This window comes from Streptomyces sp. NPDC026301 (assembly GCF_055567935.1).
Map to the genome: position 1 here is coordinate 1 of NZ_JBVHPN010000024.1, position 55,139 is coordinate 55,139.

The following is a 55,139-nucleotide window of genomic DNA, read 5'->3' on the forward strand; positions in this document are numbered from 1 at the left end:
CTTTTTAGGAAGGACACACACTCCGCAACCTCCCCGCGTAAAGACCGTCTGGGAGACATCAGGAAAAAAGCATGGTCCCACCACGGGGGGGGCCGGGGGCGCCACGTCGGGCCGTACGAGCGCGGGTCAGGCCTTGGGGGCGACCTTGCTCAGGCCGTTGATGATGCGGTCCATGGCGTCGCCGCCGGTGGGGTCGGTGAGGTTGGCCAGCATCTTCAGGGTGAACTTCATCAGCAGCGGGTGGGTGAGGCCGCGCTGCGTGGCCAGCTTCATGATCTTCGGGTTGCCGATGAGCTTCACGAAGGCGCGGCCCATCGAGTAGTAGCCGCCGTAGGTGTCCTTGAGGATCTTCGGGTACCGCTGCAGGGCCAGCTCGCGCTGCGCGTACGTGGCGCGCGCGTGCGCCTGCACGATGACGTCCGCGGCGATCTGGCCGGACTCCATGGCGTACGCGATGCCCTCGCCGTTGAAGGGGTTCACCAGGCCGCCCGCGTCACCGACCAGGAGGAGGCCCTTGGTGTAGTGCGGCTGGCGGTTGAAGGCCATGGGGAGCGCCGCGCCGCGGATCGGCATCGTCATGTTCTCGGGGGTGTAGCCCCAGTCGGCCGGCATGGAAGCGCACCAGGCCTTGAGGATCTCGCGCCAGTCCAGCTCCTTGAAGCTGCTGGAGGTGTTCAGGACGCCGAGGCCGACGTTCGAGGTGCCGTCGCCCATGCCGAAGATCCAGCCGTAGCCGGGCAGCAGCCGGTCCTGCGGGCCGCTGCGGTCCCACAGCTCCAGCCAGGACTCCAGGTAGTCGTCGTCGTGCCGGGGCGAGGTGAAGTACGTGCGGACCGCGACGCCCATCGGGCGGTCCTCGCGGCGGTGCAGGCCCATCGCCAGGGAAAGGCGCGTGGAGTTGCCGTCGGCGGCGACGACGAGCGGGGCGTGGAAGGTGACCGGGGTCTTCTCCTCGCCGAGCTTGGCGGTCACGCCCTCGATGCGGCCGGTCAGGTCGTTGACGATCGGGCCGCTGACGTTGCAGCGCTCGTACAGCCGGGCGCCGGCCTTCTGCGCCTGCCGGGCCAGCTGCTCGTCGAAGTCGTCACGCTTACGGACCAGGCCGTAGTCCGGGTAGGAGGCGAGGTCCGGCCAGTCGAGCTGGAGCCGGACGCCGCCGCCGATGATCCGCAGCCCCTTGTTGCGCAGCCACCCGGCCTCTTCCGAGATGTCGATGCCCATCGACACCAGCTGCTTGGTGGCGCGCGGGGTGAGGCCGTCGCCGCAGACCTTCTCGCGCGGGAACGCCGTCTTCTCCAGCAGGAGGACGTCCAGGCCGGCCTTGGCGAGGTAGTAGGCGGTGGTCGAGCCAGCCGGACCGGCGCCCACGACGATCACATCGGCGGTGTGCTCGGAGCGGGCCTGGGTGGCGGCGGCATCGGTCACGTCGGTCACGGCGTTGTCTCCCGGAACTCGATATCTGGGTGCCGACCGGCACTGGACCCGTGCAGTCTATGCAGGCGTACCTGATCGGATTCCGAAGGGTTGGTCCATGCAGAAGCCGCTTCCCCCCGTCGAGCTGCGCGTCCCCACCGAGGAGGACGCGTGGAACTGGCACCGGGTCTTCGACGACCCGGAGGTGATGGAATTCCACGGCGGCGCGTCGGCCGAGCTGTCGGCCTACGAGGAGCTGACCGCGCGTCAGCGCCGCCACCACGCCGAACGCGGCTATTGCTTCTACACGATCGTGGACCCCACGGACGACGCGGTGATCGGCTTCGCGGGCGCCCAGCCGTGGCCGCGCACGGAGTGGGGCCCGGTCGGCGAGATCGAGATCGGCTGGCGGCTGGGCCGGAAGTACTGGGGCAGGGGCTACGCCACGACCGTGGCCCGGCGCGCCCTGGAGGACGTGCGGGCCGCGGGCGTACGGCATGTCGTGGCCATGGTGCAGGCCGAGAACGCGCGGTCGATCGCGGTCACCCGGCGGCTCGGGATGCGGCAGGCCGAGACGTTCGTCTCACCCGTGTCGAAGGTGACGGGCCTGTGCCACCGGCTGGACCTGTGAGCCGGCCGGCTCACCACCGCCCCGGCGGCTGACCCGGCGTCAGGCAGCCGGCTTCGTCCCCCGGTGCAGGGCGACGATGCCGCCCGTGAGGTTGCGCCAGGCGACCTTCGACCAGCCCGCCCGCTGGAGCAGGGCGGCCAGCGCGGGCTGGTCGGGCCAGGCCCGGATGGAGTCGGCGAGGTAGACGTAGGCGTCGGGGTTGGAGCTGACGGCGGTCGCGACCGGCGGCAGCGCGCGCATCAGGTACTCGGTGTAGACGGTCCGGAAGGGCGCCCACGTCGGCTGGCTGAACTCGCAGATGACGACCCGGCCGCCGGGCTTGGTGACCCGGTACAGCTCGGCCAGCGCGGCACCGGTGTCCTGTACGTTCCGCAGCCCGAAGGAGATCGTGACGGCGTCGAACACGTCGTCCGCGAAGGGCAGCTTCGTCGCGTCACCGGCGGTGAAGGGCAGCCACGGCTGCCGCTTCTTGCCCTCGCGCAGCATGCCGGTGGAGAAGTCGCAGGGCACGACGTACGCGCCGGTGCGCGCGAACGGCACGGAGGAGGTGCCCGTACCGGCCGCGAGGTCGAGCACCCGCTCGGCGGGCCGGGCGGCCACCGCCTTGTCCACCGCCTTGCGCCACAGCCGCGCCTGCCCGAGGGACAGCACGTCGTTGGTGAGGTCGTACCGTTCCGCCACGTCGTCGAACATGGAAGCGACTTCGTGCGGCTGCTTGTCCAGGGATGCTCGGGTCACGTGCCCATTGTTCACCACGGGCGGCTCATCCCCGGCGGCGGTACACCAGCCGGCCGGCCAGGGCCGTCGTCAGACAGCTGCCGTCCGCGGCGAAGACCGCGAAGTCGGCGGGGGCGCCCGGGGACAGGGTGCGCGGCGCGGGCCCGGGCAGCTCCCGGAGGCCCGACCGGGTCACTGCCGTACGGACCGACGGGCGGGTGAAGGGGCCGGTCACGGACGTCGTGCCGCGCGCCAGCAGCCGTTGGAGGCCGCGGCGGGCGCTGCCGCCCCAGCGGGTCTCGGACATGTCGAGGGCGGCCAGCGCCGCCCCCGTCAGGGGCTCCGTGCCCAGCTCGGCGGCCTCGCGCGGGTCGGGGTGGTACGCGGCTTCCAAGTACGCGGCGCCCTCGGGCTCGTGCCGGCCGGGCGTGAGGACGCCGTCCCACTCCCGTACGCGGGCCCGGTCGCCGTACTCGGCCGCCAGCTCCTCGTACGGGCCGACGGCCTCGATGCGGGAGCCGGAGACCAGCACCGCGTCCGCGCCGGGGGCAGGGCCACTGGCAGCGGCGGCCTCGACCGCGCGGACGTGGTGCAGGGTCAGCATGGCGGGCGGCTCAGTTGGCCTCGACGAGCTTCAGCTCGGGGTGGGCCGTGCCGCCCTCGATGGCGGTGGAGGAGATGTGCGAGGCGACGCGGTCGTCGACCGGGTCGTTCGCCGGGTCGTCGTGCACGACCAGGTGCTCGTACGTCGTCGCGCGCTGCGCCGGCACCCGGCCCGCCTTGCGGATCAGGTCGATGATCTCCTGGCGGTTGGAGCGGTGCTTGGCGCCGGCCGAGGAGACGACGTTCTCCTCCAGCATGATCGAGCCGAGGTCGTCCGCGCCGTAGTGCAGCGACAGCTGGCCGACCTCCTTGCCGGTGGTCAGCCAGGAGCCCTGGATGTGGGCGACGTTGTCGAGGAAGAGGCGGGCGATCGCGATCATCCGCAGGTACTCGAAGAGCGTGGCCTGCGTCCGGCCCTTCAGGTGGTTGTTCTCGGGCTGGTAGGTGTACGGGATGAAGGCGCGGAAGCCGCCCGTACGGTCCTGCACGTCCCGGATCATCCGCAGGTGCTCGATGCGCTCGGCGTTGGTCTCACCCGTGCCCATCAGCATCGTGGAGGTGGACTCCACGCCGAGGTTGTGGGCGATCTCCATGATCTCCAGCCAGCGCTCGCCGGACTCCTTGAGCGGGGCGATCGCCTTGCGCGGCCGCTCGGGCAGCAGCTCGGCACCGGCGCCGGCGAAGGAGTCCAGACCCGCGGCATGGATGCGCCGGATGGCCTCCTCGGCGCTCACGCCCGAGATGCGGGCCATGTGCTCGATCTCGGACGCGCCGAGGGAGTGGATGACCAGCTGCGGGAACGCCTTCTTGATGGCGGCGAAGTGCTCTTCGTAGTACTCCACGCCGTAGTCCGGGTGGTGGCCGCCCTGGAACATGATCTGCGTGCCGCCCAGCTCGACGGTCTCCGCGCAGCGGCGCAGGATGTCGTCCAGGTCGCGGGACCAGCCCTTGGCGGTGTCCTTGGGCGCGGCGTAGAACGCGCAGAACTTGCACGCCGTCACGCACACGTTGGTGTAGTTGATGTTCCGCTCGATGATGTACGTCGCGATGTGCTCCGTACCGGCGTAGCGGCGGCGGCGCACGGCGTCGGCGGCCTTGCCGAGGGCGTGCAGCGGCGCCGAGCGGTACAGCTCAACGGCTTCCTCGGGGGTGATCCGCCCGCCCTCCGCGGCGCGGTCGAGTACGGACTGGAGGTCGGCGTTCTCGGTCACCGGGCGTCCCTTTCGAGGTTCTTGGGCGGGCATGTGTCACGACCGATCCAGCGTACGCCAGGGGTTCGGCGGGGCTGGGGGCGGTCAGCCGGTTCGCGCCGGGGCGCCGTCAGCCGGCTCTGGTGAGGTGGGCCGTGGGGCGGCCGCCGCGCTCGTCGTCGGAGGCGTAGGCGAGGCCGTCGCCGTCCTTGGTGAGGGTGACGGTCGCGGTGTCGCCCGTACACAGCGCGCCCGCGTCCTTGTCCGCCGTCTCCCGCAGGGTGAGCTTGCCGGCGGTGACCGCGCGCAGCTCCCCGGTGGCATGGCACTGCACGACCACCGCGTCGTACGTCAGCTTCGCCACCTTCCCGCCCACCGCGCCCTTGCCGAGGGTCACCGTGACCGAGCCGTTGGCCGCGCCGCCGCGCTGCCGGACCGTACCGGTCCAGGTGCCGAGGAACGCCGTGGGCACGGCGCCCTGCGGGCGGTCGCCCGGGGTCGCGGCAGGCGGTTTCGCGGCCTGATCCTGGTCCCCGCCGGACGTGCCCCCGCCGCCCGGCAGCAGCTGGAGGACGAAGGCGGCGGTGGTCGCGGCGGCCAGCGCACCGGCGACGGACAGTACGAGCGTGCAGCTCATACGGCGGGGCCGGGCCCTGCCGCCGAACATGCCGGTGAGCGAGAGCCGGCGTTCCCTGGCTCCGGGAGGAGTCGCGGGACCGCCGGCGCCACCGGTCCCGGTCGCGGGCGCCGGCCACTCCGGGCGCGGCGGCGGCACCGCGGCCGGGGCGTCGAACGGTACGAGCCCGGAGGCCGTCGGGTGCGCGTGGCCGGGCCCGTAGGAGGGGCCGGCCCTATAAGAGGGGCCCGCCGCGTACGAGGGGTCGGGCGGGCCGAAGCCGCCGACGGCGGGCGCGTCCGGGGCCGCCGCCTCCCGGCCCTCCAGGTTCAGCACCTCGACGGCGCGCCGGCTGACCTGTTCGACCACCCGCGGCGGCAGCCAGCCCGCGCGCATCATGGGGGCCGCGCCCCGCTCCCCCGCCAGCCGCCGGGCGACGGCCGCGGGCGGCGGCCGGTCGCCGGCCCGCTTGAGCAGGCAGTCCGCGACCAGCGCCCGCAGGTCCCCGGTCAGTTCGGGCCCCAGCCGCGGATCCTCGTGCACCACCTTGTAGAGCAGCGCGGCCGAGCTGTCCCCGGGGAACGGTCCGGCCCCGGTCGCCGCGTACGCCAGTACGGCGCCCAGCGAGAAGACGTCCGACGCGCTCGTGGCGCCGTCTCCGAGGATCTGCTCGGGCGCCATGTAGCCGGGCGAGCCGACGGAGACGCCGGTGGCGGTGAGTGAGGCGGTGGCGTCCGTCGCGCGGGCGATCCCGAAGTCGATGAGCAGCGGCCCGTCCAGGGTGAGCAGCACGTTGGACGGCTTCACGTCGCGGTGGACCAGGCCCAGGCCGTGCACGGCGGCCAGCGCCTCGGCGAGCCCGGCGCCCAGGGCGCGTACGGAGTGCTCGGGCAGCGGGCCGTGCGCGGTGACGGCGGCGTCGAGGGCCGGGCCCGCGACGTATCCGGTGGCGACCCAGGGGACGGCCGCCTCGGCGTCGGCGTCCAGGACGGGCGCGGTCCAGGCGCCGCCGACCCGGCGCGCGGCCGCCACCTCGCGCCGGAAGCGGGCCCGGAACTCGTCGTCGGCGGCGAAGTGCGGGTGGACGGCCTTCACGGCGACCGTGCGGCCGCCGGGGCTGCGGCCGAGGTAGACCCGGCCCATGCCGCCCGCGCCGAGCCGGGCGAGCAGCCGGTACACACCGATCTCCGCCGGGTCCTCCGCTGCCAGCGGCTGCATGGCCTCTCGCCTCCCCCTCGCGCCCCACCCGATGGGGTCAGCTTAGAGCGGCGGCGATCCCGCCAGCGGGGGAATGCGATCCGGCGGGGGTCGCCCGTCGGCCGGAAAGGGGGTGCTTTCCGGCCGATCGGGCGAGCGGGCGGCCGCCGGGAAATCGGACCGGGAATTCCGGAGGCGCCGTTTCCGGGAAAAGCCGGCCGAGTCGTTCGCCCGGAGTTCACGGAGAATTCCCGGACGGAAGGACGCCGGAACGCCGTCCCGATATATAGATGTATAGGCCAAGAAAAAAGCGAGGGGCCGGCGCTTCGTACAAGCGGCCGGCCCCCGGGTCAGGCGCCCAGCAGATCCACCCGTACGTCCGCCGGGAAGCCCGTCGTCGGGCCCGTGCGGCGGGCGAATTCCGTGACGCCGCGCAGCTGGTCGGGGCCGAAGCGGAAGTCCAGCGTGGTGAAGTACTTCGCGAGCACGTCCTCGTCGAAGTGCTCCCAGCGCGCCGCCTGCTCGGCGACCTTGCCGACCTCTTCCAGCGACAGGTCGCGGGAGGCCAGGAACGCCTCGTGCACCTTCTGCACGACGACCGGCTCGCGCTCCAGGTAGTCGCGCCGGGCCGCCCACACCGCGAAGACGAACGGCAGGCCGGTCCAGTCCTTCCACATCTGGCCGAGGTCGTGGACCTCCAGGCCGAGCCGGGGCGCCTCGTGCAGGTTGGCGCGCAGCGCGGCGTCCCCGATGAGGACGGCGGCGTCCGCCTCCTGCATCATCACGCCCAGGTCGGGCGGGCAGGTGTAGTACTCGGGCGTGACGCCGACCTTCTCGGCGAGCAGCAGCTGCGCCAGCCGCACGGAGGTGCGCGAGGTCGAGCCGAGCGCCACCCGGGCGCCGTCCAGCTGGTCCAGCGGCTTCTGCGAAACGATCACACAGGACATCACCGGGCCGTCGCAGCCGACCGCGATGTCGGGGAAGGCGACCAGCTGGTCGGCGTGCTTGAGGAACTCGACGAGGGTGATCGGTCCCATGTCCAGCTCGCCGCCGACCAGCTTCTCGTTGAGCTGGTCGGGGGTGTCCTTGGTGAGCTCCAGGTCGAGCAGGGTGCCCGTACGGGCCAGGCCCCAGTAGAGGGGCAGGCAGTTCAGAAACTGGATGTGGCCCACCCGCGGCCGGGCCCGGCGGTGGCCGGAGGTCGGTGCGGGTGCGTCTCCTACGGTTGAATTGTCCACATGTGGAGGCTAGACCCGCGCGGCGCGCCGTGCGGCGGCGGGGGCCTCCGGATGGTGGCGAGAACCGGGTGGGAACCCCGGCACGAAGTTAAACGTGATCTTTGGCTCTTCCGCCTTCTGAGCGCACCGTGCTAGGCTCAGCGCAAGTTGCAGTTTGGTTTCCCTTGCAGTACAGAGCCTGCGGATCATGTGACCCGCAGGCATTTGTAGTTTTCAGACTTCTTTGCAGGTTCTGGAGCAGGGCAACCCTTTGGCCCAAGGAGGGCTTATGGCTACCGGAACCGTTAAGTGGTTCAACGCCGAGAAGGGCTTCGGCTTCATCGCCCAGGACGGCGGCGGCCCCGATGTCTTCGTCCACTACTCCGCGATCAACGCCTCTGGCTTCCGCTCCCTTGAGGAGAACCAGCAGGTGAACTTCGACGTCACGCAGGGCCCGAAGGGCCCGCAGGCGGAGAACGTCACGCCGGTCTAAGTTGCCCGGTCCGACCGGATCGCGGTCGACGTAGCAGTACCCAAGGAGCCCCGCTCCGCCACTTCGGTGGCGAAGCGGGGCTCCTGCCTTTTCCCGGACCGGCGGCGCGAACCGGCGGCGTGCGCCGACTTCCTGAGCCGGCGTCCGACAAAACGGGCAGAAAAGGTGAAGCCCCGCGCCGCCTCCCCCACAGAGGCGACACGGGACTCCAGTCTGACGCGCCCGGTACAACGCACGACGGGCGGGGGTAGGTTCCGCGCTCAACTACTTTCGTACAACGCGTCGATGTCTTTCGCATAGTCCCGTGCAATGGCCACTCGCTTCAGTTTCAACGAAGGCGTGAGGTGACCGGCCTCCTCGGTGAAGTCGGCGGGCAGCACGGTGAAGCGGCGGATGGACTCGGCGCGCGAGACGAGCCGGTTGGCGTCGTCGACGGCGCGCTGCAGATCGGCGAGGAGCCGCTCGTCGCGCACCAGCTCCGCGAGCGGCACGTCCTGCTTCTTCTGCATCTGCCGCCAGTGCGCGAGCCCGTCCGGCTCCAGCGTGATCAGGGCCGTGATGTACGGGCGGTTGTCGCCGAGCACCAGGCACTGGCCGACCAGCGGATGCGCGCGCAGCCGGTCCTCCAGCGGCGCGGGCGCGACGTTCTTGCCGCCGGAGGTCACGATGATCTCCTTCTTGCGGCCGGTGATGGTCAGGTACCCGTCCGCGTCCAGCGCGCCGAGGTCGCCGGTGGCGAGCCACGCCTCCCCGTCCACCGCCGGCACGGCCGTCCCGCTCGCCGCGTCCCAGTACCCGCTGAAGACCTGGCCACCGCGGAGCAGTACCTCCCCGTCCTCGGCGATGCGGACCGCGCTGCCCGGCAGCGGCCAGCCCACGGTGCCCAGGCGCGGCTTGAGGGGCGGGGTGACGGTGGCGGCCGCGGTGGTCTCCGTCAGGCCGTAGCCCTCGAAGACCTGGATGCCGGCGCCCTCGTAGAACGCGGCCAGCCGCCGGCCGAGCGGGGAGCCGCCGCAGATCGCGTAGCGGACCCGGCCGCCGAGCGCCGCCCGGATGCGCCGGTAGACGAGCGGGTCGTACAGGCCGCGCGCGGCGCGCAGGCCGAGTCCGGGCCCCGGCCCCGTGCCGTGCTCCGCGGCCTCGACCGCCTCGCCGTAGCGGCGGGCGATCCGCGCCGCGCGGTCGAAGGAGGCGGCCCGGCCCATCTTCTCGGCGGTGGCCCGGCCGGTGTTGTGGACCTTCTCCAGTACGTACGGGATGGCCAGCAGGAACGTCGGGCGGAAGCCGGCCAGGTCGGCGAGCAGTTCCTCGGTCTGGATGCTGGGCGCGTGGCCCAGCTTCACCCGGGCCCGCAGGCAGCCGACCGCGACCATCCGCCCGAAGACGTGCGAGAGGGGCAGGAAGAGCAGGGTCGAGGCGGGGTCCTTGCTGACCGACTTGAAGACCGGGTGCAGCAGTTCTATGGAGTTGTCGACCTCGGCGAAGAAGTTGCCGTGGGTGAGGACGCAGCCCTTGGGCTGTCCGGTGGTGCCGGAGGTGTAGATCAGGGTGGCGGTGTCGGCGGGGCCGCGTGCGGCGCGCCGCTTGGTCACCTCGTACGAGGACAGGTCGCGGCCCGCCGAGGTGATCTGGGCGACGGCGCCGGTGTCCAGCTGCCAGAGGTGGGCGAGGCCGGGGAGGCTCCCGCGCACACCGCTGATCATGCGGGTCTGTTCGACGTTCTCCACGACGCAGGCCCGGGCGCCGGAGTCCTGCAGGATCGACTGGGCCTGGTGGGCCGAGGAGGTCGGGTAGAGGGGGACGGTGACCAGCCCCGCCGCCCAGGACGCGAAGTCGATCAGGGTCCACTCGTAACTGGTCCTGGCCATGATGGCGAGCCGGTCGCCGGGGCGCAGGCCGTGCGCGATCAGCCCCTTGGCGAGGGCGAGTACCTCGTCGGCGAAGTCGGCGGCGGTCACGTCGCGCCAACTGCCGTCGTGCTGCCTGCGGCCGAGCACGACATCGGTGGGGGCCGCGGCGGCGTTGTCGAAGGGGATGTCGCCCAGGGAGCCGGTGGGGACGGCGGGGGCGAGCGGCGGGACGGAGACCTCGCGGACGACGCCGTCCTCGACGGTCCTGCGCGGCGGTACCAGTACGGGCGTTCTGGGTGGTGCGGCTTCCTGGCTGGACACGAGCGGCTCCTTCGGTGCTGCTGCGGTACGGCTTCGGCTGCTGCTGGGTACGACTTCGTACGGGCTGCCCGGCTGCCCTGACAAGGGTTCTTACGCGCGCTCCGGAATCTTTCTCACGCGCGCTCCAGAATCGCCGTCACGCCCAGTCCGCCCGCCGCGCAGATGGAGATCAGCCCGCGTACGGGCCTGCCGTCGGCGGCCGGTTCGCGTGCGGCCAGGAGCTCGGCGAGGGTGGCGACGATGCGGGCGCCGGTCGCGGCGAAGGGGTGGCCGGTGGCGAGCGAGGACCCGGCGACGTTGAGCCGGTCGCGGTCCACGGGGGCCAGCCCCCGCTTCTCCCAGGCGGCGAGGGTGGCGAGCACCTGGGAGGCGAACGCCTCGTGGATCTCGACCAGGTCGAAGTCCTCGATGCCGAGCCCGGCCCGCTCCAGCATCCGCGGCACGGCGTACGCGGGCGCCATCAGCAGCCCGTCGTCACCGTCCACGTAGTCCACCGCCGCCGTTTCATAAGCGGTGAGGTGGGCCAGCGGCGTAAGGCCCCGCGCGCTCGCCCACTCCTCGCTCGCCAGCAGGACGGTCGCCGCGCCGTCCGTCAGCGGCGTGGAGTTCCCCGCCGTCATGGTCGCGTCGCCGTCCCGGACGCCGAAGACCGGCTTGAGGCGGGCGAGCTTCTCCACCGTGGAGTCCGGCCGGAGGTTCTGGTCGCGGTCCAGGCCGCGGAAGGGGACGACCAGGTCCTTGAGGAGACCGCGGTCATAGGCGGCGGCGAGCCGCTGGTGGCTGGTCGCGGCCAGGGCGTCCTGGGCCGCGCGCGGGATGCCCCACTCCTTGGCCGTACGGGCCGCGTGCTCGCCCATGGAGAGCCCGGTGCGCGGCTCGGCGTTGCGCGGGATCTCGGGGACGAGGTGGCGCGGGCGGATCCGGGAGAGCTGCTTGAGGCGGGCGCCGGCCGTCTTCGCGCGGCGGGTCGCCAGCAGAATCTTCCGCAACTCCTCGTTGACGCCGAGCGGAGCGTCGCTGGCGGTGTCGGAGCCGCCGGCGATCGCGCTGTCCGTCTGGCCGAGGGCGACCTTGTTGGCGGCGGCGATGACGGCCTGCAGGCCGGTGCCGCACGCCTGCTGGATGTCGTACGCGGGGGTGCGCGGGTCCAGGCCGGAACCGAGCACCGTCTCGCGGGCCAGGTTGAAGTCGCGGCTGTGCTTGAGCACCGCGCCCGCGACGAACTCGCCGATCCGCTCGCCCTCCAGGTCGAACCGTTCCACCAGGCCGTCCAGCGCGGCGGTCAGCAGCTCCTGGTTGGCGGCGGTGGCGTACGGGCCGTCCGAGCGGGCGAAGGGGATGCGGCTGCCGCCGATCACCGCGACCCGCCGAATGCCTGCCGCGCTCTCCTGCGTACTCATCCTCGACCAGCTCCTGACCCTTGAGTAACCTTACTCAGAAGTAAATTTACGCGAGATCCAGGAGCCGGCCAATGCCCGATCGCTACCTTCGTTTCACGCAATCCGGTCCGGGCCGCTTCGTGACCCGGCGGCTGGGGCTGCCGCAGCCGGCGCCGCTGCACCGGTGGAGCGCGCGGCGGCCGGTGCTGGACGGGCCGCTGCTGCAGCTGACGGCGGGGAAGAGCACGGTCGAGCCCGTGGCGGTGCTGGCCCGCGCCGGGCTGCCGGTGCACACCACCCGTCAGGACGGTGCGCGGTACGCGGCGGTCGTCGTGGACGCCACCGGCGCGGACGAGGTGGCCGCTCTGCGCGAGGTGTACGCCGGGCTGCATCCAGTACTGCGGTCGCTGACGGACGACGCCCGGGTGGTCGTACTGGGCTCGGCGCCCGACCCCGCCGACCATCACCAGGCCGCGGCGCAGCAGGCCCTCGAAGGGTTCGTACGGTCGCTCGGCAAGGAGGTGGGCCGCGGCCGCACGGCCCACCTGCTGCGGCTGGCCCCGGGCTCCGCCGGGGCCGCGGAGTCCACCCTGCGCTTCCTGCTCTCGCCCCGGTCCGCGTACGTCAGCGGGCAGGTCATCGGCGTCGAATCGGCCGACGACGTGACCGTCCCCGAGGACTGGGACCGGCCGCTGGACGGGCGTACCGCGCTGGTGACCGGGGCCGCGCGCGGCATCGGCGCGGCGGTCGCGGAGACGCTGGCCCGGTGCGGCGCGCGGCTGGTCTGCCTGGACGTGCCGCAGGCCGAGGCGGACGTGCGGGCGGTCGCCGAGCGGCTGGGCGGGCAGGCCCTCACGCTGGACATCACCGCGCCCGACGCGGGCGAGCGGATCGCCGCCGCGCTCCCCGACGGGCTGGACGTCCTCGTCCACAACGCGGGGATCACGCGGGACCGGCGGCTGGCCAACATGGCGGCCGACCGCTGGGACTCCGTACTGGACGTCAACCTCGCCTCCGTCCTGCGGACCACCGACCACCTGCTGGCCGCCGGCACGCTGCGGCGCGGTACGGGCCGGGTCGTCGCCACCGCGTCCATCGCCGGGATCGCGGGCAACACCGGGCAGACCAACTACGCGGCGAGCAAGGCCGGGATCATCGGGCTGGTGCGCTCGCTGGCACCGCGAGCCGCCGCCGAGCACGGGGTCACCGTCAACGCGGTCGCGCCCGGCTTCATCGAGACGAAGATGACCGCGGCCGTGCCGCTCTTCATCCGCGAGGCGGGCCGCCGGATGAACTCCCTCGGCCAGGGCGGCCTGCCCGTCGACGTCGCCGAGACCATCGCCTGGCTCGCGAGCCCGGCCTCCGGCGGCGTCAACGGCCAGGTCGTCCGGGTCTGCGGCCAGAGCCTGCTGGGGGCGTGATGACGGACGTCTCCCTGAAGCGCGCGCCGCGCCTGATGCCCGCGCTGGCCAAGGGAGTGGTGACCGGCGTCGGCAAACGGCCGCGGGCGGACGCGCCGCTGCCCGCCGTACGGCTCACGCTGCCCGGCGTACGGGCCGACGCGGCACGGACCGCCGCGTACGCCGAGGTGTGCGGCTTCGGCGCGCCCGGCCCGGTACTGCCGGTCACCTATCCGCACATCCTCGGCTTCCCGCTGGCCGCGCGGCTGATGAGCGCCCGGAGCTTCCCGCTCCCGATGCTCGGCCTCGTCCACACCACGATCGAGATCGCCCAGCACGCACCGCTGTACGCGGACCGCCCGCTGGACCTGACGGTGTACGCACAGGAGCTGCGCCCGCACCGGCGCGGCACGGAAGCCGTGCTGGTCACGGAGGCCCGGCGGGACGGCGAACTGGTGTGGGAGGACCACAGCACGTACTTGGCCCGGCACCGCACGGAGGCCACGACGAGCGCTCCCCCGCCGGACGACACCGCCGACCCCGAACTGCCGCAGCGCACCGAGTGGCGGCTGCCCGCCGGCCTCGGCCGCCGGCACGCCGCCGTCTCCGGCGACTACAACCCGATCCACCTCCACCCGCTGACCGCCCGCGCGCTCGGCTTCCCGCGCGCCCTCGCGCACGGCATGTGGACCGTCGCGCGGTGCGCCGCCGAGGCCGTACCGGCCGACGCCCCGGCGCTGCGCCTCAGCGCCCGCTTCCGCGCCCCGGTCCTGCTCCCGGCGACCGTCACATACGCCTCCGACGGCCACGCCTTCCGGCTGACCGGCGCATCCGACCGGAAAGAGCGCATCCATCTGGAGGGGAACATCCGAATACCTGGTTGACCCGCGCGCGGGTCGTCGCGGCGACACGGCCCGGACCCCGCTGTGCCGCCGCGGCCGCCCTCCCGCGCCGGGTCACCCGCCGGGCGCCCACCGCTCGCCGCCCATCAGGCGGCCCAGGCCGGTCCAGGCGAAGTTCATCAGCGTCGCCGCGGTCTCCTTGGCAGAGGGGCGGGCGTCCTCCGGGCGGGCGTTGGCCCACTCGGCGAGCGACTCGGCGGACCCGACGAGCGCGTGGGCCAGCCCGGACACCTCGCGCTCGGCCAGGCTCTCGTCACAGCCCGCCTCCCGCGCCGCGGCCCCGATCAGGCCGGTCACGAACTCGATGATCTCCGCCCGCATCCCGGCGACCTGCAGGGCGAACGGCTCACCGTGCGTACGCGCCTGCTGGTGCAGCACCGCCCATCCCTCCGGATGCTCGGCGGTGTGCGCGAAGAAGCCCTTCAGCCCGCTCCACAGCTGCCGGTCCGCCGCCGCGCCCTGCTCCACGGCGCCGCGCACGGCCGCGACCAGCGCCGCCGCCTCCCGCTGGACGACCGCGGTGAACAGCTCCTCCTTGGAGTTCAGATAGAGGTAGACCAGCGGCTTGGACACCCCGGCGACCTCGGCGATCTCGTCCATCGAGGCGGCCCGGTACCCCCGCCGCGCGAACGTCAGCACGGCCGCGTCCATCATCTGCTGCTCGCGCACCGCCCGCGGCACCCGCTTGCTCTTCACGCCACCCACACCGAATGTCCTTCCACCCCGCCCGCTTACCGCAAAGTAAGTTTACGTACCGCCAACGCCCCGCGCCCCGGAGCCGGGTGGCTTCGGGGCGCGGGGCGTCGACGGATCGGGGCTGCGGTCAGCCCGCCGCGGGGGCCGGGACCGTGACCTTCTGGTCGGCCTCGGCCGCGGCGGTCGCCAGGTCGGGGTCGCCGTCCAGGCTGATGCTGGTGGCGTTGGCGTACGCCTCGCGGTCCAGGATCTTCTCCTTGGCGGAGACCAGGATCGGGATGACGGCCTGGCCGGCCACGTTGGTGGCGGTGCGCATCATGTCCAGGATCGGGTCGATGGCCATGAGGAGACCGACACCGGCCAGCGGGAGGCCCAGCGTGGACAGGGTCAGGGTCAGCATGACCGTGGCGCCGGTGAGGCCGGCGGTGGCGGCCGAGCCGATGACCGAGACGAAGGCGATCAGGACGTAGTCGCCGACGTGCAGCGGGACGTCGAAGATCTGCGCGATGAAGATCGCGGCGAGCGCCGGGTAGATCGAGGCGCAGCCGTCCATCTTGGTCGTCGAGCCGAAGGGCACCGCGAAGGACGCGTACTCCTTCGGGACGCCGAGGCGCTCGGTGACCTTCTGGGTGACCGGCATGGTGCCGACCGAGGAGCGGGAGACGAAGGCCAGCTGGATGGCGGGCCAGGCGCCCTTGAAGAACTGCAGCGGGCTGACCTTGGCGACGGTCGCCAGCAGCAGCGGGTACACGCCGAACAGCACCAGCGCGCAGCCGACGTAGATGTCGACGGTGAAGGTCGCGTACTTGCCGATGAGGTTCCAGCCGTACGTGGCGATCGCGTTGCCGATGAGGCCGACGGTGCCCAGCGGGGCCAGCCGGATGACCCACCACAGGGCCTTCTGCAGCAGTTCGAGCACCGAGCGGCTGAGCTTGAGCACCGGCTCGGCCTTCTCGCCCAGCTGGAGCGCCGCGATGCCGACGACGGCGCCCATGAAGACGATCTGCAGGACCTGCAGCTGGGTGAAGGGCGTGATGATGTCGGTCGGGATGATCCCGGTCAGGAAGTCGATCCAGGTACCGGCGTGGTCGGGCTTGGAGCCGTCGGCGGGCGTGAGGCCCGTGCCGGAGCCGGGGTTGGTGACCAGGCCGATCGCCAGGCCGATCGCGACGGCGATCAGCGAGGTGACCATGAACCACAGCAGGGTGCGGGTGGCGAGCCGGGCGGCGTTGTTGACCTGCCGCAGGTTGGTGATCGACACCACGATGGCGAAGAAGACCAACGGGGCCACGGCCAGCTTCAGCAGCTGGACGAAGAGCTCACCGATCTTGCCGAGGGTGGTGACCAGCCAGCCGATGTCGCCGCTCTTGGCGATCCAGCCGAGGAGCACACCGAGGACGAGACCCAGCAGGATCTGGGCCCAGAAGGGAACCTTCGGTATGCGGGAGGTCTTGGGAGAGGTGGTCTCGGAAGACGACGTGGACAACGGGCACACTCCGGGTGCAATGCGGGCTTCGAGGAAGGGGCGTGGAGCGCCAGGAGGTCCGTACGGGATCTCCGGCCGCTGCGGTCGATGCTCAGCGGCGGCAACAGGCCGCGGACAGACAGCGGCAAAGATCGACGTGCAGGCGCACCACGAGCGGAACGCTCATGGCGAATCGGTGCGCGGCTGCTGTCATCATGTCCAATACGTTAACACTTGAACTTTGGGGTACTCAAAGAAAATCTTTGGCATCCCGGACGCCCGGACAGGACGGAAAACGCCAACGCCCGCCTGGGGAGCGGAAACTCCCCGGGCGGGCGGCGTCGGTGTGAGGCGCCTTACACGCCGTCCTCCTGGCTCTGGCTGGCGGCGAGCCGCTCCTTCTGGCGGTCCACCCTGGCCACGATCTGCTGGGACATCGCGTCCCGCTGCTTGCGCAGCAGCACGAAGCTGAGCGGCGCGGAGATCACGATGGCGAGCAGCAGCAGCCAGATGGTGTTCGAGGCGCCGACGGCCAGCGGAATGACGTGGACGTACGCGAGGCCCCAGACGACCGCGAAGCAGACGACAAAGAGGCCCACGCGGGAAGCGGTGTACAGGAGTGCGGCGTGCTTCTGGCTGCTCACGGTCGGACCTTCTTCTCAACGACAACCGAAAGGGTCTGCATCCAGTCAAGCACAGCAGTCTGTGTGATCTTCCCCGCCCCCGGAACCGGCGCCTCAGTGCAGCTCGCGCCACATGGTGACGTCGTCGCGGTAGTCGTCGGCGGCGACCTTGATGGCGTCGGGGACCCGGCCGACCTCCTTGTACCCGCAGGAGGCGTAGAAGCGGTCCGCTCCCGTGCCGCCGCGGCAGGTGAGCCGGAGGGCGCGTATCCCTTCGGTGGCGCTCGCGGCGTCCTCGACCGCGGCCATCAGCTCGCGGCCCACTCCCTGCCCCTGCAAGGAGGGGTGCACCATCACGCTGTAGACCCACACCCAGTGCTGCATCAGGCGGTGCCGGTTGCGGTAGAGCCACGCAGTCGCCACCGGGGTGCCGCCCGAGTCCCGGCCCACTATGAGGCGGGCGTCACCCTCGGCCATGATGGCGAGGTGCTTCACCAGGTCGGGACGGATGTCCTCGATGGTCACCGGCGGTACGAAGCCGACCGCGCCACCGGCGTTGGACACATCGGCCCACAGCGCGCAGATCCCGTCGCGCAGTTCACGGGTGACAGAAGGGTCCAGGTCGAAGCGCACGCTCATGACCTGGACCCTAATCCGTCACTCAAGTGATCGGAAAACCCTTTCCGTCACACCCGCATCGCCTGCGGCTCCTCGCGGCGGTTCGCGTCCGGGCCCGGGTACTCGCGGATGATCTCGTACCGGGTGTTCCGCTCGACCGGCCGGAAGCCCGCGTCCGTGATGAGGTCCAGCAGGTCCTCGCGGGTGAGCTTGTTCGGCGTGCCGTAGTTGTCGGCGTCGTGCGTGATCTTGTACTCGACGACCGAGCCGTCCATGTCGTCGGCGCCGTGCTGCAGCGCCAGCTGCGTTGTCTGCAGGCCGTGCATGACCCAGAAGCACTTCACGTGCGGCACGTTGTCGAAGAGGAGGCGGGAGACCGCGAAGGTCTTCAGGGCCTCGGCGCCGGTGGCCATGGTCGTGCGCGCCTGGAGCTTGTTGCGGACCTTGCCGTCCTTCATGTCCACGAAGTCGTGCTGGTAGCGCAGCGGGATGAAGACCTGGAAGCCGCCGGTCTCGTCCTGCAGCTCACGCAGCCGCAGCACGTGGTCGACGCGGTGGCGCGGCTCCTCGATGTGCCCGTACAGCATCGTGGAGGGCGTCTTGAGGCCCTTCTCGTGCGCCAGGCGGTGGATCCGCGACCAGTCCTCCCAGTGGGTGGCGTGGTCGACGATGTGCTGCCGGACCTCCCAGTCGAAGATCTCCGCGCCGCCGCCGGTCAGCGACTCCAGGCCGGCGTCGATCAGCTCGTCGAGGATCTCGGAGGCGGTCAGCCCGGAGATCGTCTCGAAGTGGTGGATCTCGGTCGCCGTGAACGCCTTCAGGCCGACGTTCGGCAGCGCCTCCTTGAGGGCCTTCAGGGAGCGCGGGTAGTAGCGCCAGGGCAGCGTGGGGTGCAGGCCGTTGACGATGTGCAGCTCGGTGAGGTTCTCGTTCTCCATGGCCTTGGCCAGGCGGACGGCCTCCTCGATGCGCATCGTGTACGCGTCCTTCTCGCCCGGCTTGCGCTGGAAGGAGCAGTAGGCGCACGAGGCGGTGCACACGTTCGTCATGTTGAGGTGACGGTTGACGTTGAAGTGCACGACGTCGCCGTTCTTGCGGGTGCGCACCTCGTGCGCGAGGCCGCCGAGCCACGCCAGGTCGTCGGACTCGTAGAGGGCGATGCCGTCCTCGCGGGTCAGCCGCTCACCGGCGTGGACCTTCTCCTCCAGCTCGCGCTTGAGCCCAGCGTCCATACCGGTCCGCCTCCATCGTTCGTCTCTGCGATCACTGCCAAAACGGGCTTCAACGAGCGTACGCCTACGACTCCTCGGGCAGCTCGCCGACCCGGTTCTCCCACTTCGTGGAGAGCACGATCGTGGTGCGCGTACGGGAGACGCCCTTGGTGCCGGACAGCCGGCGGATGGTCCGCTCCAGGCCGTCCACGTTGTCCACGCGCACCTTGAGCATGTACGAGTCGTCGCCCGCGATGAACCAGCAGTCCTCGATCTCGGCGAGGTCGCGCAGCCGGTGCGCGACGTCCTCGTGGTCGGTGGCGTCCGACAGCGAGATGCCGACCAGGGCCGTGACGCCCAGGCCCAGCGAGGCGGCGTCGACGGTCGCGCGATAGCCGGTGATCACGCCGGCCGACTCCAGCCGGTTGATGCGGTCCGTGACGCTGGGACCGGAGAGGCCGACCAGTCGGCCGAGCTCCGCGTACGAGGCCCTGCCGTTCTCGCGCAGTGCCTGGATGAGCTGCCTGTCCACCGCGTCCATTGCGTCCCCGACCTTTCAATCTTTCCGCACTGCCACTACTGATTACAGAATCTAAGGCATGCAGGGCGACTTGAGCCCGCAATCCCAGGTAAAATCACAAGTTGATCATTGGCTTCTGCCGGAGCGATCGGCGCTGCCGCCGCCGAGCTCGCCCGACCAGCGGCGGTACAGGCCGTGCGGCACGCCCGCCGCGTCCAGCGCCCGGCCCGCCACGAAGTCCACCAGGTCCTGGATGTGCGTCGCCCCCGCGTAGAACGCGGGCGAGGCCGGCAGCACCACGGCGCCCGCCTCGTCCAGGGCGACCAGGTGCTTGAGGGTCTGCCCGTTCAGCGGCGTCTCGCGCACCGCGACGACCAGCTTCCTGCGCTCCTTCAGCGTCACGCTCGCCGTCCGCTGCAACAGGTCCTTCGACAGCCCCAGCGCCACCCCGGCCACGCACGCCGTGCTGGCGGGCACGATCACCATGCCCTTGGCCGGGTACGAGCCCGACGACGGGCCCGCCGCCAGGTCGCCGGCCGCCCAGTACCGCACGTCCGCCAGGTCCGCCTCGGTGACCGGGAAGGTCTCCGGCTTGCCGTCCGCGCCGCGTGCCAGCCATTCGCGCAGGTCCGTGCGCCAGTGCGCGTCCCGGAAGGAGATCCCGGTCTCGTCCAGCAGCGTCAGCCGCGAGGCCCGGCTCACCACCAGGTCGACGGCCTCGCCCGCGGCCAGCAGGCCGCGCAGGACGGACGCGGCGTACGGGGTCCCGGACGCGCCGGAGATCCCGACGACCCACGGTCTGCGGTGACCGGTACCGGCGTGCTGACTGGTGACGTTGTGCGGCGGCTCCACGGCACCGAGCCTATCCGGCGGAACCAGGAGCACCGTCACAGCCGTTGTTGGTTGTGAGCTCGTGCGGCCACGCCCGGCGCACGGACTCGGCGGACACACCGACGGGCGGGCGAGGAGGGCCGGACATGGGAGGACGCGCCAAACCCGCTGCGCTGCTGGTGCTGGCCTGGGTCGGGCTGCTCTGGGTGCTGGAGGCGGTGGACGCGGCCGGCGGGCACGCGCTGGACACCTTCGGCATCCGGCCGCGCGAGCTGAGCGAGCTGGTCGACGTGCTCCCGGCGACCGCCGTGCACTTCGGCTTCGCCCACCTCATGGCCAACACCCTCCCGCTGCTCGTGCTCGGCTTCCTGGCCGGGCTGCGCTCCGGGGTGCGCAGACTGGCCGGCGTCGCGCTGCTCATCGCCGTCATCAGCGGTCTGGGCGTCTGGCTGATATCGCCGCAGGGCAGCAATACCGCGGGCGTCTCCGGAGTGATCTTCGGGCTCTTCGGCTATCTCGTCGTGCGCGGCTTCATCGAGCGCAAGGCGCTGGACATCGCCATCGGCGTGCTCGTCGCGGTGCTCTACGGCTCGATCCTGTGGGGCGCGCTCCCGGCCTCGAACGGCATCAGCTGGCAGGCGCACTTCTTCGGACTGGCCGGCGGGGTGCTGGCCGCGTTCGTCTTCCGCGTGCGGACGCCGGGACTCCGCTCGGGAGGCCGCGTCCCGTAGTCTCTGCACGCGGCAGCGCCGGGCCAGGGCGCGCCGCCCGGCGCCCGGCGCTGCCGGTCACACCAGTTACGTCATCGGGGGGATCAGCCCGTGGTCGAGTTCGACAAGTCCGCATCCGAGCCGCCGTCCGAGGGCCCGCCGCCGCAGCAGAACGGCGGGCAGCAGGGGCAGCAGCCGTACGGCCAGCCCTACCCGCAGCAGGGGCAGCAGCCGTACGACCAGCAGCAGGGCCAGCAGCCCGGTTACGGCTACGCCCCGCCGCCCGGCCCCGGCCAGCAGCCGCCGTACGGCGGCCCCGGCGGTCCCGGCCCCGGCGGTCCCGGCTGGGGCCCCCAGCCTCCGGGATACGGCTACCCCGCCGCGCCCCGGCCCTCGACCTCGCCCGCGATGTGGTCGCACCTCGGCGCGGTGCTCACCGTCTTCGTCGGCACGGGCGTGTGCTGCATCGGCATGCTGTGCGGCTGGATCGCCCCGCTCGCCATCCGTAACAACGCGCAGAACGAGCACGACCCGTACATCCGCCACCACTCGGCCCAGGGGATGAACTACGGCATCACCCAGGCGATCATGGCGGTGATCACCGGCGTGCTGTACTTCGCCGTGGTGATCGGCGCGGGCCTGACCGCCGACTCCGGGACCGGCGATCCGGGCGTGGTCTTCGCCGTCCCCCTGATCTGCTTCCTCGTCCTCTTCGGCGCGTACTGGATCACCACGCTGGTCTTCGGGATCATCGGCACGGTGAAGGCCAACAGCGGGGAGATGTGGTCCTACCCCAAGTTCCTGGCCTGGCGCTTCGTCAAGAACTGAGGCCGCGCCCGAGCGCGCGGAAGGGCCGGTACCCGAGCGGGTACCGGCCCTTCCGCATGCGCCGGATCAGAGCGTCAGGCCGCGCACCAGCAGGTCCAGCAGCGCGCAGACGAACAGCGCTATCCCGATGAACCCGTTGACCGTGAAGAACGCGCGGTTCAGGCGCGACAGGTCGTGCGGCCGGACGATCGTGTGCTCGTACAGGAACGCGCCCGCGACGATCACCAGGCCGACCCAGAAGAACGCACCGGCGCCGGTGGCCAGCGCGTACCAGACCAGCAGCACCATCGTGACGGCGTGGCAGGCGCGGGCGCCGTGCAGCGCGCCGGGGATGCCGAAGCGGGCCGGTACCGACTTCACGCCGTGCGCGCGGTCGGCCCGCACGTCCTGGCAGGCGAAGATCAGGTCGAAGCCGCCGATCCAGACGCCCACCGCGAGGCCGAGGATCACCGCCTCCCACGACCAGCTGCCGGTGATCGCGAGCCAGGCGCCGATCGGGCCGATGGCCTGGGCCACCCCCAGGATGGCGTGCGGGAAGTTCGTGAACCGCTTGCCGTACGGATAGACCACCATCGGGACCACCGCGACCGGCGCCAGCGCCAGGCACAGCGGGTTGAGCAGCGCGGCGGCGCCCAGGAAGACGACGACGGCGACCAGCGCGCCGGTCCAGGCCGACCGGACCGAGACCGCGCCGGTGACCAGCTCGCGGCCGGCCGTGCGCGGGTTTCGGGCGTCGATCTCGCGGTCGATGATGCGGTTCGCGGCCATCGCGAAGGTCCGCAGGCCGACCATGCAGACCGTGACCAGCAGCAGCCGGACCCAGTGGATGCTGCCGTCGTGCAGGAACATCGCGGTCAGCGCGGCGATGTACGCGAAGGGCAGCGCGAAGACCGAGTGCTCGATCATGACGAGCCGCAGGAAGGCCCGGGTGCGGCCCGGCTGCGGGATCGCGGCGGCGGAGGCGCTCACAGCCCGTACTCCTTCCAGCGCTTGGTGACCCGTTCGGAGATCTCCGGGTCCGAGACGATCATCTGCGGCCAGCCCCCGTCCCGGGTGTAGCCCTCCTCGGGCCACTTCGCGGTCGCGTCGATGCCGGCCTTGCCGCCCCAGAACTGCTGGTACGAGGAGTGGTCCAGGTGGTCCACCGGGCCCTCCACTACCGTCAGGTCACGGGCGTAGTCCGTGTTGCCGAGCGCGCGCCAGGACACCTCGTGCAGGTCGTGCACGTCGCAGTCGGCGTCCACCACGATGATCAGCTTGGTCAGCGACATCATGTGCGCGCCCCAGATGGCGTGCATGACCTTCTGCGCGTGCTTCGGGTACTTCTTGTCGATCGAGACGATCGCGCAGTTGTGGAAGCCGCCGGACTCCGGGAGGTGGTAGTCCACGATGTCCGGGACGATGATCTTGAGGAGCGGGAGGAAGAACCGCTCCGTCGCCCGGCCCAGCGGCCCGTCCTCGGTCGGCGGCCGGCCGACCACGATCGACTGCAGCAGCGGGCGCTTGCGCATCGTCACGCAGTCGATGGTCAGGGCGGGGAAGGGCTCCTGCGGCGTGTAGAAGCCGGTGTGGTCGCCGAAGGGGCCCTCGGGGAGCATCTCGCCCGGCTCCAGCCAGCCCTCCAGTACCACCTCGGCGTTGGCCGGCACCTGGAGCGGCACGGTCTTGCAGTCGACCATCTCGATCCGCTTGCCCTGCACGAAGCCCGCGAAGAGGTACTCGTCGATGTCGCCGGGCAGCGGCGCGGTCGAGGCGTACGTCACGGCCGGCGGGCAGCCGAAGGCGATGGCGACCGGCAGCTTCTCGCCGCGCCTGGCGGCCACCTGGTAGTGGTTCCGGCTGTCCTTGTGGATCTGCCAGTGCATCCCGATGGTGCGCTTGTCGTGGCGCTGGAGGCGGTACAGACCGAGGTTGCGTACGCCGCTCTCGGGGTCCTTGGTGTGGGTCAGCCCCAGGTTGAAGAACGAGCCGCCGTCCTCGGGCCAGGTGAACAGGGCCGGCAGCTGTTCGAGGTCCACCTCGTCGCCCTGGAGCACGACCTCCTGGACGGGCGCGCCCTCGCCCTTCACCTTCTTCGGCGGCACGTGCGTCATGTTCGCGAGCTTCCCGAAGGCCTCGCGGACGCCGACGAAGCCCTGCGGCAGCTCGGGCCTGAGCAGGCCGCCGATCTTGCCGCTGATCTCGTCGTAGGACGACAGGCCGAGCGCCTTCAGGAGGCGGCGGTCGGTGCCGTAGACGTTCATCGCCAGGGGCATCGCCGAGCCCTTGACGTTCTCGAAGAGGAGCGCGGGTCCGCCGGCCTTCTGCACCCGGTCGACGATCTCCCCGACTTCCAGGTGGGGGTCGACCTCGGCCTTGATCCGCTTGAGGTCACCTTCGCGGTCGAGCGCCCGGAGGAACGAGCGAAGATCGTCATAAGCCATGCATCCCAGTATCCGGTACGCACTACCCTGGACTGGTCACTGGGGCCGCGCTCACCGGCCCGCCCGGCCACTCCCAGGGGGAGCGACACATGCTGCGGGTGCTGATGATCCTGGTGCCGCTGGCACTGAGCATCTACGCGTTCATCGACTGCGTCACCACCGATGAGCGGCATGTGCGCCACATGCCGAAGGTGCTCTGGGCGATCCTCGTCCTGCTCTTCCCGCTCGTCGGGTCGGTGTCCTGGCTGATCGCCGGGAAGGACCGGGCGGCGCTCGCCGCCGGGGGCGGCGCGCCGGGGCGCGGCCGGGGCGGCTGGGTGGCGCCGGACGACAACCCCGAGTTCCTGGAGAAGCTGGGCACGCGGGAGCGGGCACAGCGGCGGGACGAGGACGAGGCGCTGCTCAAGGACTGGGAGGCGGACCTCAAGCGCCGCGAGGAGGAGCTCCGCCGCCGGGAGTCCAAGGAGGGCGACGAGTGAGGGGCTCCGACGCGTCCGCGATGCTGGCCGCCGCGGTGGCCGAGGCCCGGGCCGGGCTCGCGTCCGGCGGCGTCCCGATCGGCGCCGCGCTGTTCGGCGCGGACGGCACGCTGCTCGGGCGGGGACACAACCGCCGCGTGCAGGACGGGGACCCCTCGACGCACGCGGAGACGGCCGCCTTCCGGGCCGCCGGACGGCAGCGCTCCTACAAGGGCACGACCATGGTCACCACGCTCTCGCCCTGCTGGTACTGCAGCGGGCTGGTGCGCCAGTTCGGGATCTCCCGGGTGGTGATCGGCGAGGCGGAGACATTCCACGGCGGACACGACTGGCTGGCCGAGCACGGCGTGGAGATCGTGGTGCTGGACGACCCGGAGTGCGTCGCGATGATGCGCGCGTTCATCGCGGACCGGCCCGAGCTGTGGCACGAGGACATCGGCGAGGACTGAAGAGGGCCGAGGGACCGGTGCCGCCACCCCAACGCCACGACGCCACGACCGTGCACCTGAGCCTCCGTCAGGAACCGGGCCGCTCCCTCTAGGCTGACCGCGCAGAGATCATCTTCCGAGAACATGCCTGGCCAGCGCCTTTTGCCAGGCAATATTCGTCTGTTCACGGTCAATTGATGCACGATTCACGCATCCCCTCCTGCCCGCCGCGCCTCCCTGCCGCGACAGTCGGTTCGGCCCTCAGCGGGCCGGACCGACTCAGGGAGACACAGGGAGGGGCACCCATGCCCGACATGACCCGACGCAGACTCCTCGGCTCCGCCGCGGGGGCGGTGGGCGGCGCCGCCGCGCTGTCGCTGCTGCCGCCGAGCGTGCGGAAGGCCGTCGCGGCCGGGCCGCCCCGGCACGGCTCGCTCGACGAGATCGAGCACGTCGTGCTGCTGATGCAGGAGAACCGCTCGTTCGACCACTACTTCGGGACGCTGCGCGGCGTACGCGGCTTCGCGGACCCCGACGCGCTCACCCTGTCCACGGGGCGCTCGGTCTTCCACCAGCCGGACGCGGTGAACCCGGACGGGTACCTGCTGCCGTTCCACCTGGACACGCACAGCTCCAGCGCCCAGGCCATACCGTCCACCAGCCACGCCTGGTCCGTCCAGCACGAGGCGTGGAACGGCGGGAAGATGGACCGGTGGCTGCCCGCGCACCGCAAGGCGGACGGGAAGAACGGCCCGTACGTGATGGGCTATCACACCCGCGCGGACATTCCCTTCCACTTCGCCCTCGCCGAGGCGTTCACCCTCTGCGACAACTACTTCTGCTCGGTCTTCGGGCCCACCTGGCCGAACCGGCTGTACTGGATGACCGGCACCATCGACCCCGGCGGCACCCACGGCGGCCCGGTCCTGAACAACACCGCTCCCCAGCCGTACCGCTGGACGACGTACGCCGAGCGGCTGCAGGCGGCGGGCGTGAGCTGGAAGGTGTACCAGCAGGACGACGACTACGGCTGCAACCTGCTGGAGCAGTTCCAGGCCTTCCGGGACGCCGAGCCCGGGGACGCGCTGTACGAGCGCGGGGTGCGGCCGCAGCCCGCGGGCACCTTCGAGGACGACGCGCGGAACGACCGGCTGCCGGCCGTCTCCTGGATCATCCCGACGGCGGCGGAGTCGGAGCACCCGGACTACCTGCCGGCCGCGGGCGCGGACTTCGTCGCGCGGAAGATCGAGGCCATCGCCAGTAACCCGAAGGTGTGGCGGAAGACCGCGTTCATCCTGAACTACGACGAGAACGACGGGCTCTTCGACCACGTGCCGCCGCCGGTGCCGGCCGCCGGCACGAAGGACGAATTCGTCGGCGGGCTGCCCATCGGCGGCGGCTTCCGCGTGCCGTGCCTGATCGTCTCGCCGTGGACGGTGGGCGGCTGGGCCGCGGGCGACGCCTTCGACCACACCTCCGTACTGCAGTTCCTGGAGCGCTTCACCGGCGTCGAGGAGCCGAACATCTCCGACTGGCGCCGGTCCACCTTCGGCGACCTGACCTCGGCCTTCGGCTTCGGCGCCGCCCACCGCCCACCGCGGCTGCCGCGCGACACCGCCGAGCGGCTGGCGGAGGCCCGGCGCGAGGTCGCCACCCTCCCGAAGCCCACCCTCCCCGGCGCTGACCAGTCCCCGCCCCACCAGGAACCCGGCGCCCGCAAACGCCGCTGAACCAGCGGCGGTCCGCCGCTGTCAGTGCCGTGCCTTAATCTTCTGCTCGGCGCGACGAACCGGTCGCGACCAGGGGGTTTCCCCTGCTCGCGGCCGGCCCGTACCCCCCATCGCCATCCTCGCGGCCGGGTCTTCCGGCCGTCGGTTCAGCCTGCTCGTCACCGAGCTCGTACAGAGGATGAAGCACTTGCGCACACGAAGACGCCTCAGCGCCCTCACGCTGACCGCCCTCGTCGGTACCGCCACCCTCGTCGGCCCCGGGTCCGCCGGACCCGCGTACGCCGACAGCGCCACCCCCCTGCCCGCCGACTGGATCACCGACACCGTCGTGGACGGGGTCCACCAGCGGGTGTTCATGAGCGCCCCGAACAGCGACAGCGTGCTGGTCGCCGACTACGACGGCAAGCTCGTCGGGCAGATACCGGGCGAGCAGGGCGCGTCCGGTCTCGCCCTCTCCGAGGACTCCGGCACGCTCTACGTCGGGCTATCCGAGGGCGAGGCGGTCGCCGCGATCGACACCGGCTCCCTCACCGAGACCGCGCGCTACGCGACCGGTACGGGCAACCAGCCGTCCACCCCGGTCGTCACGGGCGGCAAGGTCTGGTTCAGCTTCTACGGCCCCAAGGGCGGCGGCATCGGCTCGGTCGACCTCTCGGGCGCCGACCCGGTCGTCAGCACCGAAGAGGTACCGGCGTACGCCTGGTACAACGCCCCGCTGCTGGTCGCCTCGCCGGCCGCGCCGAACACGATCGTCGCGGGTGAGGTGGGCTCCAGCCCGGCCACCGTGGGCGTGTACGACGTGTCCTCCGGGCACCCGGTCGAGAAGGCCAAGGTCTGGAACCCGGGCGACGGTTCCTCCACCACCTCCAACCTCCGCGACATGGCCATCGCCGCCGACGGCGAGAACGTCGTCGTGGCCAGCGGCGCGCCGTACAAGCAGCAGGTCTTCAAGCTCTCGGACCTGTCGGCGAACGGCAGCTACCCGACCAGCCCGTACCCGAACGCGGTGGCCATCGCCCCGGACGGCACGGTCGCCGCGGGCATCGACGGCTACTACGAGGACGACATCTACCTCTTCACGCCGGGCGGGGCCGCCGCGTACCGCACGTACGAGGTCAAGGGCACGACCAACGCGACCCTCGCGACGCGGGGCCTGGAGTGGGCGCCGGACGGCAGCCGGCTCTTCGCCATCACCGGCTCCGGCTCGACGACCGAGCTGAAGGTCCTGACCGAGGCCGCCAAGGCCGACTCCCGGCTGACCGCGACGGCGCCCGCCACGGCCCCGTCCGGCCCGCCGCTGACCGTCTCCGGCACGCTGTCCGCCAAGCTCCCGTACGCCGACGGCACCTCCGTCGAGGTGACGCGGACCGGCCCGTCTGGCGGCTCGGCCGTCCCGCTCGGCAGCGCAACCGTGGCCGCCGACGGCACCTTCTCGGTGACCGACCGGCCGCGCGGCGAGGGTGAGGTGACGTACACCGTCACCTACAAGGGCGACGCGCGCCACACGTCGGCGACGGCGACCGCCACCATGCAGCTGACCCGCCGCTGACAGAACAGCCGCGGCGGACGGGAGACCCGTCCCCCGCGGCTGGTGTCAGTTCGGTCAGACCCCCGCGTAGGAGTGCAGGCCGGTGACGAAGATGTTCACGCCGTAGTAGTTGAAGAGGTAGCAGGCGAAGGCGATCAGGGCCAGGTAGGCGGCCTTGCGGCCCTTCCAGCCGGCGGTGGCGCGGGCGTGCAGGTAGCAGGCGTAGGCGACCCAGGTGATGAAGGACCAGACCTCCTTGGGGTCCCAGCCCCAGTAGCGGCCCCAGGCGGCCTCGGCCCAGATCGCGCCCGCGATGATCGTGAAGGTCCACAGCGGGAAGACGGTCGCGTTGATGCGGTACGCGAACTTGTCCAGCGTGGCGGCCGCGGGCAGCCGCTCCAGTACCGACGTGGCGAAGGCGCCCGGCTGCTTCCCGCTCGGGTCGGCGAGCTTGGCCTCGTAGCGGTCGCGGAAGAGGTACAGCAGGGTGGCGACCGCGCCCATGTAGAGCACCGCGCCGGAGATGATCGCGCAGCTGACGTGGATCCACAGCCAGTACGAGTGCAGCGCCGGGACGAGCTGGTCGCTGGCGGTGTAGAGGACCGAGATGGCCAGGCCCAGGTCCAGCAGGACGGTGGTGACCAGCGGCAGGCCGATCCAGCGCACGTTCTTCTTGGCGATCAGCAGGATCAGGTACACGGCCACCGCGACGGCCGCGAAGGTCGTGGAGAACTCGTACATGTTGCCCCAGGGGGCACGCTCCACCGACAGGGCGCGGGTCAGCACGCCGCCCACGTGGATCAGCCACGCCAGTACGGTCAGCGAGATCGCGATCCGGCCGTACAGGTCGCCCTTCTCCGTGCCGCCGTGCGCGCCGACGCCGTCGGGCACGTCCCGGCTGCCGGCCGCGGAGCGGGTGACGATCTTGGGGCGGTCCAGTACGGCGGTGCCGCCCGCCTTGGCCTTGGCCTGCACCGTCACGGCGGGCGCCGCCGCCTTGTCCGCGGTGAGCGCGGCGGCCGTACGGGCCACCTTGCTCCGGCTGCCGAACACCCACTCCGCCATGTGCGCGAGGAACGCGAGGGTGTAGACCGCCATCGCCGAATAGATCAGCACATTGCTGGTGTGGGCCAGATTCTCGTTGGCCGCGGCCGCGAGGTTCACGCGCGCGCTCCTTCGGAGGGGTCAGCGGTACCGGCGGAGTCGGTCGGCTCCGCGGAGTCTTCTGCGTGGGGGTCGGAGTCTTCGGGGTCCGGCTCGGGCGCCTGCGGGGCGTCCGGCTGGAGGGCGTACGCGAGGTCCGACAGCTCTTCGGGGAGCTTGGGGGACTCGCTGCGGCCGAGCCCGGCGATCTCCACGACGGTGACGCCGTCGGGGCCCGGCTCGGCGCGGACCCACACCCGGCGGCGCTGGATGAACAGCGAGCCGGCGAGGCCGATCAGGGCGGCGACCGCGCCGCCCAGCGCGAGCCCGTTGCCCGGCTGGTGGGAGATCTTGAAGCTGGCCCAGCTCTTGACGCCGTTGAACTTGATGCTGCCGTCGCCGTTCGGCAGCTTCATGGACTGCCCCGGCGACATCATCTGGGCGACCGCGGCGCCGTCCTTCTTGTACTGCTTCAGGTTCTTCGTCTCGAGCTGGTAGACGTTCTGCGGCAGGCCGGAGTCCACGCCCAGGTCACCGTGGTACGCGGTCAGGGTCAGCCGGGGATTGTCCAGCGCGGGGAAGACCGAGAACATCGAGCCCGAGCCCTTGCCGCCGAAGGTCGGGACGAAGAAGCCCTGGAAGCCCAGCTGGTTCTTCTTGCCGTCCTTGGTCTTGGCGCCGGGCACCTTCACCACGCCGCTGGAGGTGAAGTTCTTCGGGTCCTGCGGGAGGAAGGGCACCGCGCCCTCGTAGACGACCTTGCCGGTGCCGTCCTTGACGGTGACGTCGGGCGCGTAGCCGTGCGAGAGCAGGTAGACCCGGTCGCCGCCGATGTCCAGCGGCTCGTTGACCTTGATCGAGGTCTTGTGCTCCTTGCCGTCGGCACCGCTGAAGTACCTGACGTCGGCGCGGAAGACGCGCGGGGTGCCCGTCTGCGGCCCGGACCGTTCGTACGTGGCGACGAACTTGTCGAGCTGGAAGCCGAACGGCTCCAGATCGTTCGTGTCGAAGAACGAACCGGACTTGAAGTCGTCGAACTGGGTCAGGCTGTTGGAGAAGCCGTCCCCCTCGGTGACCAGCTTGCCGCCCTCGGACTTCCACAGCTGGCCGACGGCGAACGCCACCAGCATCACGATCAGCGCGATGTGGAACATCAGGTTGCCGGCCTCGCGGAGGTACCCCTTCTCGGAGGCGACCGAGGTGCCCACGATGTGGGTGCGGAAGCGGCGCTTCTTCAGCGTCCGGTGAGCAGCCTGGAGGACCTGCTCGGGCTCGGCGGTGGTGCGCCAGGTGGCGTACGCGGGCAGCCGGGTCAGCCGGCGCGGGGCGCCCGGCGGGCGGCCGCGCAGCTGGCCGACGAACTGCCAGGTCCGCGGGATGATGCAGCCGATCAGCGAGATGAACAGCAGCAGGTAGATCGCGGAGAACCACACCGAGCTGTAGACGTGGAACATCCCGAGCTTGTCGTAGATCGGCCCGAGGATGTCGTGCTGCTTCTGGAACTGATCGACCTTGACCGGGTCGATGCTGGTCTGCGGGATGAGCGAGCCGGGAACGGCGCCGAGCGAGAGCAGGAAGAGCAGGATCAGCGCCACCCGCATCGAGGTCAGCTGGCGCCAGAACCAGCGGGCCCAGCCGATCGGCCCGAGGGAGGGGAAGGAGACCTCCTCCTTCGGCGCGGTGGACAGCTGGGAGCCCGCGGCGCCGAGGTCGGCGTCCTGCGGGGTGTCGCTGTGGATGTCGGTCTTGGCGGCCATCAATTCAGATCCCAACGGTGAAGCCGGTCGTCCAGCTCTGCAGCTCGGACATCATGCTGTCCCAGATTCCTGTGACGAGCAGGACGCCGATCACCACGAGCAGCCCGCCACCGGTCCGCATCACCCAGACATAGTGGCGCTTGACCCAGCCGAACGCGCCCAGCGCCTTGCGGAAGGCCAGCGCGACCAGGATGAAGGGCAGGCCGAGGCCGACGCAGTACGCGATGGTCAGCAGCGCGCCGCGGCCCGCGCTGGCCTCGTTGAACGACAGGGCGTTCACGGCGGTCAGGGTGGGGCCCAGGCACGGCGTCCAGCCGACGCCGAAGAGCACCCCGAGCACGGGCGCGCCCACCAGCCCCATCGCGGGCCGCTTGTGCAGCATCCGGAACTCACGCTGCCCGAAGCGGCCCAGCACACCCATGAAGGTGAGGCCGAGCAGGATGGTCAGGGCGCCGAGCACCCGGGAGATGACGTCCTTGTAGTCCTGGAGCGTCTGCCCGAAGTACCCGAAGAGGGCACCGCCCGAGACGAAGACGACCGTGAAGCCGAGGACGAAGAGGGCGGCGCCGCCCAGCATCCGGCCGCGCTTGGCCTCGCCGAGGTCGGTGCCGGTGACGCCGGTCACGTACGACATGTAGCCGGGCACGAGCGGCAGTACGCACGGGGAGAAGAAGGACACCAGGCCGCCGAGCAGGGCGACCGGCAGGGCGACCAGCAGGGCACCGGTGAGCACGGTCTGGTTCGGGGCTGTGCTTGCGGCGGCGAGCGCGATCACAGGATCACTTCTCCGCGATCAGCGGGTCGATCATCTTGCGCAGCTCGTTCTCGCTGAGCGGGGTGAGCGCGCGGGCCGCGATCCGGCCCTTGCGGTCGATCGCGATGGTGGTGGGGATCGCCTGCGGGTTCAGGCTGCCCTTCGGGAAGCGCAGCATCAGCTTGCCCATCGGGTCGTACAGGCTCGGATACGGGACCTTGTGCTGCTCCTCGAAGCGGACGGCCTGGGTCTTCTTGGAGTCCCGGGTGTTGATGCCGAGGAACTGCACGCCCTTGTCCTTGGTCTGGTGCGCGACCTCGGCGAAGTTCGGGGCCTCGGCGATGCAGGGCGCGCACCAGGAACCCCAGATGTTGAGGACGACGACCTTGCCCTTGTAGTCGGCGATGTCGAGGTGCTTGCCCTTGGTGGATTCACCCGAGATGTCGGGCACCCGCTGCCGGTCGGCCGGCTTCACGGTGTCCACACCGTCCTTGCCCTGCACGAACTTCGTCTGCTCCGAGCCGCCTGAGGTACCGCCTGACCCGCAGGCGCTCAGCAGCACGGCGGCGACCGCGGCGCCGGCGGCCGGCAGGAGCAGACGGCGACGGGTGACGCGGCGGGGGACGCGGCAGGCACTCATGTGAAAAGTTTCGCATGGGCCCATTACGGATCTTCCGCACCCCCCTCGTCGGCGCGGTTCAGTCCGCCGCGAGGTACCGCCGCCAGCCGCCCTTCGGCCGCTCGCCGACGTCCAGCCCCTGGAGCCTGGCCAGCACCTTCGGGTCCTGCACGGCCAGCCAGTCGGTGAACTGCTTGAAGGACACCAGCCGCACGTCCCGGTGCCGCGCGTCCGCGATGTGCTTGATCGCTTCCTCGACGGCGTCCATATAGATCCCGCCGTTCCACTCCTCGAAGTGGTTGCCGATGAAGAAGGGGGCGCGGTTGGTCTCGTAGGCGCGCTGAAAACCGGCGATGTACGCGCCGGCGGCCTGCCGGCGCCAGCCGGGGTAGTGCGCGCGCGGGGCCCGGGTGGAGTTCCCCGACTGGTTGGCGAGCATGTTGTAGTCCATCGAGAGGACCTCGAAGGAGTGGCCGGGGAACGGGACCTGCTGGAGCGGGAAGTCCCAGATGCCGAGCTTCTTCGTGGGCCAGGTCTGGCGGCCGCCGGGCGAGCTGGCGTCGTAGCGCCAGCCGAGGTCGCGCGCTGTGGGCAGCAGGTTGTCCTGGCCGAGCAGGCAGGGGGTGCGGCCGCCGGCCAGCTCCTTGCGGTAGTCGAAGGGGAGCGGGTCGACGTCGGTGAAGCCGGTGTGCGTCCGCCACTTCGTGACGAAGTCGGTGGCCTGGTCGATCTCGGAGCGCCACTGCGCGGGGGTCCAGTGGGCGACCGAGCCGGAGCCGGTGCAGAAGTGGCCGTTGAAGTGGGTGCCTATCTCGTGCCCTTCGAGCCAGGCCGCGCGGATGTTCCGCAGCGTCTCCTTGATGTGCGCGTCGGTGAGGTACCCGATGTCGGAGGCGCCGACCGGGTTGTTCGGCGGGCGGTAGAGCGACTTCTTGGACTCCGGCAGGCAGTACAGGCCGGAGAGGAAGAACGTCATCGACGCGCCGTGGTCCCGGGCGAGGCGGCGGAAGCGGGGGAAGAGGCCGTTGCCGACCTCGCCCGCGCCGTCCCAGGAGAAGACGACGAACTGCGGCGGGGTCTGCCCCGGCTCCAGCGGCTCGGGCTTCGGGGGCTGGTGGGGCTGCGGGCCCGTCGCGGCGGTGGAGCCGTCGCCGAGGAGCTGCGGGCGGGCCCGGACGGTGGTCCCCTTGGCGGAGCCGCCGGGCCGTGCGGTGCCGCAGCCCGCCAGCCCGAGCGCGGCGGCCGCCCCTGCTCCGATGCCCAGCAGGTTCCGCCGACTGATCGCGCTCATACCGTTCCCGTTCACTCTTGCCAGACCAAAGCCCGTATATACGGACATCGGGTAAGAGAGCGGAACGGGTGCCGGGGTTCCGGCGCGATCGCATATATCTACGGCGGTACGTACGGACGGCTGCCCGTACGTACCGCCGGTGGGCTCAGGCGCCCGCTGCCTTCTGCTGCTGGCTGCCCTTCACGGACCCCTTGCCGAACCGGGGCTGGGCCCCGGCCCGCAGGTGCTCGGGCACCAGGTCCAGCGCGGGCTCGGTGTAGCCGACCGAGACGATCCGGTCGCCGTGGAAGGTGAAGGACGTCAGCGAGGCGAGCGTGCACTGCCGCTTGCGCGGGTCGTGCCACAGTCGGCGCCGCTCGGCGAAGCTGCGCACGATCCAGATCGGCAGCTGGTGGCTGACCGCGACGGCCTCGTGACCGCGGGCCGCGTCCCGGGCCGCGCCGAGCGCCGCCATCATCCGGACGACCTGCTCGATGTACGGCTCGCCCCAGGACGGCCGGAACGGGTTGGTGAGGTACTTCCAGTTCCCCGGCCGCTTGAGCGCGCCGTCGCCGACGCCGAAGGTCTTGCCCTCGAAGATGTTGCCGGCCTCGATGAGCCGTCCGTCGCTCGCGACGTCCAGCCCGTGCGCCTTGCCGATCGGTGTGGCCGTCTCCTGCGCCCGCTCCAGCGGGGAGGCGACGACGTGCGTGATGTCGCGGTCGGCGAGGTGCTCGGCAACCCGGTCGGCCATCTGCCGGCCGAGCTCGGAGAGGTGGTACCCGGGGCGCCGCCCGTAGAGCACGCCCTCGGGGTTGTGCACCTCGCCGTGGCGCATCAGGTGGACGACGGTGATGTCCTCGCCGTTGCCGCCGTTGCCGTTGCCGTTGCCGTTGCCGCCGGTCGTGCCGCTCATGCGGTGGCCTCGGCGGCGGCCCGGGCGGCGGCCGGCAGCGCGGCCGCGATCCGCTCGACGGCCCGCGCGTCGTGCGCGGTGGAGACGAACCACGACTCGAAGGCGGACGGCGGGAGGTAGACGCCCTGGGAGAGCATCGAGTGGAAGAAGGGCGTGAAGCGGAAGGACTCCTGCGCCTTGGCCTTCTCGTAGTCGGTGACGTCCTGGTCGGAGAAGAAGACCGAGAACATGTTGCCCGCGACCTGCACGCGGTGCGCCACGCCCTCCTTGGTCAGCGCCTCGGAGACCAGCCCGCGCAGCTCCGCGGAGACCGCGTCGACCTGCTCGTACGCGGCGTCGTCCAGCAGCCGCAGCTGCGTGACGCCGGCCGCGGTGGCGACCGGGTTACCGGAGAGGGTGCCCGCCTGGTAGACCGGCCCTGCCGGGGCGAGGTGGGCCATGACGTCGGCGCGGCCGCCGAACGCCGCGGCCGGGAAGCCGCCGCCCATGACCTTGCCGAAGGTCATCAGGTCCGGGGTGACCCCGTCGATGCCGTACCAGCCGGCCTTGCTCACCCGGAAGCCGGTCATGACCTCGTCGGAGATGTACAGCGCGCCGTTCGCGGAGCACAGGTCCGCGAGGCCCTGGTTGAAGCCGGGCAGCGGCGGGACCACGCCCATGTTGCCGGGCGACGCCTCTGTGATCACACAGGCGATCTGGCCCTCGTGCGCGGCGAACGCGGCACGCACGGCCTCGATGTCGTTGTACGGCAGCACGATCGTGTCGCCGGCCTGCGCGCCGGTGACGCCCGGCGTGTCGGGCAGCCCGAAGGTCGCCACACCCGAACCGGCCGCGGCCAGCAGGGCGTCCACGTGTCCGTGGTAGCAGCCGGCGAACTTGATCACCTTGGGGCGGCCGGTGAAGCCGCGGGCCAGCCGGATCGCCGACATGGTCGCCTCGGTACCGGAGGAGACCAGCCGGACCTGCTCGACCGGCGCGATCCGGGCCACGATCTCCTCGGCGAGCTCGACCTCGCCGGCGCCCGGCGTGCCGAAGGACAGGCCGCGCGCGACGGCGTCCTGCACGGCCGCGAGGACCTGCGGGTGGGAATGGCCGAGGATCATCGGTCCCCACGAGCACACGAGGTCGACGTACTCACGACCGTCGGCATCGGTGAGGTACGGACCGGTACCGGACACCATGAACCGGGGCGTACCGCCCACGGCGCGGAACGCGCGCACGGGAGAGTTCACGCCGCCGGGCGTCACGACGGCCGCGCGGTCGAAGAGCGTCTGCGAAACTGGGGCATCGTACGAGTGAGTCACGCAAGCAATGGTCTCAGAGGCGCACGGGGGCGCGTGGCCGGGCGTTTCACACGCCGGTGACGGGGGAGGTCTCTGAGACGATGATCGGGTTGCGCGGCCGAGGCTGCGAGTGGTCGGGTGGAGATATGCATCGCGGTGGCGAACTGGGCGAAGGGACCGATGACCGGGGCCCGGAGCGCGCCCGGCGCGGACGCCACCGGCGAGCGGAGTACAGCGGCGAGCAGGACCGTGCGGAGCACAACGGCACCGGGCATGTCGGCCCGAAGAACAACAGCGGGACCAGCAGCAGAGGCGGGCGCATGGGGGTGACGTACAAATACTTCGGCGCTCCCGACGGCGCCACCGCGGCCCGGGTACCGATCTCGATGCGCCCCGAAGAGCTGGGCGGTGACGAGCTCGGCATGGGCGGGATGTTCACGAAGATCAAGCCGGAGACCATGGCGGCGATGGTGCTGACCGGCATAGAGGGCATACCCCTGTCGAAGGTCCCCCCGCTGGAGCTGGTCGTCCTGCACCCCGACTACGCCGTGGTCAAGCTCCCGATGACGGTCGTCGACCCGCTGCGCGGCGTCGGCGAGGAGTCGGTGGGCGCCGCGGCCTTCATCTGGTCCACCGTCCCCGACCGCGGCGGCCCGCGCGACGCCTTCGCCGTCTACCGCCTCCTCCACGAATGGCAGGACTTCAGCCACCGCCTGCACGAGGCCGGACACCAGGCGTACTGCCTGGTGTGGCCCTGACGGACGGCGGAGGGCCGACCGCGCCGGTCGGCGTATGCGAACCAGTACTTCCGGTGGCTCCGGTCCGCGTCCTCCGCCGCTGTTCCCCTCGCACGGGCGGAGGAGACTAGGCTCGCAGGTGTGACGGCATACACGCCCGCACCGGACCACGACGAATCGGCACCGGACCATTTCGCCATCGTGGCGGTCGCCTCCTCGGCCGGCGGCATCCACGGACTGAGCGTGTTCCTGGAAGCACTGGGGACCGGGCTCTCCGTCCCCCTCCTGGTCGTGCAGCACCTCGACCCCCGCCACGGCACCGTCATCGCCGACGTCCTCGCCCGGCGCACCCCGCTCAGGGTCAAGCTGGCGGAGGACGGTGAGCAGGCCCTTCCCGGCGTCGTGTACATCGCCCCGCCCAACCGCCACCTCCTCGTCGGCTCCAACGGCGTCCTGACGCTCTCCAACAGCGAGATGGTGCACTTCGTACGCCCCTCTGCCGACCTCCTCTTCGAATCGATGGCGGGCGCCTACGGCGCGCGCGCCATCGCCTGCGTCCTCACCGGCTCCGGCTACGACGGCGCGATGGGCGTCGACGCGGTGAAGTCGCGCGGCGGCACCGTCATCGTCGAAGATCCCCGCACGGCAGAATTCCGGGGCATGCCGGAAGCGGCCGTGGAGACAGGGGCCGTGGACTTCGTGCTACCCCTGGAAGAAATCGCCGCGGTGATCCGTGGCCTGGTCGAGACCAAGAGGCAATGATGGGTGACGTGCGGGAAGCCGAGGCCGATGAGGAGCTGGAGGCACTGCTCGGCTTTCTGAGAGACACCCGGGGATTCGACTTCACCGGCTACAAGAGATCCTCCCTGGGCCGCCGCATCCGCAAGCGGATGGCGGATGTGCACGTGGAGTCCTACACCGACTACCGGGACCTGCTGGAGACCAGTGCGGACGAATTCGGCGCGCTCTTCAACACGATCCTGATCAACGTCACCTCCTACTTCCGCGACCCCGACGCCTGGGCCTTCCTCCAGCGCGAGGTGCTCCCCGAACTGCTCGCGCAGGGGGACCCCGAGGAAGAGATCAGGGTGTGGAGCGCCGGCTGTTCCAGCGGCGAGGAGGCGTACTCCCTCGCGGTCATGTTCTCCGAGGCGCTCGGCATCGAGGAGTGCCTGAACCGCGTCAAGATCTACGCCACGGACGTCGACGAAGAGGCGCTGCGCGACGCGCGCTCCGGGCTCTACACGGCGAAGGCCCTGGAAGGGCTCTCCGCCGAGCTGCGGGAGAAGTACTTCGACCAGAACGGCGCGCAGTTCAGCTTCCGCCCCGACCTGCGCCGCCGGGTGATCTTCGGCCGGCACGACATCACCCGCGACGCCCCGATCTCCCGCCTGGACCTGCTGCTCTGCCGCAACACGCTGATGTACTTCAACGTCGAGGCGCAGACCCAGATCGTCGACCGCTTCCACTTCGCGCTGCGTCCGGGCGGCTTCCTCTTCCTGGGGAAGGCGGAGATGCTGTTGAACGACACCGACCGCTTCGACGTCATGAGCATGCGCCAGCGGGTCTTCCGGCGCCGCCCCGGCGAGTCCGGTCCGCCGTACAACCCGGCCCCCGTGCAGATCCGCGCGAGTGGCCACAACGAGATCCACTCCCTCGCCCGCAACCGCCAGCTGCGCGACCTGATCCTGGACGCCACGCCCTCCCCGGCGGTCGCGGTCGACACCGACGGGGCCGTGGTGATGATCAACCATCCCGCGCGCGCCCAGTTCTCCCTCACCGCGAGCGACATCGGCCGCCCGTTCCAGGACCTGGAGATCTCCTACCGCCCGGTCGAGCTGCGCTCCCTGATCGAGCAGGCCGTGCACGAGCGGCGGACCCTGCGGGTCAACGGCGCCGAGCGGCGGGCCGGCGAGGAGGTCCAGTACTTCGACATCCTCATCCAGCCGCTGATGTCCGCCAACGGGATGCCGGTCGCCACGAGCATCACCTTCACCGACGTCACCGTGGCCACGCAGCTGCGGTCGGAGGTGAAACGGGTGCGGGAGGACCTGGAGACCGCGTACGAGGAATTGCAGTCCACCAACGAGGAGCTGGAGACGACGAACGAGGAACTCCAGTCCAGCATCGAGGAACTGGAGACCACCAACGAGGAACTCCAGTCCACCAACGAAGAGCTGGAGACGACGAACGAGGAACTCCAGTCGGGCAACGAGGAACTGGAGACCATGAATGAGGAGATGCGCATCCGCACCGAGGAGCTGGACGAGGCCCGCGCGTTCCTCGAAGCGGTCCTGACCAGCGTCGCGGCGGGTGTGGTGGTACTGGACCGGGAGACCCGGGTCAAGAGCTGGAACCGCGGCGCCGCCGAGCTGTGGGGGCTGCGCTCCGACGAGGTCGTGGAAGAGCCGTTCTTCTCACTGGACTTCGGGCTGCCCGCCGATCAGCTGCGGGACATGGTCCACCAGTGCCTGGACAGCGGACTGGGCACGGGCCCCGTCGGCGTCCCGGCCGTGAACCGCATCGGCCGGGCCATCCACTGCACGGTCGCCTGCTCGCCGTTCGACGGTTACAACGGCGGCGTCGTCCTGTTGATGGAAGAAGTGCCGGAGGCACGGGCCGATGGCGGAAAGCCCGCGTAGGCTGCCTCCATGGAAACCCGTGGTCCGTCCGGAACGGCGGCGGCCGCACGGCGTCGTGCGGCCGGGGCGCACCGACGCGCGGACCGCGCCGAGGCGCTGGCCGCACAGCAGGAACGCTTCGCGGAGAAGACCGGACATCCGCTCCATCTCCGGCTCGCGGCCACCCACCGCAAAGCGGCCGCCACCCATCGTTCCTCGGCCCATCTCCAAGAGGCGTACGCCCACCGGCTGGAGAGCTGGCGGTCGCCCGCCGGCCCGCCGCCCCCGTTCATGAGCGTGGTCGCGGACGCCTGCGGCACGGGCAGCGCCGCCCTGGCCCTGCTCGGCTCCGACCACAGCCAGCTCGCGGTCGCCGCGTCCGACGATCCGTCGCGCGCCGCCCAGGATCTGGAGTACGTACTGGGCGAAGGCCCCTGCCGGGACGCCGCCGCCGGCCGCTGCCTGGTCACCGCCTCCGGGCCCGCCATCGAGCGGCGCTGGCCCGGTTACGGCCCGGCGGTGACGGCACTGGGCTTCGGCGAGGTGGTCGCCGTACCCTTGGAAACTCCCGACGGCTGCCTGGGTTCACTGGCCGTCTTCGACCCCCGGCCAGGTATCGCCAGGTCCGCGGTCTTCACCGAGGTCACCGAGGCGCTGGTGCGCACCGTACTGCTCGGCCCGGACGCCGATCCGGAGCTCTACGGCGGCACGGACCACCGGGACACGGTGCACCAGGCGGCAGGCATGGTGTCCGTACAAGCTCACTGTCCTGTCGAGGACGCACTCGCGCTCATCAAGGCGAAGGCATACGCCGACGGGGTACCCGTCAATGAAATGGCCCGGCGGATCGTGCACGGAAAGCTCCGTCTTGCCTGACCGGCAAGGATGGCGCAAGGTTCGCGGAGCGCTGCGACTCGCCTGAAGGGGGCGTCATGACGACACCGGCACAGCAGATCGCCGACGTGTTCGTGGAACTGTCCGGAGGCACCGCGGGCACGCGCCTGGAGGTTCCCGAGCTGTTGGCCACGCTGGCGCGGTGCAGTCCCGGGTTGCTCGGGGTGCGCGCCGCCGGCGCGGAGGCGGCCGCCGACGACCGGGCGGAACCGCAGGTGGCCGGCTCCGAGGACGGCGCGCAGCTGCTGAAGCAGGAGGCGCTGAAGTGGCGCGAGGGCCCGGGCACGGACAGCCGCCGCAGCGGCCGGCCGCTCTCCGGCATCGCGTTCGACGGCCCGCCGGCCAGGCAGCGCTGGCCGCGGTACGCGCCGCGGGCGCTGGAGCTGGGGTACGCGCGCGCCGCCGCCTTCCCGCTGCGGACCGGCGAGCGGTCCGTGGGCGCGCTGGTCCTGCTCGGCTCCGCGGCGGACGACCCGGTGTCCGAGGAGGCGGCGACGCTCGCCCAGTCCCTCGCGGACTTCACCGCGCTGATCCTGATGCGCGACCACGAACTGCACGCGAGCCGGACGCTGAGCGCGCAGCTGGAGTTCGCGCTGAACAGCCGGGTGATCATCGAGCAGGCCAAGGGCGTGCTCGCCACCCGCCACTCGCTCACCATGGACGGCGCCTTCGCCCTGCTGCGCGGCCACGCCCGCGCGCACCGCCGGCTGCTCTCCGACGTGGCCCACGACGTGGTCGCGGGCCGGCTCGACCTCGGCTGACACGAAACGCACCACGGGCACGACGCGCATCGCGGACACGATGCGCATCGCGGGCACGATTCGTATCGCGGGCACGTTGAGCACCATGACGGACACCACCCCTCGGGCCCCGGCCGGGGGGGCGGCCGGTGATCCCGGCCGGACCATGCCGTCAACTTCTACACCCGTGTAGATTTCAGCTCTGCGGCGCGCCCCTGCGCGGTGCGGTGGACGAGGAACGACGAGGAGAAGCACATGGCCCTGTGGGACCGGATCAAGGACTCCGCCCAGACGATGCAGACGCAGCTGACGGCGAAGAAGAACGACCTCAAGAGCGGCGCCTTCCGGGACGCGAGCATGGCGATGTGCGCGCTGGTGGCCGCGGCGGACGGCAGCGTCGACGCCTCCGAACGCCGCCGCGTCGCCCAGCTGATCATGTCGAACGACGTGCTGCAGAACTTCCCGGCGGACGACCTGCAGCGCCGCTTCGACGGTTACCTCGACAAGCTCATCGCCGACTTCGACTTCGGCAGGGTGAGCGTGCTCCAGGAGATCGGCAAGGTGAAGAAGAAGCCGACCGAGGCGCGGGCCGTCATCCAGATCGGCATCGTCATCGGCGGCGCGGACGGCGACTTCGACAAGACCGAGCAGGCCGTCGTGCGCGATGTCTGCTTCGCGCTGGACATCCCGCCGGCCGAGTTCGACCTCTGACCCGAGAGGTGACGGGCGCGACCCGGGGCCCCGCGGCGCTCAGCCGCGGGCCCCGCCCTCCTCGGGCGTACGGGAAGGCCCCTCATGGGCGCGGGAGTTGATCACGTCGCCGGGCTGCGCCTTGATCACGCGCGGCGGCGGGCCGTCGTCGTCCGGGTGCACCCCGTCCTTCATCGCCCTGGTCTCGCTCTTCAGGATGCGGGTCGCCTTGCCGGCCGACCGCACGAGGTCGGGCAGCCGCTTGGCCGCGAGCAGCACGATCACCACGATGAGGAGCAGCGCGATCTCACTGATCCCGAACATCCCCGGTCCTCTTTTCCCCCTCCGCACGGAGGGCCTCATGAGCGTACTGGTCAGCGACGCGGCCCGGAATCGGGTCCGCCGAAGTCCGGACCGGCGAAGTCCGGACCGGCGAAGTCCGGACCCGCGAAGTCCGGACTGCTGTAGCCGAGCCGGGAAGGGCGGGAGGGCCGGGCTGCGTCCCGGTCGGATGGCGGGGCGGCGCGGAGCCGCCGCTCCAAGTACGGCCCGATCCCGCGCTCCAGCAGCGCCAGCTGCCACGCCTCGTGGGCCCGCCGCAGCCGCTCGCCCGGAGCATCGGCGCCGGACGCCCGGTGCCGGGCAGCGGTGCCGAGCAGCCCGGCGACGCCGCAGGCCAGCGACACCGCGGTGACCACCACGGACACCTGCCCCGCGGTGATCAGGGCGTCCGCGAGCGCCCGTTGCGAGGCGGCCGGCCGCAGCAGGAAGCCGAGCAGGAAGAAGACAACGGCCGCGACGGCGGCCAGGCTCGGCACCAACACGCCGAGCAGGGGCAGCAGCCCGCGCCCCCGCCGCTCCCCCTCGTCCCCGTCCCCGTTCCCATTCCCACCGTCACCCTCCCCGCCGTCCGCGCCCTCCCGGAGGGCGAGGTACGTCCGGTACTCCGGCGCGGCCGCCTCCGCGAGCAGGGCGGCCTCGGCGAGCGCGCCGCTGCGCAGCCGTCGGGCGAGCCCGCCGGTGGGGTCGGCCCGTACGGCCCGCGCGATCGCACCGGTGCTCAGTGCCCGGTCCACCAGCCGCTCGAAGTCCGCCGTGTCCCGTGCCCGCAGGCCTTCCCGCCGTAACCGCGCCATCGCTTCCCCGCTTCCGCCCCCGTTCGCCGGCACCTTGAATCTACAGCACTGTAGAAACAGCGGGTGAAGACCAGGCGTACGCCCCGGGCTCACATCAGTACGATGGCCGCCCCACGGACCGTACGACCACCACACGTACGGCCGGGGCGGCGGAGGGAGACGGCGGAGTGGACCGCGGAGCGGACCGGCGACCGGGCGAGGGGCGGCACGAGCGCGACCCCCGCGGGCGCCGGCGCGGCCAGGGCGAACTGGAGGCACAGGTCCTGTCGGTGCTGCGGCTCTCCCCGGGCCCGGCGACCGCGGCCTGGGTGCAGGAACGCCTGGACGGCGACCTCGCCTACACCACCGTCATGACCATCCTCTCCCGGCTGCTGGCCAAGGGGGCCGTCACCCGCGAGCGCCTGGGCCGCGCCTTCGTGTGGCAGGCCGCGTCCGACGAGGCGGGGCTCGCCGCGCTGCGCATGCGCCGGGTACTGGACGCCGAGACCGACCGGGAAGCGGTACTGGCCAGCTTCGTCACGGCCCTCTCAGCCGACGACGAACGGCTGCTGCGCGGCCTGCTCCACGAGGCGGCGGACGCCCCGGAAGCGCCCCCGGAGGGCTGACCGTGGGCGTGTTCGTCTTCCTGCCCCTGGTGCTCCCGCTGACCGCGTGGCCGGTGGCGCGCCTGGCCGAACAGCATCTGCACCCGCGCAGCGCCACCCGTCTGCTGGCCGGCGTGGCAGCCGTACTGGCCGTATGCAGCACGCTCTGCCTCGGCCTGATCATGGTCGTCGGCACCGCCCAGCTGCCCGGCAACCCGCTGCCGGACGGCTGGTCCGACCCGGAGGTGCGCGCGGCGGTCCCGTACGACGAGATCGCAGGCAGGGCGGCGATCCCCGCCCTGTGCGCGGTGGCCGTCGCCGGTGTCCGTACGCTCTGGCGCCATCTGCGCGTACGGCGCCGGGCGGCCCGCGCGCTGGCCGGGCTGCCGGGCTCGCGGGTCGCGGTCCTGCCGGACGGCGCGCCGTACGCGTACGCGCTGCCGGCCCGGCGGCCCGGTCCGGGCCGGATCGTGGTGTCCACCGCGATGCTGGCCCGGCTGGACTCGCGCGAGCGGCGGGCCCTGTTCGCGCACGAGCGTGCCCATCTGGCGGGCCGTCACCACCGTTACCTGCTGGCCGTACAGCTCGCGGCCCGCGCCAATCCCTTTCTGCGACCGCTGCGTACGGCCACGGAGTTCTGCACCGAACGCTGGGCGGACGAGGAGGCGGCGCAAGCGGTCGGCGACCGCCGTGTGACGGCGCGCGCGGTGGGCAAGGCGGCGCTCGTCACCCGGCACGCGCCGATGGCGGGGCTGGCGTCGTTCGCCGCTCCGGGGCCCGTACCGCGCCGGGTGGCGGCGCTGCTGCGGTCCGGACCGCCGACTCGCAGCTGGCCGCGGGCAGCCACCCCGGCCGGTATCGCCACCCTCGTCGCGGCGGCCGGCACCCTGGCCTCCGCCCTCTCCTCCGTCAACGCCACCGTCGCCCTCTTCCTCGTCCTCCAGGCGGCGACACCGCTGTAGCCCGACGGCTTACGGCCGCTCCTCCGTCAAGTACCGCTGCACCGTGGGCGCGAGCCAGGCGACGACCTCGTCGTGGCCGAGCCCCACGGCCGGCGGTATGCGGACGACGTAACGGGCCATCGCCATGCCCAGGATCTGCGAGGCGACCAGCGCGGCCCGCACCGCGGCCTCCTCCTCGTCCGGCACCGGGCAGACCGCCGCGATCACCGGCCCCAGCTGGTCGCGGAAGATCGACCGCACCCGCTCGGCGCCCGCCTCCATCGTCACGCCGACCCGCACCATCCCGGTCAGCCGCTCATCGCTCTCCCAGAGGTCCAGGAAATGGCGCACCAACCGCTCGCCCAGCAGCTCCCGCGGTACGAGAGTCAGGTCCGGCATCCGCAGGTCGATCTCCGTGGCGGCCACGAACAGGCCCTCTTTGTTGCCGTAGTAGCGCATGACCATGGAGGGGTCGATGCCCGCGTCCCTGGCGATGGCCCGGATGGTGGCGCGCTCGTACCCCTCCGCGGCGAAGCGGTCGCGGGCGGCGGTGAGGATCGCGGCCCGGGTCGCGTCGGAGCGGCGGGGGCGGGCTGAGGGATCGGTGTCGGCCATGTCAACAAGCGTAGGCCAACACCTGTTGACACACCAGAGGAGCAGCCGTACGTTGCCCATAAGCAGCCAACGAGCGTTGACCTACAAGTGTTGGCACAGGAGGCGGCCATGAACCGCAAGCCCAGCGACACCTTCCCCTCGATGACCCAGCACCCCACCTCCGACGTCCTGGTCGTCGGCGCCGGGCCCACCGGCCTGCTGCTCGCCGGCGACCTGGCCGAGGCCGGCCTCGACGTCACCCTGCTGGAGCGCCGCGCCCCCGGGATCAGCAACCTCACCCGCTCCCTGGTCGTGCACGCCCGCACCCTCGAACAGTTCGACGCCCGCGGCCTCGCCGAGGAAGTGGTCGACACCGGCCACCCGGTGACCTCGCTCCAGCTGTTCGCCGATGTCTCGATCGACCCGACCGAACTGCCCACCCGCTTCCCGTTCATCCTGGTCACCCCGCAGTTCGAGGTGGAGCGGGTACTGGAGGAGCGGGCCCGCAAGGCCGGCGTGACCTTCGCGTACGGCCACGAGCTCACCGGCGTCGACCAGGACGCCGACGGCATCACGGCCACGGTCCGCACCGAAGGCGGTGGCACGGCCGGCCACCGCGCTTCCTACCTGGTCGGGACCGACGGCGTGCACAGCGGCGTCCGCCGGGCGCTCGGCCTGCCGTTCCCCGGCAAGGCCGTCATCCGGTCCGTCGTACTCGCCGACGTACGGCTCACCGAGGAGCCGGACGCGCCGCTCGTCGCCAAGGCCACCGACGACGCCTTCGCCCTCATCGCGGGCTTCGGCGACGGCTGGTTCCGGGTGATCGCCTGGCACCGCCACCGGCAGACCGACGACAAGGCGCCGGTCGACCTGGCAGAGGTCCGCGAGCTCACCCGGCTCGCCCACGGCACCGACTACGGCATCCAGGAGGCCCGCTGGATGTCCCGCTTCCACAGCGACGAGCGGCAGGTGCCGCAGTACCGCGTCGGCCGGGCGTTCCTCGCGGGCGACGCGGCCCACGTCCACTCCCCGGCCGGCGGCCAGGGCATGAACACCGGACTCCAGGACGCCGCCAACCTCAGCTGGAAGCTCATCGCCGTACTGCGCGGCCGGGCCACCGACGCGCTGCTGGACACCTACCAGGCCGAACGCCACCCGGTGGGCCGCATGGTGCTGCGCTCCAGCGGCGCGCTCATCCGGTTCGCGCTGCTGCAGACCCGCGCACAGCGCGCGGCGCGCCTGCTGGCCACGCAGCTCATCAAGCGGGTACCGCCGGTGACCCACCGCGCGGTCTCGATGATCACCGGCATCGGCATCGCGTACGGCCGCCACCGCGGCGACCACCCGCTGACGGGCCGGCGCGCGCCCGACATCCGGCTCGCGGACGGCAGTCGCCTCTACGAAGCGCTGCGCGGCAACCGCTTCGTGCTCATCACCCCCGCGTACGAGACGCCGGAGCTGGGCGGCCGGGACGCGCGCCGCCTCGTGCACGGCACCTGGCGCGGCGACCGGCGCACCGCGCTGCTGGTCCGCCCCGACGGCTACATCGCCTGGGCCACCGACACCATGGACCGCGCGGCCCGCGCCGACGCCCTGCGCGCGGCCCTGCTGCGCTGGACGGGCCCGGCGGAGCGGGAGCCGGCCACGACGGCGGCGGCACCGGGCCGGGGGTGAGCCCCGGCCCCGGCCCACCGGGGCGGACGGCCGGCCTCCGCCCGGCATACGCTGCGCGCATGTCGATCGTCCGCTCCGCCGTGCTCTTCGTCCTCGCCGCTTTCCTGGAGATCGGCGGCGCCTGGCTGGTCTGGCAGGGCGTACGGGAGAGCCGCGGCTGGATCTGGGCGGGCGCGGGCGTACTGGCCCTGGGCGCGTACGGCTTCGTCGCCACGCTCCAGCCGGACGCCGACTTCGGCCGCATCCTCGCCGCGTACGGGGGCGTCTTCGTCGTCGGCTCGCTGGTCTGGGGCATGGTCGCGGACGGCTACCGGCCCGACCGCTGGGACGTCACCGGCGCCCTGGTCTGCCTGGCCGGCATGGCCCTGATCATGTACGCGCCGCGGGGCCGCTGAGCATCCGGCGGGCCACCCGAGGTCCCGCCTGCCGGGTCCGCCGCGGCTGCCCGGCCTGCATATCCTGAGCGCGTACCGCAACTCGCACGCCAAGTAGGCGCGTACGCCCGTACGCCCGCAGTCCCGAGGAGCACGCATGTCCGCCGCCGCCCGTACCGCCGTCGTCACCGGAGCGAGCAGCGGCATCGGTGCCGCGACCGCCCGGCAGCTCGCCGAGGCGGGCTATCGCGTGATCCTCGCCGCGCGCCGCAAGGACCGCGTCGAGGCGCTGGCCGCCGAGCTCCCGCACGCCGAGGCGTACGCCCTCGACGTCACCGACCGCGCCGCCGTCGACGCCTTCGCGGCCTCCCTGGACCGCTGCGACGTCCTGGTCGCCAACGCCGGCGGCGCGCTGGGCACCGACCCGGTGGCCACCGCCGACCCGGCCGACTGGCGCGCGATGTACGAGGTCAACGTCCTCGGCGTGCTCAACGTGACACAGGCGCTGCTCCCCGCCCTGACCGCCACCGGCGACGGCACGGTCGTCGTCCTCTCCTCGACGGCCGGGCACGGCACGTACGAGGGCGGCGGCGGTTACGTGGCCGCCAAGCACGGCGCGCACGTGCTCGCCGAGACGCTCCGCCTGGAGCTGTGCGGCGAGCCCGTACGCGTCATCGAGATCGCGCCCGGCATGGTCCGCACGGATGAGTTCGCGCTGACCCGCTTCCGCGGCGACGAGGCGAAGGCCGCCAAGGTGTACGAGGGCGTCGCCGAGCCGTTGACCGCCGAGGACGTGGCCGAGACGATCGCCTGGGCGGTCACCCGCCCGGCCCACGTCAACATCGACCTCCTCGTCGTCCGCCCGCGCGCCCAGGCGTCCAACACGAAGGTCCACCGCGAGTCCTGACCGGCCCGCACTCCCAACGAAGGAGCACCACCATGCGTACCGGCACCCCGGCTCCCGTGACCGTCACCGCCTTCGACCACCTGGTCCTCAACGTCGCCGACGTCGAACGCGCGCTGGACTTCTACTGCGGCCCGCTCGGCCTCGAACCGGTACGGGTGGACGAATGGCGGGCCGGCGAGGTGCCGTTCCCCTCCGTGCGGGTGAGCCCGACGACGATCATCGACCTCGTACGGGCTCCGGAGGCGGCGCCCGACGAGGACGGCGTCGCGCACCACTCCAATGTCGACCACCTCTGCCTGGTCGTCGCACCCGTGGACTGGCAACAGGTCGTCGACTCCGGGGTGTTCACCGTCCTGGACGGCCCCGGCAAGCGCTTCGGCGCCCGCGGCACCGCCGAGTCCCTGTACGTCCAGGACCCGGACGGCAACACGGTCGAACTCCGCTGGTACCCGGCGGACGCGTAGGACCGGTAACCCCGCACGAGGATCCTTCACAAGATCCACAACGCTCACTTCACATGGTTTTCCCGCCGCTGGGAACGCGAGCAGCGTGAGCACTTTCCGTATCCCCACTCCCCGTTTCCGCAGGCCCGGCAGGGCCCTCAAGCGTGCGGCCGTACTGGCCGCGGGCGCGGGCCTGTTGACCACCGGCCTGCTCGCCAGCCCCGCGTCCGCCGCGATGGGCGACAACGTCGTGCACGGCCCCGCGGCCTGCGCCTTCTCCGAGGACCGCGGCACCGTCTCCCTCGGTGCGGCGGGCGACCAGGTCTCCCAGGTCCAGTGCCTGCTGGCCAACCGCCAGTACCTGGGCTGGAACAACCTCAGCGGCACCTTCGACGCCAACACCATGGCGGCCGTGGCCCACTTCCAGTCCGACCACGACCTCGTACCGAACGGCGTGGTCAACCCCACCACCTGGCTCGCCCTGTACCAGGCCGGCGCCCCGGCCGGCCCGGTCAACTCCCCCGGCCAGCCCGCCCCCCAGCCCGCCGCCTGACCCACGCCCCACCGCCACACCTGAAAGGGCCGGCCCCCCACCGGGGCCGGCCCTTTCTGCGCTATCGCCCCGCCCTACTGGCCGGGCATTGCGCCGGGGCGTGCGCGGCGCACTGAAGTCGCAGCTCACGCTGCGGTTCCAGGTTTGAAGTGATCACTGTGACTCGTTCGGAGTGACAACCCGCCAACCCTCTGCCGATCACACCGCGTGTCGGCTTGCATGTTCTCCGTGACGACGCTCGTCCGGGCGGTCACGACACGGAGGAAGTCATGCGCAAATCCATCAGGACGCCGCGCGGCGTCATCGCGACGATCGCGGCCTTCGGCGTGCTGGCGATGGGCGTCGTCGGCGGTGTCGCCATCGCCGACGACTCGCCCGTCAAGGCCCAGGCCCCGCACGCACGGGCGTCCGCCCTGGTCAATGAAAACGGCACCCGCAAGCAGTCCCAGGGCATCAAGGCGATCAACAAGCCCGGCGCAGGCGTGTACTGCGTGACCTTCGACGACGCGGCCAAGATCGATGTGGCCAGGAGCACCCCGGTCGCCACCATGGCCCCGGAGACGCACGGAAAGCCGTGGGGTCACACCGTCGTGCTCTCCACCGCCCCCTCGGCCTCCTGCGGCAGCGCCGCCGACACGCTCACCGTCTACACCGGCAACAGCCAGTACGGGCTGCACGACTACGCCTTCTTCCTCGTCGTCCCGTAACCCGCCTCGGCCCGAAAGGAAGCATCCTCATGAACGTCGGCACCCTGTTCAAGCGCTCCGCTGCACTGACAGCAGCCGCCCTGATCTCACTGCCCGCCCTGGCCGGCACCGCCGCGGCCGCCCCGCCCGAGATGTACGCCCCGCACGCCCAAGCCGCGGCCCAGGTCGCGGCCAACGGCACCCTGCTCGCCGCCAAGAACGTCTCCTCGTCCTGGCTCGTGGGCAAGGCCGGCTACTGCGTCGTGGTCTCCGACCCCGACGTCACCCTGAACGACGCGGTCGTGGTGGGCACGACCAATGACGGCCAGGGCACGTACAGCATCGACGTCAGACGCGAACCGACCTCCACCTGCGGCAACAGGAAGAACGCCATCACGGTGTTCACCGCCTACGGGACCACGGCGAACCCGGTGAAGTTCACCGTCGCCGTCCTGTAACGGCCGCCCGCCCCGCTGCTCTCCTGGCGCCCCGCCAGGAGAGCAGCGTCATCGCGCTCCCGGAAACGGACCGCGTCGGTGTGGTGAGGACGGCCAGGCAGCCGACGACGAGTGCGATGCCGAACCAGCCCAAGGCGGGCAGGCGTTCGCCGACGACCAGCACGGCGAGTACGGCCGCGACGGCCGGTTCGAGCAGCGAGAGGGTGGTCGCCGTGCTGGCGGGGACATGCGTCAGCCCCCAGCCGAACAGCACGTAGCCCGCGAACATGGGCACCAGCGCCATGTAGGCGCCGACGGCCGCGTGGGGCCAGGAGCTGATGAGCGGGGCGCCGGTGCCCAGGAGCACGGGCACGAGCAGTAGCCCGCCCAGCCCGAAGACCGCGCCCATCGCCGCGCGGGAGCCGACCCCGCGGCTGATCAGCCGGTGCGCCGCCCAGGAGTAGAGGGCGTAGGTCACGGCGGCGATCAGGCCCAGCGCCACACCGAGGACGGTGGCACCCAGGGAGACCGTTCCGGGCTCGTCATGTGCCCGCGTGGCCTCCGCGACGCAGAGCATGACGGTGCCCAGCAGGCCGAGGGCCGCGCCGAGCATCCAGCGGCGGGTGAGCCGGCGCCGGTCCACGACGCGTTCGATCACGGCGGAAGCCAGTGGGGCCGTGCCGATCGATATCACCGTTCCCACGGCTACCCCGGCCAGCCGCATCGAGCTGTAGAACGCCAGGGGGTAGATCGCCACCGCCACCGCGCCCAGCAGCACGGTGCCGCGCTGTGCACGCAGCTCCGGAGCCCGGCGGACGATCCGAGGCGCGGCCACCAGGGCCTGGAGCAGTCCGCCCAGCCCCATCGCGACAGCCCCGATCGCCAGGGGTCCCACGGCCGGGGCGAGGGTCGCCGCGGTACCTGTGGTGCCCCACAGCACGGACGCCGCGAGCACGCACAGCGATCCCGCGCCCACCGAGCGGGCCGCGTGCCCGCCGGGCCGCCTCACAATCTGTCCAGCAGGTCCGCCGCCATCGTGCGGGCGTGCTGCAGACGAGTGCTGTCGCCCTCCAGGCCGGCGCGGGCCATCGCGCCTTCCAGCAGGAACGCCAGCTGCTCCGCCGTCGCACGCGCTTGGCCGGGGCGCTCGGGCAGCAGCTTTTCGAGATGGCCGGCGAGCAGGGCCTCGACGTCCTCCTTGTGGCGGCGCACCAGGGCCCGCCCCTCGTCTCCGGCGGGCAGCTCGGCGGCCGCGTTCAGCAGGCCGCAGCCGCGAAAGCCGTGCTCGTAGGCGAACGCCGCGTGATCGGCGTAGGCGTCGAAAACCGCGAGCACGCCACCGCGCGCGTCCTGGGCCTCCCCCAGCCGCGCCCGGTACAGCCCCAGCCACTCCTCGTGCCGGGCCTCGAGGTAGGCCCGCACCAGGTCGGCCTTGGAGGAGAAGTTGTTGTACAGGCTCTTCTTCGCCACGCCCGCTTCGGTCGTGAGGGTGTCGATCCCGGTCGCCGACACGCCATCGGCGTAGAAGCGCCGCGCCGCGGCGGCCAGCAGCCGCTCCCGGGCCGCCCGCCGCCTCACGGGCCCCGTCGTCCCCTTGTCGATGTCGCTCATCACGCCCCAAAGTAGGTAGGTCGGCCTACCTACTATAACCATGAGGGGCAGGCGCGGCCGAGGGCAACGGCACAGGCCCCCGCTGCCAGGCTCAGGCCCGGTCCGGTCCCGGTCCGGTCGTTAGGTGTCGCGCAAAAGCAAGGCTTTACGGTGAATGCCGAGTTCTTCGGTCTTTTTCCTTCGCGCAGTGCGCAGCGTGGCGGCAGTCGACACAATTTCCGTCCCTGCACGGATCATCCGCAGGGCCGGGGAAGGACGATCGTGACGGGTGACCAGCGGCAGGCGGGCAACCTGCCGGCGGCGAAGACGAGGATGGTGGGCCGCCGGGACGAACTGGCCGAGGTGCAGCGGCTGTTCGAGGGAGCGGCACGGCTGGTGACGCTGACCGGGGCCGGCGGGGTCGGCAAGACCCGCCTCGCCCTGGAGGCCGCGGCCGTACTCCGGCCCCGGTTCCGGGACGGAGTGTGGCTGGTCGAGCTCTCGCCCCTGCGCCGAGGGGCGCTGCTGGCACACACCATCGCCGAAGCCCTGCCCCTGGCCGACCAGACCACCCGCCCGGTGATCGACGTACTGGCCGACTACCTCGCCGACCGGGAACTGCTGCTGATCCTGGACACCTGCGAGCACCTGACCGACGCCTGCGCCCTGGCGGCCCAGGTACTGGTGCGGGCCGCGCCCGGCCTGCGGATCCTGGCCACCAGCCGCCGCACCCTGAACCTGCCCGGCGAGAACGTGCTCACCGTCGAGCCCCTGCCGGTGCCCGAGCCCGACGATCCGGCGGCGGCGCAGGCGGATGCCGTGGTGCTGCTGGCCGAGCGGGCCGCCCGTACTGTCCCCGGCTTCACGGTCACCGGCCCCGGCGAGCGGGCCGATCTGGTGCGGCTGTGCCGACGCCTGGACGGCCTGCCGCTGGCCATCGAACTCGCCGCTGCCCGCCTGGGCGAGCTGTCGGTCCAGGAACTGACCGAGCGGCTGGAAGACCGGTTCGCGGTCCTGGGCACCACCGACGAAGTGGTGGAAGAGGCCGAGCCCCCCTGGCACCAGGCACTGCGCACCGCCATCGGCTGGAGCCACCAGCTGTGCACCCCGGCCGAGCGGCTGCTGTGGGCCCGGCTGTCCGTCTTCGCCGGCACCTTCGATGCCCACGGCGCCATCCGGATCTGCGCCGACGAGCAGCTGCCCGCCCAGCGCCTCAGCGCCCTGCTCGCGGCCCTGGTGGACAGGTCGCTCCTGGTCTGGGAGCCGACCGGAGCCGGGGAGCGGTACCGGATGCTGGACACCCTGCGCGAGTACGGCGCCGGCTGGCTGCGCCTCCTGGGCGAGGAGTACACGTTCCTCTGCCGTCACCGGGACCACTACCGGACGCTGGCGCACCGGGCGGAGGCCGCCTGGATGGGGCCGGATCAGCTCACCTGGCGCGACCGGATGGTCGCCGAACACGCCAATATCCGGGCCGCGCTGGACTTCTGCCTCACCGAGAACGACGGGCACAGCGCGCTGGAGATGGGCGGGGCACTGTGGTTCCTCTGGTACGCCTGCGACTTCGCCAAGGAGGGCAGGCACTATCTGGACCGGGCGCTGATCCTGGAGCCGGCCCCCGGGCCGGCCCGTACCAAAGCGCTGTGGTCCTGCGGCCTCGCCGCCTTCGCTCAGGGCGACTTGGAGTCCAGCCTCCGCCTCGCCACCGCCTTCCGGAAGGCCGTGGCCGAAGAAGCCGATGGGACCGGCCCGGTCGCCGCTGCCTTCCTGGAGGGCGCCAGTCTCACGGTGAGCGGCCGGCAGACCGAGGCCGCCGAGGTGCTCGACGCGGTACCGAGCAGCCGTCCGGCCGGCGGGCGGTACGACGCGGCGTGGGTCCTGACACGAGGTGTCAGGGCTTTCACCCACGTCTATCTCGGACAGTTCGCCCAGGCCGCGGCCGTCGCCGACGAGATGTGCGCCGAAGGCACCCGGCACGGCGAAACGTGGTTCCGCGCCTACGGGTACTACCTACGCGCCCTCGCCACGCTGGGGCTGGGGCGTGCGGAGGAGGCCGCGACCCATGCCCGCACCGCCCTGGACGCCAAGTGCCGGCTCCGCGACACCCTCGGCATCGCCATCACCGTCGACGTCCTCGCGTCCGCCGCCCTCGCCTCCGGCCGCGCCGAGGAAGCCGCCCGGCTCCTCGGCATCGCCGACCGGACCTGGCACACCCTCGGCACCCCCCGACTGGGCTCCCCCGAGTTCCTCGACGCACGAAACACATGCGAGGCGCAGCTCCGCCGGCTCATCGGGGACGACTACACGACCGCGTTCCACACCGGCTACCACACCGAACCCGACACCGGTATCGCCTACGCCCTGCACGGCCCACGTCCCTCACAGCCCCTCCCCGCACGCGCAGACTGACCCGTCTCGGGCGGTCCCCGGCCGAACCTCCCAGCCCTTGCCTCACCTATCGAAATTCGATAGATTCCCATCGTAATTCGATGGGAGGATGAGCCATGGGAAAGCTGACAGTGGTTGCGCTGCGCGCCGTGCTCGTCGTGGTGCTCGCCGGCACCGTGTTCGTACAGGCATCGATGATGTGGGCGTTGGTCAGCGGGAGCGACCCGGAGGACGGGTCGCTCCCGCTGACCCCGCTGCGCGTGATCACGATCCTGGGCATGGTGTCGGTCCAGGTCGCCCTGGTCTGCGTATGGCGGCTGGTGACGATGGTGCGACGCGGAACCGTGTTCTCCCACACCGCCTTCCGGTACGTGGACGTCGTGATCGGCGCGATCGTGGCGGCCGCCCTCCTGTGGTTCGCGGTCACGGCCCTCAATGCGCCGGGCCAGCGGGCCGACCCGGGCGTCACCGTCATCATGGGCGGGGTTGGCGTGGCCATCCTGGGCGTCGCGCTCCTCGTGCTCGTGCTGCGGACGCTGCTCGCCCAGGCCGTCGCGCGCGACGTCGAAGCGTCGCGGATGCGGGCCGAGTTGGACGAGGTGATCTGATGCCGATCGCCGTCGACATCGACGTGATGCTGGCCAGGCGAAAGATGTCCGTGGGCGAGCTCGCGGACCGTATAGGGATCACTCCCGCCAACCTGGCGGTACTCAAGAACGGCCGCGCCAAGGCGGTGCGCTTCGCGACGCTCGCCGCGCTCTGCGAGGTGCTCAAGTGCCAGCCGGGCGACCTGCTGCGCTGGGAGGCCGAGGACACCGCGGGCGGATGACGCGCCCCAGGGCGGGCGTGCAAACGCCTGGCACCACCGGACAGTGACGCGGGACGTGGGCCGCATGGACGTGGATCGCCGATCACCCGCAGCACCCTTCCAGCGCGGAGCAGGAGCCAGCCACGGCCACCTGGACGGCGTACACGTTCTGCGTGCTGGAGCAGTAGCACCGGACGGCAGCGGGTGAGCCTGCTCCTCGGCGCGGGCTCAGAGGAGAACGTTCCGGACCGACGTCGGCCCGGAACTCGTTCTCCGGATGAGCGGCCACGCGTCAGCCCTTCACGCACACCACCTGCTTGAGCTTGGCGACGACCTGGACCAGGTCGCGCTGCTGGTCGATGACCTTTTCGATGGGCTTGTACGCGCCGGGGATCTCGTCCACGACGCCCGAGTCCTTACGGCACTCCACGCCCCGCGTCTGCTCCTCCAGGTCCTTGGTGGAGAAGCTCTTCTTCGCGGCGTTGCGGCTCATCTTCCGGCCCGCACCGTGCGAGGCGGATTTGAAGGACTTGGCATTGCCTAGCCCACGGACGATGTAGAACTCGGCGCCTATGGAGCCA

At 71.7% G+C, this 55,139-nt stretch carries 56 protein-coding genes and 2 pseudogenes (1 of these 58 running past the window's edge); 28 read left to right on the top strand and 30 right to left on the bottom strand.

From position 1 onward, the window contains the following. Nucleotides 1–126: 126 nt before the first annotated feature. Nucleotides 127–1,476: pseudogene (locus ACZ4MH_RS30705) on the bottom strand (geranylgeranyl reductase family protein); the annotation flags it as partial. Between the two features lie 55 nt (nt 1,477–1,531). On the opposite strand from ACZ4MH_RS30705, the gene ACZ4MH_RS30710 reads away from it, so the two are divergent. Then, complete coding sequence (locus tag ACZ4MH_RS30710) at nt 1,532–2,044, top strand: GNAT family N-acetyltransferase (protein ID WP_351600083.1); 513 nt, start codon at nt 1,532–1,534, stop codon at nt 2,042–2,044. A 39-nt stretch (nt 2,045–2,083) separates the two neighbouring features. Here ACZ4MH_RS30710 and ACZ4MH_RS30715 read toward each other — a convergent pair whose 3' ends face one another. The 5 genes from ACZ4MH_RS30715 to ACZ4MH_RS30735 form a co-directional block, all read right to left on the bottom strand. Further along, nucleotides 2,084–2,782 carry a demethylmenaquinone methyltransferase gene (locus ACZ4MH_RS30715; RefSeq protein ID WP_351600085.1) on the bottom strand — a complete coding sequence of 233 codons (699 nt, stop codon included), beginning with the start codon at nt 2,780–2,782 and terminating at the stop codon, nt 2,084–2,086. A 25-nt stretch (nt 2,783–2,807) separates the two neighbouring features. Next, nucleotides 2,808–3,365, bottom strand: a complete 558-nt coding sequence (locus tag ACZ4MH_RS30720; RefSeq protein WP_351600087.1) for an imidazolonepropionase-like domain-containing protein — start codon at nt 3,363–3,365, stop codon at nt 2,808–2,810. A 10-nt stretch (nt 3,366–3,375) separates the two neighbouring features. Beyond that, a complete protein-coding gene (mqnC, locus tag ACZ4MH_RS30725) occupies nt 3,376–4,575 on the bottom strand; it encodes a cyclic dehypoxanthinyl futalosine synthase (protein WP_351600089.1) in 1,200 nt (399 codons plus the stop codon). A gap of 109 nt (nt 4,576–4,684) precedes the next feature. Next, nucleotides 4,685–6,388, bottom strand: a complete 1,704-nt coding sequence (locus tag ACZ4MH_RS30730; RefSeq protein WP_467754797.1) for a serine/threonine-protein kinase — start codon at nt 6,386–6,388, stop codon at nt 4,685–4,687. Nucleotides 6,389–6,717: 329 nt separating this feature from the next. Further along, nucleotides 6,718–7,605 carry a menaquinone biosynthetic enzyme MqnA/MqnD family protein gene (locus tag ACZ4MH_RS30735; protein ID WP_351594941.1) on the bottom strand — a complete coding sequence of 296 codons (888 nt, stop codon included), beginning with the start codon at nt 7,603–7,605 and terminating at the stop codon, nt 6,718–6,720. A gap of 268 nt (nt 7,606–7,873) precedes the next feature. On the opposite strand from ACZ4MH_RS30735, the gene ACZ4MH_RS30740 reads away from it, so the two are divergent. Beyond that, nucleotides 7,874–8,077 carry a cold-shock protein gene (locus ACZ4MH_RS30740; RefSeq protein WP_003984261.1) on the top strand — a complete coding sequence of 68 codons (204 nt, stop codon included), beginning with the start codon at nt 7,874–7,876 and terminating at the stop codon, nt 8,075–8,077. 260 nt (nt 8,078–8,337) lie between these two features. Here the strand turns inward: ACZ4MH_RS30740 and ACZ4MH_RS30745 are convergent, their stop codons facing one another. Then, nucleotides 8,338–10,248: an AMP-dependent synthetase/ligase gene (locus ACZ4MH_RS30745; protein WP_467754798.1), complete on the bottom strand. Its 1,911-nt coding sequence runs from the start codon at nt 10,246–10,248 to the stop codon at nt 8,338–8,340. 113 nt (nt 10,249–10,361) lie between these two features. Continuing rightward, nucleotides 10,362–11,648, bottom strand: a complete 1,287-nt coding sequence (locus ACZ4MH_RS30750) for an acetyl-CoA C-acetyltransferase (protein ID WP_351594944.1) — start codon at nt 11,646–11,648, stop codon at nt 10,362–10,364. 71 nt (nt 11,649–11,719) lie between these two features. Between ACZ4MH_RS30750 and ACZ4MH_RS30755 the strand changes: the two genes are divergently transcribed. Both ACZ4MH_RS30755 and ACZ4MH_RS30760 read left to right on the top strand, forming a co-directional pair. After that, the gene (locus tag ACZ4MH_RS30755) at nt 11,720–13,048 is read left to right on the top strand and encodes a 3-oxoacyl-ACP reductase (RefSeq protein ID WP_351594947.1); all 1,329 of its coding nucleotides are present in this window, start codon (nt 11,720–11,722) and stop codon (nt 13,046–13,048) included. After that, entirely contained in the window at nt 13,048–13,911 is an 864-nt protein-coding gene (locus ACZ4MH_RS30760; RefSeq protein ID WP_351594950.1) for a MaoC/PaaZ C-terminal domain-containing protein, read from the top strand. Before ACZ4MH_RS30755 ends, ACZ4MH_RS30760 begins: the two co-directional genes overlap by 1 nt. Nucleotides 13,912–13,983: 72 nt before the next feature. Here ACZ4MH_RS30760 and ACZ4MH_RS30765 read toward each other — a convergent pair whose 3' ends face one another. The 7 genes from ACZ4MH_RS30765 to ACZ4MH_RS30795 all read right to left on the bottom strand — a co-directional run bounded on the left by ACZ4MH_RS30765 (nt 13,984) and on the right by ACZ4MH_RS30795 (nt 19,914). After that, nucleotides 13,984–14,634: a TetR/AcrR family transcriptional regulator gene (locus ACZ4MH_RS30765; protein WP_351594953.1), complete on the bottom strand. Its 651-nt coding sequence runs from the start codon at nt 14,632–14,634 to the stop codon at nt 13,984–13,986. 118 nt (nt 14,635–14,752) lie between these two features. Then, the gene (locus ACZ4MH_RS30770) at nt 14,753–16,111 is read right to left on the bottom strand and encodes a dicarboxylate/amino acid:cation symporter (RefSeq protein ID WP_351594955.1); all 1,359 of its coding nucleotides are present in this window, start codon (nt 16,109–16,111) and stop codon (nt 14,753–14,755) included. A gap of 335 nt (nt 16,112–16,446) precedes the next feature. After that, on the bottom strand, nt 16,447–16,734 hold the full coding sequence (locus ACZ4MH_RS30775; protein WP_351594958.1) for a DUF4229 domain-containing protein: 288 nt from the start codon (nt 16,732–16,734) through the stop codon (nt 16,447–16,449). A 93-nt stretch (nt 16,735–16,827) separates the two neighbouring features. Then, nucleotides 16,828–17,352, bottom strand: a complete 525-nt coding sequence (locus ACZ4MH_RS30780; protein ID WP_351594961.1) for a GNAT family N-acetyltransferase — start codon at nt 17,350–17,352, stop codon at nt 16,828–16,830. A gap of 47 nt (nt 17,353–17,399) precedes the next feature. Beyond that, complete coding sequence (gene mqnE, locus ACZ4MH_RS30785) at nt 17,400–18,563, bottom strand: aminofutalosine synthase MqnE (RefSeq protein ID WP_351594964.1); 1,164 nt, start codon at nt 18,561–18,563, stop codon at nt 17,400–17,402. A gap of 64 nt (nt 18,564–18,627) precedes the next feature. Continuing rightward, entirely contained in the window at nt 18,628–19,083 is a 456-nt protein-coding gene (locus ACZ4MH_RS30790; protein ID WP_467754799.1) for an Lrp/AsnC family transcriptional regulator, read from the bottom strand. A gap of 105 nt (nt 19,084–19,188) precedes the next feature. Beyond that, nucleotides 19,189–19,914, bottom strand: coding sequence for a UbiX family flavin prenyltransferase (locus tag ACZ4MH_RS30795; protein WP_351594969.1), 726 nt, complete (start codon nt 19,912–19,914; stop codon nt 19,189–19,191). Nucleotides 19,915–20,039: 125 nt separating this feature from the next. Here ACZ4MH_RS30795 and ACZ4MH_RS30800 point away from each other — a divergent pair, with 125 nt between their 5' ends. Together ACZ4MH_RS30800 and ACZ4MH_RS30805 are read left to right on the top strand one after the other, a co-directional pair. Next, on the top strand, nt 20,040–20,624 hold the full coding sequence (locus ACZ4MH_RS30800; RefSeq protein WP_351594972.1) for a rhomboid family intramembrane serine protease: 585 nt from the start codon (nt 20,040–20,042) through the stop codon (nt 20,622–20,624). Between the two features lie 90 nt (nt 20,625–20,714). Beyond that, nucleotides 20,715–21,431, top strand: a complete 717-nt coding sequence (locus ACZ4MH_RS30805; protein ID WP_351594975.1) for a DUF4870 domain-containing protein — start codon at nt 20,715–20,717, stop codon at nt 21,429–21,431. A 66-nt stretch (nt 21,432–21,497) separates the two neighbouring features. Here ACZ4MH_RS30805 and mqnP read toward each other — a convergent pair whose 3' ends face one another. Both mqnP and ACZ4MH_RS30815 read right to left on the bottom strand, forming a co-directional pair. Then, nucleotides 21,498–22,400 (bottom strand): menaquinone biosynthesis prenyltransferase MqnP, encoded by a 903-nt coding sequence (gene mqnP / locus ACZ4MH_RS30810; RefSeq protein WP_351594978.1) that lies wholly within the window; start codon nt 22,398–22,400, stop codon nt 21,498–21,500. Further along, nucleotides 22,397–23,854, bottom strand: coding sequence for a menaquinone biosynthesis decarboxylase (locus tag ACZ4MH_RS30815; RefSeq protein WP_351594980.1), 1,458 nt, complete (start codon nt 23,852–23,854; stop codon nt 22,397–22,399). The genes mqnP and ACZ4MH_RS30815 overlap by 4 nt, the downstream gene beginning before the upstream one ends. Nucleotides 23,855–23,943: 89 nt before the next feature. On the opposite strand from ACZ4MH_RS30815, the gene ACZ4MH_RS30820 reads away from it, so the two are divergent. The 4 genes from ACZ4MH_RS30820 (at nt 23,944) to ACZ4MH_RS30835 (ending at nt 28,040) form a co-directional block, all read left to right on the top strand. After that, complete coding sequence (locus tag ACZ4MH_RS30820) at nt 23,944–24,333, top strand: PLD nuclease N-terminal domain-containing protein (protein ID WP_351594982.1); 390 nt, start codon at nt 23,944–23,946, stop codon at nt 24,331–24,333. Between the two features lie 20 nt (nt 24,334–24,353). Further along, nucleotides 24,354–24,782 carry a nucleoside deaminase gene (locus ACZ4MH_RS30825; protein ID WP_351595048.1) on the top strand — a complete coding sequence of 143 codons (429 nt, stop codon included), beginning with the start codon at nt 24,354–24,356 and terminating at the stop codon, nt 24,780–24,782. Nucleotides 24,783–25,066: 284 nt separating this feature from the next. Continuing rightward, entirely contained in the window at nt 25,067–26,491 is a 1,425-nt protein-coding gene (locus ACZ4MH_RS30830) for an alkaline phosphatase family protein (protein ID WP_351594984.1), read from the top strand. A 187-nt stretch (nt 26,492–26,678) separates the two neighbouring features. After that, nucleotides 26,679–28,040, top strand: a complete 1,362-nt coding sequence (locus ACZ4MH_RS30835) for a hypothetical protein (RefSeq protein WP_351594987.1) — start codon at nt 26,679–26,681, stop codon at nt 28,038–28,040. A gap of 54 nt (nt 28,041–28,094) precedes the next feature. Here the strand turns inward: ACZ4MH_RS30835 and ccsB are convergent, their stop codons facing one another. From ccsB to hemL, 7 genes are all read right to left on the bottom strand, one after another. Continuing rightward, nucleotides 28,095–29,183 carry a c-type cytochrome biogenesis protein CcsB gene (gene ccsB, locus ACZ4MH_RS30840; RefSeq protein WP_351594990.1) on the bottom strand — a complete coding sequence of 363 codons (1,089 nt, stop codon included), beginning with the start codon at nt 29,181–29,183 and terminating at the stop codon, nt 28,095–28,097. Continuing rightward, nucleotides 29,180–30,919 carry a cytochrome c biogenesis protein ResB gene (resB, locus tag ACZ4MH_RS30845; RefSeq protein ID WP_351594993.1) on the bottom strand — a complete coding sequence of 580 codons (1,740 nt, stop codon included), beginning with the start codon at nt 30,917–30,919 and terminating at the stop codon, nt 29,180–29,182. Before resB ends, ccsB begins: the two co-directional genes overlap by 4 nt. 4 nt (nt 30,920–30,923) lie before the next feature. Then, on the bottom strand, nt 30,924–31,694 hold the full coding sequence (locus tag ACZ4MH_RS30850) for a cytochrome c biogenesis CcdA family protein (RefSeq protein WP_351594996.1): 771 nt from the start codon (nt 31,692–31,694) through the stop codon (nt 30,924–30,926). 4 nt (nt 31,695–31,698) lie between these two features. After that, on the bottom strand, nt 31,699–32,313 hold the full coding sequence (locus ACZ4MH_RS30855) for a TlpA family protein disulfide reductase (RefSeq protein ID WP_351594999.1): 615 nt from the start codon (nt 32,311–32,313) through the stop codon (nt 31,699–31,701). A 58-nt stretch (nt 32,314–32,371) separates the two neighbouring features. Beyond that, nucleotides 32,372–33,583 carry a polysaccharide deacetylase family protein gene (locus tag ACZ4MH_RS30860; RefSeq protein ID WP_351595002.1) on the bottom strand — a complete coding sequence of 404 codons (1,212 nt, stop codon included), beginning with the start codon at nt 33,581–33,583 and terminating at the stop codon, nt 32,372–32,374. A gap of 145 nt (nt 33,584–33,728) precedes the next feature. Then, entirely contained in the window at nt 33,729–34,478 is a 750-nt protein-coding gene (locus ACZ4MH_RS30865) for a histidine phosphatase family protein (RefSeq protein WP_351595005.1), read from the bottom strand. Continuing rightward, nucleotides 34,475–35,782, bottom strand: coding sequence for a glutamate-1-semialdehyde 2,1-aminomutase (gene hemL / locus ACZ4MH_RS30870; RefSeq protein WP_351595008.1), 1,308 nt, complete (start codon nt 35,780–35,782; stop codon nt 34,475–34,477). The genes ACZ4MH_RS30865 and hemL overlap by 4 nt, the downstream gene beginning before the upstream one ends. 125 nt (nt 35,783–35,907) lie before the next feature. Here hemL and ACZ4MH_RS30875 point away from each other — a divergent pair, with 125 nt between their 5' ends. The 6 genes from ACZ4MH_RS30875 to ACZ4MH_RS30900 all read left to right on the top strand — a co-directional run bounded on the left by ACZ4MH_RS30875 (nt 35,908) and on the right by ACZ4MH_RS30900 (nt 41,464). Further along, nucleotides 35,908–36,519, top strand: coding sequence for a hypothetical protein (locus tag ACZ4MH_RS30875; protein ID WP_351595010.1), 612 nt, complete (start codon nt 35,908–35,910; stop codon nt 36,517–36,519). Nucleotides 36,520–36,639: 120 nt separating this feature from the next. Further along, entirely contained in the window at nt 36,640–37,260 is a 621-nt protein-coding gene (locus ACZ4MH_RS30880; protein WP_351595013.1) for a chemotaxis protein CheB, read from the top strand. Beyond that, on the top strand, nt 37,260–39,140 hold the full coding sequence (locus ACZ4MH_RS30885) for a CheR family methyltransferase (protein ID WP_351595016.1): 1,881 nt from the start codon (nt 37,260–37,262) through the stop codon (nt 39,138–39,140). Before ACZ4MH_RS30880 ends, ACZ4MH_RS30885 begins: the two co-directional genes overlap by 1 nt. A gap of 9 nt (nt 39,141–39,149) precedes the next feature. Beyond that, nucleotides 39,150–39,995 (top strand): ANTAR domain-containing protein, encoded by an 846-nt coding sequence (locus ACZ4MH_RS30890; protein WP_351595018.1) that lies wholly within the window; start codon nt 39,150–39,152, stop codon nt 39,993–39,995. 56 nt (nt 39,996–40,051) lie between these two features. After that, entirely contained in the window at nt 40,052–40,774 is a 723-nt protein-coding gene (locus ACZ4MH_RS30895) for an ANTAR domain-containing protein (protein ID WP_351595021.1), read from the top strand. Between the two features lie 234 nt (nt 40,775–41,008). Continuing rightward, nucleotides 41,009–41,464 (top strand): tellurite resistance TerB family protein, encoded by a 456-nt coding sequence (locus ACZ4MH_RS30900; protein WP_351595024.1) that lies wholly within the window; start codon nt 41,009–41,011, stop codon nt 41,462–41,464. Nucleotides 41,465–41,503: 39 nt separating this feature from the next. On the opposite strand, the gene ACZ4MH_RS30905 is transcribed toward ACZ4MH_RS30900, so the two are convergent. Continuing rightward, nucleotides 41,504–41,767 carry a twin-arginine translocase TatA/TatE family subunit gene (locus ACZ4MH_RS30905; RefSeq protein ID WP_351595027.1) on the bottom strand — a complete coding sequence of 88 codons (264 nt, stop codon included), beginning with the start codon at nt 41,765–41,767 and terminating at the stop codon, nt 41,504–41,506. Nucleotides 41,768–41,817: 50 nt separating this feature from the next. Next, nucleotides 41,818–42,579, bottom strand: a complete 762-nt coding sequence (locus tag ACZ4MH_RS30910) for a hypothetical protein (RefSeq protein ID WP_351595030.1) — start codon at nt 42,577–42,579, stop codon at nt 41,818–41,820. Nucleotides 42,580–42,746: 167 nt separating this feature from the next. Here ACZ4MH_RS30910 and ACZ4MH_RS30915 point away from each other — a divergent pair, with 167 nt between their 5' ends. Further along, nucleotides 42,747–43,184 (top strand): BlaI/MecI/CopY family transcriptional regulator, encoded by a 438-nt coding sequence (locus tag ACZ4MH_RS30915; protein WP_351595033.1) that lies wholly within the window; start codon nt 42,747–42,749, stop codon nt 43,182–43,184. A gap of 2 nt (nt 43,185–43,186) precedes the next feature. Next, nucleotides 43,187–44,125, top strand: coding sequence for a M56 family metallopeptidase (locus ACZ4MH_RS30920; RefSeq protein ID WP_351595036.1), 939 nt, complete (start codon nt 43,187–43,189; stop codon nt 44,123–44,125). Nucleotides 44,126–44,134: 9 nt separating this feature from the next. Here ACZ4MH_RS30920 and ACZ4MH_RS30925 read toward each other — a convergent pair whose 3' ends face one another. Beyond that, the gene (locus ACZ4MH_RS30925; protein ID WP_351595039.1) at nt 44,135–44,719 is read right to left on the bottom strand and encodes a TetR/AcrR family transcriptional regulator; all 585 of its coding nucleotides are present in this window, start codon (nt 44,717–44,719) and stop codon (nt 44,135–44,137) included. A 108-nt stretch (nt 44,720–44,827) separates the two neighbouring features. Here ACZ4MH_RS30925 and ACZ4MH_RS30930 point away from each other — a divergent pair, with 108 nt between their 5' ends. The 7 genes from ACZ4MH_RS30930 (at nt 44,828) to ACZ4MH_RS30960 (ending at nt 49,793) form a co-directional block, all read left to right on the top strand. Next, nucleotides 44,828–46,372: an FAD-dependent oxidoreductase gene (locus ACZ4MH_RS30930; RefSeq protein WP_467754800.1), complete on the top strand. Its 1,545-nt coding sequence runs from the start codon at nt 44,828–44,830 to the stop codon at nt 46,370–46,372. A 59-nt stretch (nt 46,373–46,431) separates the two neighbouring features. Further along, a complete protein-coding gene (locus tag ACZ4MH_RS30935; RefSeq protein WP_351595146.1) occupies nt 46,432–46,767 on the top strand; it encodes a YnfA family protein in 336 nt (111 codons plus the stop codon). A gap of 136 nt (nt 46,768–46,903) precedes the next feature. Next, entirely contained in the window at nt 46,904–47,653 is a 750-nt protein-coding gene (locus ACZ4MH_RS30940) for an SDR family NAD(P)-dependent oxidoreductase (RefSeq protein WP_351595148.1), read from the top strand. 56 nt (nt 47,654–47,709) lie between these two features. After that, entirely contained in the window at nt 47,710–48,117 is a 408-nt protein-coding gene (locus tag ACZ4MH_RS30945) for a VOC family protein (protein ID WP_351595244.1), read from the top strand. Nucleotides 48,118–48,202: 85 nt separating this feature from the next. Further along, the gene (locus ACZ4MH_RS30950; RefSeq protein WP_351595150.1) at nt 48,203–48,649 is read left to right on the top strand and encodes a peptidoglycan-binding domain-containing protein; all 447 of its coding nucleotides are present in this window, start codon (nt 48,203–48,205) and stop codon (nt 48,647–48,649) included. 269 nt (nt 48,650–48,918) lie between these two features. Further along, nucleotides 48,919–49,356, top strand: coding sequence for a hypothetical protein (locus ACZ4MH_RS30955; RefSeq protein ID WP_351595151.1), 438 nt, complete (start codon nt 48,919–48,921; stop codon nt 49,354–49,356). 29 nt (nt 49,357–49,385) lie between these two features. Then, on the top strand, nt 49,386–49,793 hold the full coding sequence (locus ACZ4MH_RS30960) for a hypothetical protein (protein ID WP_351595154.1): 408 nt from the start codon (nt 49,386–49,388) through the stop codon (nt 49,791–49,793). Here the strand turns inward: ACZ4MH_RS30960 and ACZ4MH_RS30965 are convergent. After that, nucleotides 49,774–50,781 (bottom strand): DMT family transporter, encoded by a 1,008-nt coding sequence (locus ACZ4MH_RS30965; RefSeq protein ID WP_351595156.1) that lies wholly within the window; start codon nt 50,779–50,781, stop codon nt 49,774–49,776. The two genes, ACZ4MH_RS30960 and ACZ4MH_RS30965, sit on opposite strands and share 20 nt — an antisense overlap. Then, the gene (locus ACZ4MH_RS30970) at nt 50,778–51,383 is read right to left on the bottom strand and encodes a TetR/AcrR family transcriptional regulator (protein ID WP_351595158.1); all 606 of its coding nucleotides are present in this window, start codon (nt 51,381–51,383) and stop codon (nt 50,778–50,780) included. The genes ACZ4MH_RS30965 and ACZ4MH_RS30970 overlap by 4 nt, the downstream gene beginning before the upstream one ends. Before the next feature lie 261 nt (nt 51,384–51,644). Between ACZ4MH_RS30970 and ACZ4MH_RS30975 the strand changes: the two genes are divergently transcribed. The 3 genes from ACZ4MH_RS30975 (at nt 51,645) to ACZ4MH_RS30985 (ending at nt 54,579) form a co-directional block, all read left to right on the top strand. Further along, nucleotides 51,645–53,771: an ATP-binding protein gene (locus tag ACZ4MH_RS30975; protein WP_351595160.1), complete on the top strand. Its 2,127-nt coding sequence runs from the start codon at nt 51,645–51,647 to the stop codon at nt 53,769–53,771. A gap of 95 nt (nt 53,772–53,866) precedes the next feature. Then, nucleotides 53,867–54,358, top strand: a complete 492-nt coding sequence (locus ACZ4MH_RS30980; protein ID WP_351595163.1) for a DUF2975 domain-containing protein — start codon at nt 53,867–53,869, stop codon at nt 54,356–54,358. Next, a complete protein-coding gene (locus ACZ4MH_RS30985) occupies nt 54,358–54,579 on the top strand; it encodes a helix-turn-helix domain-containing protein (RefSeq protein ID WP_351595166.1) in 222 nt (73 codons plus the stop codon). Before ACZ4MH_RS30980 ends, ACZ4MH_RS30985 begins: the two co-directional genes overlap by 1 nt. Before the next feature lie 271 nt (nt 54,580–54,850). On the opposite strand, the pseudogene ACZ4MH_RS30990 reads toward ACZ4MH_RS30985, so the two are convergent. Continuing rightward, nucleotides 54,851–55,139: pseudogene (locus ACZ4MH_RS30990) on the bottom strand (RtcB family protein) (its annotated part continues 29 nt past the right edge of the window); the annotation flags it as partial.

What these genes read in the sequence shown, in the direction of transcription:
- ACZ4MH_RS30710 (WP_351600083.1), top strand. Translation starts at nt 1,532, where the DNA reads ATGCAGAAGCCGCTTCCCCCCGTCGAGCTGCGCGTCCCCACCGAGGAG.
- ACZ4MH_RS30720 (WP_351600087.1), bottom strand. Translation starts at nt 3,365, where the DNA reads ATGCTGACCCTGCACCACGTCCGCGCGGTCGAGGCCGCCGCTGCCAGT.
- ACZ4MH_RS30730 (WP_467754797.1), bottom strand. Translation starts at nt 6,388, where the DNA reads ATGCAGCCGCTGGCAGCGGAGGACCCGGCGGAGATCGGTGTGTACCGG.
- ACZ4MH_RS30740 (WP_003984261.1), top strand. Translation starts at nt 7,874, where the DNA reads ATGGCTACCGGAACCGTTAAGTGGTTCAACGCCGAGAAGGGCTTCGGC.
- ACZ4MH_RS30750 (WP_351594944.1), bottom strand. Translation starts at nt 11,648, where the DNA reads ATGAGTACGCAGGAGAGCGCGGCAGGCATTCGGCGGGTCGCGGTGATC.
- ACZ4MH_RS30755 (WP_351594947.1), top strand. Translation starts at nt 11,720, where the DNA reads ATGCCCGATCGCTACCTTCGTTTCACGCAATCCGGTCCGGGCCGCTTC.
- ACZ4MH_RS30760 (WP_351594950.1), top strand. Translation starts at nt 13,048, where the DNA reads ATGACGGACGTCTCCCTGAAGCGCGCGCCGCGCCTGATGCCCGCGCTG.
- ACZ4MH_RS30780 (WP_351594961.1), bottom strand. Translation starts at nt 17,352, where the DNA reads ATGAGCGTGCGCTTCGACCTGGACCCTTCTGTCACCCGTGAACTGCGC.
- mqnE (WP_351594964.1), bottom strand. Translation starts at nt 18,563, where the DNA reads ATGGACGCTGGGCTCAAGCGCGAGCTGGAGGAGAAGGTCCACGCCGGT.
- ACZ4MH_RS30790 (WP_467754799.1), bottom strand. Translation starts at nt 19,083, where the DNA reads ATGGACGCGGTGGACAGGCAGCTCATCCAGGCACTGCGCGAGAACGGC.
- ACZ4MH_RS30800 (WP_351594972.1), top strand. Translation starts at nt 20,040, where the DNA reads ATGGGAGGACGCGCCAAACCCGCTGCGCTGCTGGTGCTGGCCTGGGTC.
- ACZ4MH_RS30815 (WP_351594980.1), bottom strand. Translation starts at nt 23,854, where the DNA reads ATGGCTTATGACGATCTTCGCTCGTTCCTCCGGGCGCTCGACCGCGAA.
- ACZ4MH_RS30820 (WP_351594982.1), top strand. Translation starts at nt 23,944, where the DNA reads ATGCTGCGGGTGCTGATGATCCTGGTGCCGCTGGCACTGAGCATCTAC.
- ACZ4MH_RS30825 (WP_351595048.1), top strand. Translation starts at nt 24,354, where the DNA reads ATGCTGGCCGCCGCGGTGGCCGAGGCCCGGGCCGGGCTCGCGTCCGGC.
- ACZ4MH_RS30830 (WP_351594984.1), top strand. Translation starts at nt 25,067, where the DNA reads ATGCCCGACATGACCCGACGCAGACTCCTCGGCTCCGCCGCGGGGGCG.
- resB (WP_351594993.1), bottom strand. Translation starts at nt 30,919, where the DNA reads ATGGCCGCCAAGACCGACATCCACAGCGACACCCCGCAGGACGCCGAC.
- ACZ4MH_RS30855 (WP_351594999.1), bottom strand. Translation starts at nt 32,313, where the DNA reads ATGAGTGCCTGCCGCGTCCCCCGCCGCGTCACCCGTCGCCGTCTGCTC.
- ACZ4MH_RS30860 (WP_351595002.1), bottom strand. Translation starts at nt 33,583, where the DNA reads ATGAGCGCGATCAGTCGGCGGAACCTGCTGGGCATCGGAGCAGGGGCG.
- ACZ4MH_RS30865 (WP_351595005.1), bottom strand. Translation starts at nt 34,478, where the DNA reads ATGAGCGGCACGACCGGCGGCAACGGCAACGGCAACGGCAACGGCGGC.
- ACZ4MH_RS30875 (WP_351595010.1), top strand. Translation starts at nt 35,908, where the DNA reads ATGCATCGCGGTGGCGAACTGGGCGAAGGGACCGATGACCGGGGCCCG.
- ACZ4MH_RS30885 (WP_351595016.1), top strand. Translation starts at nt 37,260, where the DNA reads ATGGGTGACGTGCGGGAAGCCGAGGCCGATGAGGAGCTGGAGGCACTG.
- ACZ4MH_RS30890 (WP_351595018.1), top strand. Translation starts at nt 39,150, where the DNA reads ATGGAAACCCGTGGTCCGTCCGGAACGGCGGCGGCCGCACGGCGTCGT.
- ACZ4MH_RS30895 (WP_351595021.1), top strand. Translation starts at nt 40,052, where the DNA reads ATGACGACACCGGCACAGCAGATCGCCGACGTGTTCGTGGAACTGTCC.
- ACZ4MH_RS30900 (WP_351595024.1), top strand. Translation starts at nt 41,009, where the DNA reads ATGGCCCTGTGGGACCGGATCAAGGACTCCGCCCAGACGATGCAGACG.
- ACZ4MH_RS30905 (WP_351595027.1), bottom strand. Translation starts at nt 41,767, where the DNA reads ATGTTCGGGATCAGTGAGATCGCGCTGCTCCTCATCGTGGTGATCGTG.
- ACZ4MH_RS30910 (WP_351595030.1), bottom strand. Translation starts at nt 42,579, where the DNA reads ATGGCGCGGTTACGGCGGGAAGGCCTGCGGGCACGGGACACGGCGGAC.
- ACZ4MH_RS30925 (WP_351595039.1), bottom strand. Translation starts at nt 44,719, where the DNA reads ATGGCCGACACCGATCCCTCAGCCCGCCCCCGCCGCTCCGACGCGACC.
- ACZ4MH_RS30930 (WP_467754800.1), top strand. Translation starts at nt 44,828, where the DNA reads ATGAACCGCAAGCCCAGCGACACCTTCCCCTCGATGACCCAGCACCCC.
- ACZ4MH_RS30935 (WP_351595146.1), top strand. Translation starts at nt 46,432, where the DNA reads ATGTCGATCGTCCGCTCCGCCGTGCTCTTCGTCCTCGCCGCTTTCCTG.
- ACZ4MH_RS30940 (WP_351595148.1), top strand. Translation starts at nt 46,904, where the DNA reads ATGTCCGCCGCCGCCCGTACCGCCGTCGTCACCGGAGCGAGCAGCGGC.
- ACZ4MH_RS30955 (WP_351595151.1), top strand. Translation starts at nt 48,919, where the DNA reads ATGCGCAAATCCATCAGGACGCCGCGCGGCGTCATCGCGACGATCGCG.
- ACZ4MH_RS30960 (WP_351595154.1), top strand. Translation starts at nt 49,386, where the DNA reads ATGAACGTCGGCACCCTGTTCAAGCGCTCCGCTGCACTGACAGCAGCC.
- ACZ4MH_RS30970 (WP_351595158.1), bottom strand. Translation starts at nt 51,383, where the DNA reads ATGAGCGACATCGACAAGGGGACGACGGGGCCCGTGAGGCGGCGGGCG.
- ACZ4MH_RS30980 (WP_351595163.1), top strand. Translation starts at nt 53,867, where the DNA reads ATGGGAAAGCTGACAGTGGTTGCGCTGCGCGCCGTGCTCGTCGTGGTG.
- ACZ4MH_RS30985 (WP_351595166.1), top strand. Translation starts at nt 54,358, where the DNA reads ATGCCGATCGCCGTCGACATCGACGTGATGCTGGCCAGGCGAAAGATG.